The sequence below is a fragment of the Butyrivibrio hungatei genome (assembly GCF_001858005.1).
In the GTDB taxonomy this organism is placed as follows: domain Bacteria; phylum Bacillota; class Clostridia; order Lachnospirales; family Lachnospiraceae; genus Butyrivibrio; species Butyrivibrio hungatei.
Window position 1 is genome coordinate 2,244,799 of record NZ_CP017831.1, and the last position, 57,671, is coordinate 2,302,469.

Below are 57,671 nucleotides of genomic sequence, written 5' to 3' on the forward strand. Positions count from 1 at the left end.
CGCGGTGACTTAACTACAAGCCCATCATCAGCTGTCGAAATAAAACAGTGAGTTACGTCAACATCCTCACTTCCCATAACATCGATACCATCAGTGTTGGCAACATGTCTGTTTCCATTGATGACGATATTTGAAACCTTGACGTTGTCACAACCATCAATGCAAAGATTCCAGTCCATAGATGCTTCAAGGATGATATTTTCTATAACAACATTCTTGCAACCATTGGCCCAAAGCATATACATAGGCCTTTTAATCTTTGGCTGATCGTTTCCATACTTATCCTCAGCATATCTAATGCGGCTCCTGATGGCATATCTCATAGTATCAATTGGATATCCCATTGGATCATAAAGAAATGGTGGCTGCTTTATCTTTTCTAGAGGAGTTAAAAGAGGCTTCTTAAGAGGAAGATAAACGAAGTATTCTCCGTTTCCATATATCCTTCCACCACCAGTTACTCTTACATTCTTAGCATTATCAAGGATAACAAAAGCGTCTACAAAGTTGTCGTGGTTTTTAGATGCTACTAAAGCGCTATCACCAGTAATCCACAGCGTAGTGTTGTCATAAATACGCACAGTTCCGCTAATGTACCATCCGCCATCAACAAGTACAACTCCACCACCAGCTTCTCTAGCAGCCTCTGCTGCCTTATTCACAGCCTCTGTACATACGGTCATACCATCTGCAACAGCACCGTAATCTCTAATATCAAATACCTTGGAAGTGCGTTTATCAGGTAATCCCTGCTGCCTTATATATTGTCCGTATGGTATTCCCTTATAGTAATCACCATCATATATTATTCCATTATCCAGTAATGTAGCTACATCAACCATAGATATCCACCTCATCAAGTTATATCAGATATCAATACCTAACCCCAAGTCCCTCAAGTTCTTCTTTTACCTGGTCATAGTCCTTGTAAACTATGCCCTTCCAGCCAAGGTTAATGGCAGCCTCGATGTTTACTGCTGTGTCGTCGATGAATACTGTCTTTGATGGAGTTAAGCCATAACGTTCTTCAAGAAGATGATAGATTTCAGGACCTGGCTTAACTACATGATCTCTAAAGCTTAAGATACCACCGTCTGTCTCTTCAAGAAATGCCATAGCTTCTGGGCATCCCTCAAGGGCCTGTCTGGAAAAATTTGAAAGGTAAAGTACTTTGTAGCCTGCTGTCTTAAGTGCCTTTATCCAAGGAATAGTCCTATCTCTTTTTGTTATGATTCCATCTATATTCTTAAAAGCATCTTCAAGTATGTCTTTTAACTCAGGATCATTTTCTACGAATCTAGCAATGATCTCATCATTTGTTAAGTTGCCTTTGTCGTACTCAACCCAGTCATCGCTCTCTACTGTTGCTTTGGCAATCCTGCCTATCATGGCATCGTCGTGACCTTTTTTTCTAAGGAAATCCTTCCATGCAAAATCTGTAAGAACATTTCCTATGTCAAATACGACTGTATCAATCTCTCCTTCAGGAATAACATTTCCAAATTTGTCGTGCTGCCTGTTGCTGCTCATGGCGTCAAGAGATGCAACTGTATGTCTACCTGTGATAGTACCAATAGCCCAGATAAGGAGCCATAACAAAATTGGTACTGCTACAGTTGCGGCCACGCAGCCAAAGAAAAGATCTTTGGTAGCAGGTGAGCCTATAAGTGCCAGCACTAAAAGAGCTACGTACATTCCTACAAGTATAACTATCCCAAGGATAGCAAGAATTCTCTTATATAATGGTGTCTTATTCTGATTCATAATCTCATCCTTTTTTAATGATTCTTTGTTAACTCGTAAATCATACAATAAAGGCTATCTTTATGCAATTCCAATTCATGAGCGGAATTTTGTAAAATATTTAAAATTTGCTATACAATTAAATCAATTCCGCTTGCGGTATTAAGCCGAATATGAAATAATCTATATTGCGTAAATATAAAAGCTAATCAGTAACCTAGAAAGGAAAAACTATGCTACACATTAAATCATTAGACGAAGGTTTGGAAGTTTTCAAGGCACTTGGATCAGACATTAGAGTAGAAATCATCAAGATTCTTCTAAATGAGAGTGGCATGAATATGAATGAGCTTGCTAGTCGCCTCAATATCACCAACGGCGCTCTGACAAGTCATATCAAAAAGCTTGAAGAAAGCGGAATAGTTAAGGTTTCTTCGGAATCAGCTGGTCACGGTAATCAAAAAGTCTGCTCCGTAAATCTGGATAAGATCCTCATTGATATTCAGAACAAACCAAAGGAAGACAACGTTTATACCACAGATATCAAAGTAGGACTATTTTCAGATTATTCAGTATTCCCTACATGCGGACTTGCTTCTACCAAAAAACTTATAGGAGAGCTCGATGATACCAGATACTTTGCTCATCCTGACCGCTACGAAGCTGATATTCTCTGGTTCACAAAAGGATATGTAGAATACGCTGTTCCTAATTTTGTTCCATTTAATCAAAAGATCGATGAGATCAGCATTACAGCTGAGCTAAGTTCAGAAGCACCTGGAATCAACAACATTTGGCCATCTGATATATATTTTTACTTAAATGATATTCTTCTTGGAACATGGACTTCACCTGGAGATTTCGGAGACGTCAAAGGCTTCTTTACTCCTGACTGGTGGTTCCACAACTGGAATCAGTACGGACTGCTTAAGACTCTTGTAGTTAACCACGATGGCTCTTTTATCGATGGGATCAAGATTTCAGACGTGACTATCGACAGATTCAATCTCACTTCCAAGAGCCCAATAAAGTTAAAGCTCGAAGTTCCTGAAACTGCAGATCACGTCGGAGGCCTTACGATCTTTGGTAAAGGCTTTGGTAATTACAATCAGGACATCAACGTCAAAATGAAATACAGTCAGCTTGACTAAAACAAATATCAAAACAATCCATCCCTTGCGAGCATTCGCAGGGGATTTTGTGTATAATGAGTTAAAGTAAAAGCACAAAGGATAATCACAATGCAAAAGCGACTAACTATCGGTATCCTTGCACATGTAGATGCAGGTAAGACAACTCTTTCCGAGGGTCTGTTATATCTTTCCGGAGCCCTCAGAAAGCTGGGACGAGTTGATCACAGAGATACATTTTTAGATACATATGAACTTGAAAGAACCCGCGGAATTACTATCTTTTCCAAGCAGGCTCTTTTTGAATACGAGGATACTCACTTTACACTACTTGATACTCCCGGGCATTCCGACTTCTCTCCAGAGATGGAGCGAACTCTTCAGGTCCTTGACGCTGCAATTCTACTTATCAGCGCATCTGACAAAGTAACCGCCCAGGCCAAGATCTTGTGGAAGCTTCTATCTCACTATCATGTTCCAACCTTCATATTTGTTAATAAGATGGATCAGGACGGAGCTGACAAGGCTCTTTTGTTAAAAGACATCAGAGAAAACCTCAGCTCTCACTGTATTGCTTTTGAAGATGGCTTTGATTCTGATGAGCTCCAAGAAGAGCTTGCTGTATGCGACGACAGACTTCTTACAGCTTTTCTTGATGGTCAGAAGGTAACTGAAGGTGATGTAAAGTCCCTCATAGCAGATTGTAAGTGCTATCCTGTTCTCTTTGGCTCTGCCCTTAAGATGGACGGGGTAAAAGAACTGCTCTCTTTCATCAAGGATTTCGCTCCTGATAATAAATATGATGAGAATGCTCCTTTTGCTGCAAGAGTATTTAAGATAAGCAGGGACGTAAATGGAAACAGATTGACCCACATCAAGATAACATCAGGAAAATTAAGAGTCAGAGACCTTATTGATGATGAAAAGATTGATCAGATAAGGCTTTATTCTGGTGAGAAATTCGAGATGGTTCAGGAAGCCGTTGCTGGAACTGTTTGCGCTATAGCAGGGCTATCTGATTCCAAGGCTGGAGACGGACTTGGCGAACTCAAAAATGACACCACAGCTGAGATCTTGCAACCAATCCTATCTTCTACTTTGATACTGCCTGAGGATGCTGACCCCGTAGTTGTTTACAGAAAACTCAAAGCTCTTGAAGAGGAAGAGCCTATGCTTCAGGTATCCCTCAAGGAAGGAAGCGGAATCATTGAAGTTAAGATAATGGGCGAAGTGCAAAAAGAGATTCTTAAGCACCTTATAAAGACTCGCTTTGATCTGGACGTAGACTTTGGTCCAGGTCATATTGTCTACAAAGAGACCATCGCAGGCCCTGTAGAAGGTGTTGGACATTTTGAGCCTCTAAGACACTACGCAGAAGTACATATCCTTCTTGAGCCTTCAGAACCTGGAAGCGGAATGTCTTTTGCCTGCGACGTAAGTACTGATGACCTGTCACTTAACTGGCAGAGGCTCATACTAACTCACCTTCAGGAAAAGAAGCATCTGGGAGTCCTCACAGGTTCAGAACTTACAGACGTTAAGATAACACTCATCGGCGGACGTTCCCACGAAAAGCATACTGAAGGCGGCGATTTCAGACAAGCAACTTATAGAGCCGTAAGGCAAGGTCTTATGGAAGCTGATTCTATTCTCCTTGAACCAGTATATGAATATAAAATTGAGCTGCCAAAAGAATCTGTCGGAAGAGCTCTTACCGACATACAGAGAATGCACGGAACTGTCGGTCTTCCGGATATTGTCGGAGATAAAAATGTCCTTACTGGCACGATTCCTGCGGCAAGCCTTGGTTCCTATGCGCAGGAACTCTCATCTTTTACCCATGGAGAAGGCCATATCACCACTACTCTAAAAGGCTACCAGCCATGCCACAACACAGAAGAAGTACTGGCAGAAACAGGCTATGATCCTGACCTTGACACCGGCAATCCATCCTCATCCGTCTTCTGCTCCCATGGAGTCGGAACTATCATTCCTTGGAATGAAGTCAGAAGCCACATGCATGTTGATACAGGCTGGAGCCCGGAAACTGCTGACACCTACAAGACTGACCTGACTGATAACATAGATATGGAAGCTCTAAAAAAGATCCAGGCCAGACAAAAGAGCAAAGCTCCAGAAAACAGGTCTTTTGACGAAATAGAAAGAGACCTTCAGGCCACAGAAAAAGAGCTGAAGAACATATTTGAAAAGACCTATGGTGAGATAAAGCCAAGATACGTTGAAAAAAACACCACCTACACCTCTTCCAATGAGGCAGACAAGCCAGAGATAGATAATAGAGATTACGCTTTAGAAGAAGCTAAAAAGGAAAAGCACCAAAATACTGGCTCAGTAGATGACTCAGTTCATAAAGAATATCTCTTAGTTGACGGCTACAATGTGATCTACGCATCAGATGATCTAAAGTCCCTTGCCCAGAGAGATTTAAAAGCAGCAAGAGACTCTCTCATCGACACCCTGATCAACTTCCAGGGATTTAGAAGGGAACAGGTAATCCTGGTTTTTGATGCCTACAAGGTTCCCGGCGGCACAGAACACATGGAAGATCACTCAGGACTTATCGTTATCTATACAAAAGAGGCTGAAACTGCAGACCAGTACATAGAAAAAGCCGCCCATGAAATAGGAAAAAAGTATAAAGTCAACGTTGCCACTTCAGATGCCATAGAGCAGGTAATAGTGCTCAGTAGCGGTGCATTCAGACTTTCTGCCAGAGATTTCTGGGATGAGATCAAAAGAACCAGCGAAATGATCTCGGACAAAATTCGAAATCACAATACAAAATTGTGAAAATTTTATAAATTTTCATATACACTTTCTGTTCATTACAGAGTATCATATAGTTACATAATTTTTTTACACGGAGGAGATAACTAAATAATGAACAGAAAGTCAGGCTCTAAATTCAACGCTCGTATGTCAGTCATTCTTCTGGTAGTGACTATTCCACTCATCCTCGCCTTAATTGGTGGCATGTTCTACAGTAGCTATCATTTAAAGGCTCTAGAAAAAAATGATGAGGAGCTCTACTTCAACATGTTGTACAAGATCAGTAATGAACTTGTGAAAGCCGACAGAGACTTTTATCAGGCTATGCTTGGGGGTACAGAGTATATTGCCTATAAACCTTATGCTGACGAGTCACTTCTCAAAGAGTATCTTGAAACTTACACAACAAACTCTCAGCAGACTCTAGATGGTGTAACGGCTGCAGCTGAACTTGCATCCAAGAACAACTATCTCTACAACGAGATGAAGTCAGAATCAGGTAACACTTTCTCTTCTCTTTATTCAGATTTCCAAACAATATTTGCAAAATGGCAATCAGATTACGACTTTTCTACAAACTCAGGCAATTCAAAGGCTTTTTCTCTTGACTTTGAAGAAGCAAGAAACTGTCTCGATGAAATGGGTCAGATTGTGGAAGCTTGGGCTATTCAGGAAAAGACAGCCAATCAAAAGTCTGTTTCAACCAGCATTGCTATAGGAATGGTCATATTTGCATTAGTATCAGTATTACTCCTTGTAATTACTATCATTATGATCTTCAACATCGTAAAGAGTCTAAAGGCCATCAATGAATCCGTAGACAGGATCGCAACAGGTGACTTTGTAACCAAGATCAAAGCGGGAAGCATGGTAACGGACTTTAACGAAATATGCATAAAACTTGAATCCATGAGACACGACCTTAGAAATGCCCTTGTTAAAGTAATAAATCATGCGGATTCAGTTAATTCAAAGGCTGAGCTTGCCAAGAACAGCATCTCTAATTCACAGACTACAACAGCTGATATCACTTCTGTTGTCAACGACCTTGCTACTGGCGCAACATCAATGGCTGAAGACGTTCAGAGCACATCAAGCGTTACTGTCAACATGGGAACAGCTGTTGATAACGTTCGTGATTCCGCAAATGCCAACCTTCAGCGTGGTTCTATGGTCTACACTGAATCAGAAAAAGTTAAAGAGCAGCTTGAACAGATAAAACTCCAGGATCAGACCAATGACGAAATGGCAACTCAGGTTGCTGATTCAGTAAATGAGACAGCAAACGTAGTAGCTCAGATCTCATCTGCTGCCGAGTCTATCATCTCAATTGCAAACCAGACCAACCTCCTTGCCCTCAATGCTTCTATCGAGGCTGCGAGAGCTGGCGAAGCAGGAAGAGGTTTTGCAGTAGTTGCTGATAACATCAAGAACCTGGCAGGTAACACAAACTCACTTGCTGGTGAGATCACTAACATGCTTTCAACTATCACAGATTATTCAAATACTAACAAGGAACTTACTGAGAATATCAAGACTGCTATCTCCAACCAGACATTTGCTCTTGAAGAGATGAGCGAATCCTTCGATCAGATGCTTGCTCTTTTAAAAGAGACAGAAACTGGAAATAAGCAGATTGTAGAACTTGTAGAGACTATGAACACTGATAAGGACAATATCCTTAATTCTGTTGAATCTCTTTCAAGTATTTCAGAAGAAAATGCAGCATCAACGCAGCAGACAAGCGCTTCTCTCATGCAGCTTGACAGCAACATGGAATCTGTTGTTCAGCAGGCCGTAGACCTTCAGAAGATTGCAGAAGAGCTTACTGCTAACGTTAAATACTTTAAAGTTGAACTCCCTCAGGAGGAAAACGCTTTATAATGCCTCAGGTATTATGAGATGCCTTGGTAGTCCTCCAGACATGATAGGCATCACTTCACCACATATAAGGGGTCTTGCATAGTGCTCAAAGCTCTGTGTAAGGCCTCTTTTATTGTCTGTTATCCACTCAACCGGAACTTTCTTTTCAAAATTAGCAATAGCGTGGATATCATACGTATCATAAACGCAGATATATGGATAATCTGCAGTATTTTCCATCATTCTTTTCATGATGACCATCTTTCCGGTCTTCTTTTCATTTGCAGCTATTACAGCCTGAACGCCGCACTGGTATGCCTCTTTCACATCAGTAAGTGAAGAAGTATGGGCTGCCGATCTCTGCAAAGTACTAAGTTCAACTGTTCTGGTACGAAGTCCCAGCTCATTTGTAAGCTTATCTGCTAAAACTCTTGATGCAGCACTCATCTGCTTATGTCCAAATGTATCTGTCTCTACATTTCCATTTAGCTCACATACATATCTTCCATCTGCAAGCTTAATTCCCTCTGAAATAACGATTAAAGCCGGTTTATGGCCCTTAGAAAGTTCTTTTGCATAATTCATAAAATCGTCCATGTCAAACGGGATTTCGGGCAAATAAATGGCATCAGGTCCTGAGCAGTCATCTGAAGTACAAAGAGAAGCTGCTGCAGCAAGCCAGCCTGCATTTCTACCCATTATCTCAACGATCACTATTGCTGGATTTCTTGGATCAGAAGCCTGATTGTCTCTTATAAGCTCTTTTACACTGGTTGCTATATACTTAGCAGATGAGCCAAATCCAGGACAATGGTCCGTGATAGGAAGGTCGTTATCAATTGTTTTGGGAATGCCTATAAATTGCTTGTCATATCCATGACTGGAAGAATAATCTGAAAGTTTCATAATGGTGTCCATTGAATCGTTGCCACCAATATAGAAAAAAGAATCGATATTATATTTGTCTAATATCTCAAAGATCTGTTTGTATACTGAATTATCTACTGAAGCTTCTGGAAGCTTGTATCTGCAGGTACCAAGAACTGAAGCTGGAGTTCTCTTAAGCAGTTCCACATTGGTGGGATCACTTAAATACTTATCCAGATCAATAAACTCTCCTTGTAAAAGTCCCTCAATACCATGAATCATACCAAAGACCTTGTTTGCACCAAGCTCTTTAGCTTTGACATAAGCTCCTGCTACTGAAGCATTAATTGCCGCTGTTGGTCCTCCCGACTGACCAATAATGACATTATTCATTAGATTCCTCCAAAAGTTGTATTTGTAGCCCGCCCAAAAACATACAAATACTCCATGCATAATAATAGCCCATGTCAGATGATTCTGTACATGGGCTATATTACCAAATATTAAGCTTCAGTTGTCATGACAGACATATAATATGAATAAAGATTCTTGTAAGTAGTCTTATCATAGTGAAGTCCATCTGACGCATTAAATCCGTTTTGCTGCAAGAATGTGTATCCGTCGATCCACTGAATTCTAGGATCAAGCTCATTCTTGAGTCTAGTGTTAAAACTTTCAATCTGATCATTTGTTACTCTTGCTGAAGCACCAACAGGTGTAACTGCAGCATAGTAAACTGTAATTCCGGCTTCTGTCCAGGCATCAATATTGCTATTAACAAGCTTGATATACTTGGAAGCATTGCCTAGATCATTAACACCAAAATTAATGACCATCACTGTTCCACTTCCAGCTGTCTCTGAAATCTCAGAAAGAGCTGTATTCTTGAACCAGTTATATCCCTCTCCAACCTTGGCTACATAAGCCTTGTCTGTAGAACCTACAGCCATCTTGAGCTGAACTGTTCTGGAATCTCCTACAAAAAGATAAGGAACACTTGGCACTCCCTCTGTTAAGTAGTCTCCCATAACAAATCCAAGGTTTTCATTATAAGAAATTTCATACCATCCGTTGTCTGTTGCTCCAATGACCTGTACTGCGCTTCCCCAGCTAATCTTGCCGATCTTGTCGTATTCTGTACCTGCGCCTGCTCTAACATTTACTGTATCGCTGGCATACATAGTAACGGGTGTCTCGTAATCTGTAATTGAATAAGGTGCTGTTTCTACTTCCTTTCCTGCGTTAGCAACCTCAAGGTCTAAATTGTTATCTACGAGTACCTGTTCATTAGATACAGTTTCAGTTACTTCTGAGATATTCTCTGAAGCAATTACCTTCTGATCTGCTGTTACTCCTGCGCAAACAACTGCAGCAAACATTCCTGCAAAGGCCAATAAAGCGATAAAATTTTTTCTTTTAATCTTACGCATGAATGAGATTTTACAATAACAGTAAAAACTTGTCAAACTAGCGATTTGTTTTCTTAGGAATAATGATCTCAACTGTAGTACCTACCCCGGGCGTAGACGATATTCTCATCTCCGCATTCTCGACAATCTTAAGTCTGTTCCTGACATTTCTGATTCCAATTCGTTTATTATCGCTCACAATTTCTTTTTCATACTCATTAACATCAAAACCAACACCATCATCATAGATCTTGATCCTGATGTATCCATAACCCTCTTCAGTACTGATCCTGATATTTCCAGGTTCATCCGTTCCTTTGGCACATACACCATGATTAACTGCATTTTCTACAATTGGCTGTATGGTGAGCGCTGGAATATCAAAGTCTGTAGCCTTAATATCATACTCAACCTTAAATCTGTCAGGGAACCTAGCCTCTTCAATGACAAGGTAATCTCTTGTATGCTGCAATTCCTCAGTAAAAGGAATTGGATCTTCTGTTTCAATGGAGCTGATATTTTCTTTAAGGTAATCAGCCAGACTTTCTAATATCTCCTTTGCCTTATTTATGTCTTTGTCACAAAGAATGCTGATAGCGCTTAAGGTATTGTACAAAAAGTGAGGTTTGATCTGAGAAATAGCAATCCTCATTCTCATGTCCTCAAGTTCCTGGTTTTGTTTTTCAATGTATCCCCTCTGTTCCATCATTGTCTTGGTGTTATCTTCAAGAGCCTGACCAAACATGATAAGAGATACGATTATTATGGCAATATTTGAAAGTGAAAAACCATAGATAAAGAGCTGTATGATCGATGCCAGGATTGGAAGCGTTATGAACATAACTATTGCATTACATCTCTTTTTATTGATCTGATTTCTTTTGACCCAAACATAAGCCCCAACGCCTATTGATTCAACTAGAACAATTATCGTCCAGATAATAAATCCAGGTCCGCGCTGATATAGGTTAGTTTCTGGATTGATGGTATAAACAAAGCCATACATCTGAGCTATTGCTAGGTAAAGTTCCGCTACAGAGCCAAGGCCTCCCATGTAGAACATAACTCTTATACTTCTTTTTTCAGGCTGAATGGACAATATAACGTAAGCCGTCAAAAAGACTGGCAAAATAGCATTACATACAAATGACATGTAATTGGAAAAATTTAAGATAGCATAGGCAAGCGATCCTGGATTACCTCTAAAAAACCAGGCAGCGGAATCAAAAAACAACATTACACCAACAGTAAGTTCAAGCTCTGCAAGAGCTCTATACTGCTCCTTGATCACAGTTCTGCCTATAAAAAGATATATTGCTGATATCACAGCAAAGATACTTCCCCAAAGTTCTAAACAAGTGTATACGTACTTTAGTTCCAACACTGTAGCACCTCCGATATAGTCTCCTATAGTTGCTTGGCGTTACATTCCTACCCCACTTAAATATACTCTCTCTATTATAACTCATTTTTAACGGAATATCATTAAAGCAAAAAAGCTCCAGCGTTTATTCGCTGGAGCTAAAACTATATTCTTATCCTACTTCCATACCATCGATCTGAGCAGTATAAAGGTGATAATAATCTCCCTTCTTGGCCATGAGTTCTTCATGACTTCCACATTCAGTAATACCGCCCTTATCAATGTACATGATCTTGTCACACTTTGTGATAGTCGAAAGCCTGTGAGCTATGATAAAGCTTGTTCTGCCTTCAAGCATAGCATCAAGGCCTTTCTGGAGGGCTTTTTCAGTCTGAACATCGATACTTGATGTAGCTTCATCAAGGACCAGAATCGCAGGATCTGATAAAAGAGTTCTTGCAAAGGATATAAGCTGCTTTTGTCCCTGAGAAAGAAGTGCTCCTCTTTCCTTAACCTCTGTGTTATATCTCTTTGGCATGAACTTGATGAAATCATCGGCACATACAGCCTTGCTGGCTCTTCTGATCTCTGCCTCTGTGGCATCAAGCTTACCATATCTGATATTGTCTCCAATAGTTCCTGAAAAAATGAAGCTATCTTGCAGCATTATTCCCATCTGAGATCTAAGGGAATTAAGTGTAACCTTGGAGATGTCCTGACCATCTATAAGGATTCTTCCACTCTGCACATCATAAAATCTTGAGATAAGACTTACAATGGTACTCTTTCCTGCTCCTGTTGGTCCAACAAGAGCTACGCTCTCACCAGGCTTTACACTAAAGGATACGTCATGAAGTACCTCTTTTCCCTTCTCATAGGAAAAAGATACGTTCTCAAAGGTTACCTCTCCAACAAGCTTACCAATTGGCTTTGCATCTGGAGCATCATCAATAGTTACAGGCTCATCCATAGTCTCAAAGATTCTCTCAAGATAGGCCATGTTGTTGATGAAGTTGTTAAAGATATTTCCAAGGTTCATGATAGGCTGCCAGAATCTTGAAGCATAGCTTGATATAGCTACTATAACGCCAAGAGATTCATTCCCCCGTGAGAACACAAGGAGTGCAAACATGAAGATTGCCGCTCTTACAAGGACTGATATAGTGTCGATACCAGGCCATACCATGGTACTGTAGCTTACAGCCTTCATCCAGGTCTTTCTGCAATTACTTGAAAGAGTCTTGAAGATATCAGCATTTTCATCTTCTCTTGCAAAGATCTGAGTAATTCTTGCTCCAACAATGTTCTCCTGAAGGTAGGCATTAAGGTTAGAGTTCTTGTTTGAAACTGCCTGCCAGGCCTTTCTCTGCTTGTTCTTGATCCAGAACATGAACACCATAAGAAACGGAACTCCAGCCAAAACCACAAGACTGAGCTTTACATCTACTGCAAACATGAACACGATGATAAATACAAGGTTAATGATCTCAAGGATTACATTTATAAGACCGTTACTAAGCATATCTGATACAGAGTTAACATAGTTGACTACCCTTACCAGAATCTTGCCGTGAGGTCTATCATCGTAGTACTGAAATGGCAGTTTCTGGAGATGTTCAAAGAGATCTCCTCGTATCTGATAAATTATATCCTGACTGACATTTACCATGATATGTGAACGGATGGTTGTCATGATAACGCTCACAATGTAAAAGACTGTCGCTGCAATTACCAACCTAAACAGCATATCTTTATCCTGATTTGGAACTGCGATATCAAGCGCTCTCTGAACGATCATAGGGCTCACAAGAGCTGCCGCACCACCAAGAGCAGAAAAGAAAAGAGCTGCTCCCATCTTTCCTGCATGTTTCTTAATATAACCAGAAGCCCTAAGTAAATGTTTTATGTCAAAAGGCTCTTCTAGTATTTCATCTTCTTTATATGTATTCCTACGTGGCATTTTAGTGTCCTTTCTATCAACCTACCTGAAGCTTAACAAGTTCTGCGTAGTAGCCGCCTTTTTTGATCAGTTCCTCATGTGTTCCACTTTCTGTGATCTCGCCGTGCTGCATGATAAGGATCTGATCAGCATCCTTTGTTGTTGAGATACGCTGCGCAATGATTATCTTAGTACACTCGAAATCAAGGTGTCTTAGGCTGTCCTGAATCTCTTTTTCCGTTTCAAGATCCACAGCTGATGTTGTATCATCAAGGATCAGGATCGAAGGTCTGACTGCAAGGGCTCTTGCAAGAGATATTCTCTGCTTCTGTCCACCGGAAAGGCCAACACCTCTTTCTCCGACAATGGTTTCATATCCCTCAGGCATCTTGGCAATAAAGTCAGATGCTGCAGAATACTTGGCAAACCTCACTACCTCTTCCCTGCTGATCTCACTGTCACCATAGGCAATGTTGCCGTCGATAGTATCTGAATAAAGAAGTACGTCCTGAGTTGCAAGACCTATATTCTTTCTGAGCTGATGTAGTTTTAGCTTATTAACGTTAACTCCATCTATGAGAATTTCGCCGCTTGTTGGCTCGTAGAATCTAGGAATCAGGTGGATAAGTGAAGTCTTACCACATCCAGTCTCACCCATGATAGCGATAGTCTGCCCCTTCTTGGCAGTAAAGGAGATATGCTCAAGAACGGGAAGGTCACTGTCTGCGTACTGGAACGATACATCCCTAAACTCGATATTTCCTTCAAATCTGTCGGGCTTGTCTATTGCATCCTTGGCATCTACGATCTCAGGCTCAGAGTAATATATTTCCATAACCTTGGCAGATGCTGCAGAGAATCTCTGGAATTCATTCATTACGTTACCAAGCTGTCTCATAGGGTTTGCAATAGCCCAGATAAGACCTGAGAATGCCACATATTCTCCAAGTGAGATCTTATCTTCTATGAGGAAAAGACCTCCCACAAGAATGAGGATAACTGACAGACAGTTAGCAAGTGTTTCAACGTAAGGATAGAACTTAAGCCAGGTAAAAGCTGTCTTTTTATTAGTATCTCTGTAGTCCTTGTTACACTCATCGAACTTTTCTATCTCATAGCTTTCTCTTGCAAATGCCTTGACTACTCTATTACCAGCGATGTTTTCCTGGGCTACTGTGTTCATATATGCAAGCTTCTCACGAAGAAGAGCGTGCATAGGAGCTACAAGGAGCTTAAACACATAGATGATAAAAAAGATAAGTGGAGCAACTATCAAAAGGCTCACTGCAAGCTTCCAATCCATGATCATAAAATAGATTGCTGTTGCAGACACCAAGGATATTGCCTCTATCACCATTCTGATAACCCAAGCAACCATATGTCTTACAGCATCAAGGTCACCTGTAACTCTAGTCATAAGGTCACCTGTCCTATAAGTGCTGTAAAACTTCATATCCTGTCTCTGAATCTTGTCATATAGGAAATTTCTAACTTTGAAAAGAACTGCCTGTGATACATACTCATATCCCATGCAGTCAAAATAGACGATGATACATCTAAGGATCGTCAGACCTACCATCAAACAAAGGAGTCTAATAAATTCATCTGGGTGGTTAGCCAGATTTTCTTTTGCCCCATCTCCTGAAAGGAATCTGTTAACAATCTGCCCAGAAAAAAAAGGCACAGTAAGCTGTAAGATGTTATAAACAACCGTGCCAAACATAGCAAGAACATACAGTGCTCTGTAGCCCTTCATGTTGTCCCAAAGCCACTGAATCCTGGTCCTTGGATACTTCCACTTCTCATTATTCTTTTTCATAATAGTTTTCACCCCTATAGCCGTGATGTCGTTTTTAGCTATATCTCGATTCTATTATTCATATTTTCATACTTCAAGCCCATTTTATGCACTTTTCTTCCCATTTTTTGTCATTTATAAATTATCAGGCTTCTTTCTTAATACTTTTATTATAATTTCGTCAATAGACGCCATGCTATAATTGTTGTGAGGTGATGTTTATGGATTTTAATTTCGTTAGACGTCTTATAGCATTTGCATATACACTATTGCTTCTTTTGTTTATTGGTCTAGGCTTTTGCTATACCAACGAAACCAATGACTATTTTCGCGAAAATTCCATGATCTTCAATGATTACTGGAAGGTTGATGGAAAGATCATCACATTCCCATACAGCAATAACAATGAATTTACTATAAGCAACACCCTACCTCTTGTATATGGCGACCAGCTACTGATAATAAGATGTTATTATGAAGACTTTACTGCAATAATAAATGGTGAAGAAATCGTTGAATCAAGGCCGACAACACTCTTTGGAATTTCTACGAATGTTGGTAAAAAAGAAATCTGGATTCCCCTCCGCAATGATTATACAAATAAAGAGGTGTCTGTCAGGATTAAGATGCAATCTTCTATCTATGGTTCTGAATTAACTGAAGCTTTCATTACTACCAGATCTGCATATGGGATCAGTCAGCTAAAGAAAAACGTTCCTTCTGTTGTTTTGTTTGTTTTGTTTACTGTTACCGGAATTATAGAGCTCTTTATCTCTGCTTACTTCATTGTCAAAAGAGCCAGCCTTATCAGGAAACTTACGTTTGAAGCCTTGTTTTATGCAGGATGTTTTTCTATTATTTCTGCCCAATGGATCATAAATGAAACCAGACTTCCATTTATTATATTTGGCTACATGACTGGATTTTCAGTATTAAATATAATCTCATTCCTGTTGATGCCGCTTCTTTTCTTTGAACTAACCAGGGCACTTTTTTACCGTGTTGGTAAGATTGATAATGCTATAGACGGTATCCTGGCTCTCTCTATTGCTGTCTCTTGCCTGCTGGCTGTAAAAGGAGTCATAGACTGGGGAAATCTTGTTTATATTGCCCATGCAATCGATGCGATTGTAATGATATTAGTAGGCTATTACTCATACGCCAGCATTAGGAAGGAAAAGAAATTCTGTTCAAGAACCGGAATCGCTCTTGCAAATGGCATATTTATGGTAATTGCGGGAATTGCTCTTATTCAATATATTGACAACGTTGACTATAACTATATTCTGCTGATAATAGTTGGTCTTATGATCTTTATCATGGTTCAGGTAGGCCTCATATATAGAAGAATAGGTCTAAATGTCAAAGAAGAAAAAGAATTTGCTCAAGCCAAGATATTTGCCTTTACCGATGAGCTTACTAAGCTCTCAAACAGAAGACATTTTTACAAAATCATCGACGATTATGAAAAAGACAAACTTCCTGCCAATCTTACTTTTATAGCGATAGATGTAAACAGGCTAAAGTATTATAACGATACCTATGGTCATGAAGCTGGAGATGAACTTTTGCTTGGAACAGCCGAGTGTCTAAGGAACGCCTTCTCATCATCTTCTACTGCTGTGATCAGCAGAATGGGTGGAGACGAATTTGCTGTGCTACTGATTGCAGCTCCTGCCGAATTAAAAAACAGACTTAGCGCACTAAGACTAAGTCTAAAGAAATGGAAGGGAAAATATATTGACGGTATAAGTGTAGCCATCGGATACGCAGTCTCATCTGCCTACCCAGACGAATCTATAGATGAACTTTCAAAAATAGCGGACAAAGAAATGTATAATGACAAGCTTCAATTCTATAAGTCTTCTGGTCTCGAGAGAAGAAGCTCTTCAAAATCAGATTAACAGTAATTTGATTGACACTGCCGGATGCCCTTGCTATAATATCATTCGTGACTAATTTAAGTCAGATGCTGTTGTAGCACAGTCGGTAGTGCGTCGCATTGGTAGTGCGGAGGTCACGGGTTCGATTCCCGTCAGCAGCTCTTTTATAAAAAACAGCAATCACGCGCTTTGCATGATTGCTGTTTTTGTTTTATTTTTGTTTTATTTATTATGGTGCAATCCAGAACAGTGTTACCACGCCGTTTTTAACGTTTGCTCCAAATGAACATTTGTATTCAAGACCTTCGTCCATGAATCCCACAAATTATTTATCGTCATTTAATACTATTTTAATAGCAATAATCATGCAAATGTGTTTATAATACAAAAAACATAAACCTCATGATTGCTTTGCAAAGGAGGGCTGGTTATGAGTATTAATGGAATTGGCGGCGGAATGCAGCAGGCATATCCGGTACAGCAAACTCAGAAGCAACAGGTAGCTGTAGCTCCTAAGATTGAAGATGAAGCTCAGTCTACTCTTCTCGATACAGAAGGACAGAAAGAACGTCTCGAGAAAATGAAGATGGAAGCTCAGAAACATGCTCAAGAGCAGACAAAGGAGCAGATGGATCTCTCTGAGAGATCTTCAGCAGCTATGGGATTTGGCAACAAGATTCAGATGGAACTTATGAAATAAGAGGTTCAAGATAACTGAATAGAATAAAATACCCGGTTAGAAGGCTGTACATATTACAGTTTTCTAACCGGGTTTTTAATTATTCACAAACTTCAGTATTAGTTGTTTTCGCTTGCACTATCGATAAGTTCAGATGCGCTCTTTGCTGCTTTTCTAAGTGCATAATCTGTAGGATTGTTGAAAGCGTCTCTGATATTAAGAACTCTGTCACCTGTCTCACTCATTGATACAATGTTTGCTCGAAGCTGAGTATCAAGCTCATTGTTCTGTACATAGTTAATGTACTCGCAGAGAGTTTCAAGATCATCATCTCCGCCAAGTGCAATTACAAATACCATATAAAGAACAAAGAGTCCAATGATGATCGCTGCAAATAAAAGGTTCTTAGTGATTGCTAAAATGATTCCTGAAATACATACTACTGTAAATCCGATATCAAAAAGAACTTTGCTCTTAATCTCAGACTTAACAGTTCTTAAAAGGAATCTCTTACTATCCTGCACGAAGTATGTAATAAGGTCATAAAGCATTTCCTTATCCTCTTCTTCATAGCAACCAATCTGGTAAGTTACGATAAGCTTAGCTGCGTTCTCGTAAGCCTTATTAACAATATTCTTGTAAATAAAAGTAAAATTCTTAACAACTGGGATCATCTCTAAGATTGAAGCAGCAGCCATAGCACCACTAGCCATCTTGTAGAGAATAAGTCCGCAAGTACGGCTCTTTGATCTCATCCCCTTTGAACCATACTTCTTTAATCTCTCCAAGCCCTCAGCAACAGGATCAGCAGAAATCTCTTTTCCTACAAGTGCTCTGCATACCATAAGGTCTGATGCGTAATAGTACATGTTCTGTCTTGGTGTGCTAAGCACAAAATACAGGAAAAATCCGATTACTCCAATTGACATAAATGGGAAAATCTGTGCTTTAAGTCCTATGATGTACATGAGCACGAATACAAGCTCTACTGACATCAAAATCAGAGTTTTCTTTCTGAACTGCCCCTTAATATCCTTTGCTAACTTTTTTCTTTCTTCCATTCCTCACTCTCTCCTTGTCAAAAGAATATTTTCTCCCCCGGTTAAGAAAATATTACATCGCAATGAAACAAATTGTAACATATTCTTTTGCAAGATATAAGCCCATATTTTATCAATATTTGAGCAATTATTGATCAAGTTCTAAATGAGTCTTGGTCCAAGTGTTATGCGGAAGTCCATCTTTTTTGGGAGGGGGGCGGCTTTGGGGGTCCCGGCTTTTATCCGTTTTATGGCCGCCTTTTAGCCGATTATTGGAATTTTTTCTTGTTTAGGCTAAACTTTTTTGCTTTCAGAAAGCAAGCTCACAAGTGTACTTTAGCCGAAATGCTTAACTCTTATAGCATTCGGCTAAATACATACTTGGATTTTTATTATTACAAAGAAATCTCTTTAGCCTAGAAATTCAAGATTCTACCATATAGGCTAAAAATATCCTTCTATCTTTTTTTATTTCATACTTTCATTTCACGAAATATTTATCCGATTTTCGATGGATATAGGATTTTCGGTAAAAAAAGAGACTACATCACGTAGTCTCTTTATCCTGTCTCTTTATTAACTTAATAAGTATCTCTGCACACATCTTACAATCTGCCACAGCATTATGGGCGTTTTCAGCTGATATTCCAAGATGCTTTGCAACAGTTACTTGTTTGTAGTTTTTAAGTTCTGGAAGCCTCTTTTTTGCAAAAGACATAACATCAAAGTGTCTTATGTTACCAGGAAAGCCACTTCTTTCCATGGCACTCTTTATAAACTTGGCATCAAAAGTTGAATTATATGCCACAAACAGAGTTTTTCCAAACACAGCGTCTCCGCAAAAGGCTAAAAGATCTTTGCACATATCGTGTTCTGATGGTGCATTTATGACCATAGAATCAGTAATTTCATTTATTTCAGATGCATCTGACGGAATTGGTCTTTGAGGATTAACAAGTGTATAGAAATTGTGTACAGGCTGCATGTTCTCATATATCATTGCGGAAATTGAAATAATCCTATCATTTTCAGAATCAAGACCAGTAGTCTCTGTATCTATGACTATAAAACGTTCTTTTAGCTGTGACATATTCTTTTCAGTATCTTTACTAGAGTGAATATAAAAAGTAGCCTGTGGAGATGTATTTGTCTGTCCCGCTTCAGGTGAAATGGTAAAAGCACTCGTATCAGAAGAACCTCTCACCTGTTTTTCACATAAAGTCTTATTTAAATTTTCATTTTTCATAAAGGTTTTTGCGGCGGTTATGATATCGACTATCCATCCTATACCCAAAAGTCCAAATGTAAGAAGATATAAGACGCCTAATCCGTACTGTTTTTTGTAGAAGCGATATCCGCCGGCCCATCCAAGTAAACAAGCAATTATTAGTCCGATCAAAGAAGTGTCCCCCTTATCTGATATTGTGAACATATTTACACCATTTTATCACAAAAAATTCCGGACTAATATTGTTGTACATCAGATATTTAATGGCATGAATATTTGACATTTTGAATCGCATTAGATACATTTAGGATAATAAAAGAGCCGTTTATAGCTTTCTGTTTGGACAATTGGAGTCCATTCTTGGAAAGCGTTTAACGGCTCTTTTTTAATGCAACTAATTTTCTTGTGTTTGATAAACAAATATCCACTCTATTGGAGCTTCTTTTTCATTCCAGTCATAATCAGAATCAGTATCACCAAGCTCAAATGCTATGCCATCTACACCAGAAATAAGATAATCATACTTATCCTCATAGCATTCAAATCCTAGATTATTTAATTCATTTATTGTATTTCCTACCCCAATAGCATCATTAAATTTTCCTTCGAAACCAACTGATACTCCTACCTGTGTCAAACTATCAGTTTTATCAAAGAAAAACAAAGCGTTTTCGATATGATACACCTTTATATCGTTAGCTCGATGCTCAATGGTATATTCACTAATATATTCCTCTAGTTCTTTATTAGTCATACCCAATAGAAATTGCCCTATTCCAACATTTGGGATAATATTTCCATCTCTTATCTTCATTTGATTACCTATACACTGCACAATACATCTTATCAGTTCCAAAGCTACTAACTGCTCTGTCTCCGCCTTTAATTTCAACCTTGACGCAGCGGTTTTCAATTTTATGTATAAATGCAACCTTCTTTTCAAAAGCCTCGCGTTCAGATATTTCCTGATTTTCTTCTGAATCCATATAAATGGCCCACACTGTTAATCCGTTTGTGTAAGGAAGAAAATTGGAAACCTTGCTTCTGAGGAATGTAGAAAGCATTTCACCTTCCTGATATTCCAAATCAGCACATCTGTTGTAGTCATCTCCATTACTTACGCTTTCTCTTGATAAATGCATTAACATAGCTTATACCTTTCAAAAAAGACCTCCGTATAAGCGGAGGCCTTCCATACAATTCATTTCCAACCTATTACTCTGTCATGCGAGTGTCCGTTTCATCATGATACATAGGGATATAAATATCAACTTCCTGTATCAGATCATCATCCAAGACATCTTTTTCATATGGTGACTCTGATGTAACCCACAAATGAACAATTACATTTCCTTTTGAAAAGCATGATATATTCAGATAGCTATTAAAAAATTCATCACATTCCCATATAAAACCAGCTTTTTCAAGCTTTTCCTTAGCATCCTTGTACTTATCTTCACAATGAATGCCTAAAATATGATGGTCAGCATTATCTCTCTTTAATCTGATGTATGACCTAAATATCTTGCCTTCAGCCCGCTCATAAGCGCCTTCGCATTCTATTCCATCGTCAAATTCAACGAAAGGGCCTTCCATAGGATCTACTATATCTTGCATTTCTCCCATTAGCTCAAAGGCCATATCGCTATTTTGGTTCACATGATCAATAGTAGCAAGATCTTCCTCAGTAAGCTCTGAATAAGTTACACTCTTGTGATCATAGGCACTTTTTTTCTCTTTTTTATGACCAAATATGCCCTTTCCATCTTCATTTGAAGAGCATGAACATAATACAAGTGCTATAACTAACAACGTACAAAAATAAAATATATTTCTCTTATGTTGTTTCATATAGTTCCTCTTGTCAATCAGTCAGACATCAAAGTTTCCATAAGATACTGATATACTTCCTGATTGCAATCCTGCCACTTCTTGCAAATGTTACGGGCTATCTCTTCTGTTGGTACAGCAAGCTTGATCTCTACGATGCTCTGGCCATTTTCATTGGCAATAAGCTGAGCTGTGTATTCATTCTCACCGGTCTTGGTGTAGTCCCCAAGAATTGAGCCTTCGTCTCTAAGCTTCATGCTGTTTTCTTTAAGATACTCATCTATCTGAGTCTTGATTGCCGGGTTAATTCTATTGCCAAAGAACTTAAGTGTCTCTTCACCTTCAGAAGTCATCTCGAGGTATGTTCTGCTGACCATAGACTTCTCGATGATAAGACCTGAAGTAACCATTTCCGCAAATACTTCCTGAAGTGTAAGGAAGTTAGTGTACTCGTTTTCTAATATAAAATCGTAAATCTGTGACTTGCTAAGAGGCGCATCACAGCGCTTTAGCATGTACAGAACTATCATCTTATACAAAGTAAGATACTTTGAACTCAATTTAACTTATCTCCTAAAACTAAACTTAAATCTTTTCTTTTACTGCTGCAGAGATCACATCTGCTACTCTTGGATCAAAAGCTGCTGGAAGAATGTTCTCATCATTTAGCTCATCATCTGGAACAAGTCCAGCAAGAGCAACAGCTGCTGCAAGCTTCATCTCCTCTGTGATCTGCTTGGCACCGCCTTCAAGAGCTCCTCTAAAGATACCAGGGAATACAAGAACGTTGTTGACCTGGTTAGGGAAGTCTGATCTGCCAGTACCGATAACTCTGATTCCAGCCTCTTTTGCCACATCTGGCATGATCTCTGGAACCGGGTTGGCCATAGCAAACATTATAGCATCTTTGTTCATCTGCTGTGCCATCTCTTTTGTTACGATATTAGGAGCAGAAACCCCTACGAAGATATCTGCACCTTTGAGTGCATCTGCAAGTGTGCCGGTCTTCTGCTCTGGATTTGTTACGTCCATCATCTTTTCTTGCATCCAGTTAAGGTCTTTTGAAGCCTTTGAAAGGATACCTGACTTGTCACACATTGTTACGTTCTTGAATCCATAGCTTAAGAGAAGCTTTGTGATAGCAATACCAGCACTTCCTGCGCCGTTTACTACTACCTTACATGTTTCTTTATCCTTTCCAACTACCTTAAGACCGTTGATAACACCAGCTAAAACCACAATAGCTGTACCGTGCTGATCATCGTGGAATACTGGGATATCCAGCATCTCTTTTAACCTCTCTTCAATCTCAAAGCATCTAGGAGCTGAGATATCCTCAAGGTTGATGCCACCAAAACCAGGTGCAAGATATTTAACTGCCTTGATGATCTCTTCTGTATCCTGAGTATCAAGACAGATAGGAACTGCATTAACTCCGCCAAACTCTTTAAAAAGCACTGCTTTACCTTCCATAACAGGCATTGCTGCGTATGGTCCAATATTTCCAAGTCCAAGAACTGCGCTACCATCTGAAACAACTGCAATAGTGTTTGATTTGATAGTATATTTATAAGCAAGGCTCTTATCCTCTGCTATGAGCTTACAAGGCTCGGCTACACCTGGTGTGTAAGCAATAGCAAGGTCTTCTTTTGACTTTACTTCTGCTTTGGATCTGATTTCCAGCTTACCATTCCATTCTTCATGCATCTTAAGTGCTTTTTCTGCGTTTGTCATAATAATGCTCCTCCTAATTATGTTATGGGTCACTTAAAAGGTTTTCCCGACTATATCATATGCAAAAGATACAACTTCATCTCTTTTGTTTGTATCTATGTACTTAAAGACGTTATATATCTGCTTGTGATTGCCACCAACAGTCTCAAGTCCAAGAGCAAGTCCAAGGGCTGCCACTTCTTCCGGCGCATCAACCTGTCTTGAAAGCATAAGAGCATCAATATGACCATTTTTGACCATCTTAGTGTATGCATAAGCAAAAGCCGCTGCCTGAACAGCTTCCCCTGATGAGGAAGAATAGCCCATCTCACTAAGGATTATGGATCTGACATTACCACTTGTATCAAGCATAGATTCTTTTTGCATGTAATTGGTCAAAACTTCAATATTCTCCATTGTGATACATGGAGTTGATTCTGTGTGATTAACGTACTTGGAAGCCTTCCAGAATGCTGTGTTCTCATTTGGGAATGAGTATGGATGTGCTGCAAGTCCCCAGTCAATATTGCCGTATTCTGAAATAGATGAAGAAAAGATATCTATAACATCCTTGGCATCATAGTCACCAGTTTTTTCTGTGTTGTAGGTCCATCTCTGATCTATAGGAATATATACCTTGGCACCTGCATTCTGGCTCTTAATTGCATTGTAAAAGACTCTGAAGGCTCTTGTGAAAGCTGTTGTATAGGTACCAACATCTGTCTTAGCCATGTAGTTGTACTCTCTACGGGCATTTACCTCATTGGCAATGATCCACATGCTGACGTTACCATGGCCTGAGCCTGAGTACCTGTTTGCAAGGAAGCTTCCGATAGCTGCAAGCGCCTTGACACCGCTCTCATTGGTTGCATTGAACATGTAATAAGGAGCAGTAGATCCGCTTCTGGCATCTGGATGTGTGATCTCTGGAAAAGCAGATGTGCTGGCGTTATTGAGGATAATAGCAGCAACATCGATTCCCATCGCATTAAGTCTCTTAAAGAGATTGTCGTAATCATTTATTATCTGAGCATTGAAGTGATAGGTCACTCCGCCGTAAGAATACTCGATTCCACCTGAAGTCACCAAAATATGTGACAGAGGAATATTGTATGCTGCGTATTCACAGCCAAGATCCTGAAGTTCATTTAATCTAAGCGGATATGGTAAAAGTCCCTTTATAGAATCATGACTCATGCCAGCGTAGTTGTAACCTGCACATGCTCCAGGATTAGTAATATATTTCGGATGAGAGATGGTTACGTACTGATCATCCTTTTTAACTGCTACTGTAAATTTGGAAAAGAGCTTGGAATTTGCGCTGCCCTTATTAAGACTTACGGTAAAAGATGTATCATCGCCCTTGTAGATCTTGTCGATTGGCTCTTTATCTGTTATTCCATCCTCATAGGTTGCCATTTCGAAAAGATAATAATACTTGTCATCACTGGCAGGAATTCCTTCAGAAGTAACGCTGACCTTAACGTTAGTAGAATCAACGATATCGCAGCTGGTGATATTAGCAAACTCTGCTGTGTTCTCAGGAGTCATCTCAACTGTGGCTGGTCTGTCAGATAATGCTTTGGAAACTCTCTGTCCATCCGATGTGATCTTCTGGATAATGCTCTCATCAACATAAACCACTTCGCTTATATTCTCGCTCTCTACAGACGCTTCATCAACTGATTCCTCAGCCAGCTCTGCTTCTCCGTTGTTGGAGCCTATAAAGAGCCAAATGATCATCGCTACTACAAAAAGAGACGCTATCGCAGCTACTATACCTGTCAGTATCACTATTCTTTTGTTCTGGCGGGCTTTCCTACCTGTGTGCACTTTGCGTCTTCTCTTTTTCATGTAACTCCTGTTCTATCAGTTAACTTTCTTTATTTCTTTCTTTTAACTTCTTCATGTGATCACGGATCTTAACTTCGTATCCGTTTCCTGAAGGTCTATAGAACTCTTTGCCATTAAGTTCATAAGGCAAATACTGCTGCTCAACATAATTGTCCGGATAATCGTGAGCATATTTATATCCAATTCCATGTCCCAGCTTACTGGCTGACTTGTAATGTGCATCCTGAAGATGCGCAGGAATTGGAAGGTTTCCTGTTTCTCTAACCATTTCCATAGCCTCATCTATTGCTACAATTGCGGCGTTACTCTTAGGCGCAGAAGCAATATAGCTTGCAGCCTGCGAAAGAGTGATCCTTGCTTCGGGCATTCCAAGTCTCTCAACTGCGAGAGAAGCTGCAACCGCAACCTGAAGTGCCTGGGGATCAGCATTGCCTACATCCTCTGAAGCACATACCATCATACGCCTAACTATAAACTTGGGATCTTCTCCGGCGTTTAACATCCTTGCAAGATAGTATACTGCTGCGTCAGGGTCTGATCCTCTCATACTCTTGATAAAAGCTGATATTGTATCGTAGTGATTGTCACCATCTTTGTCATATCTGGCAACCTTCTTTTGGATACACTCCTCCGCCACCTCTTTGGTGATGTGAATAAGTCCGTCTGCACTACGTTCTGTTGTTAAAATACCAAGTTCAAGGGCATTAAGCGCATGTCTCGCATCGCCATCAGCAAGGTCTGCAAGAAAATCTGATGCATCATCCTCAATGACTGCGTTGTAAGCGCCCATCCCACGTTCCTTGTCTGTGACCGCTCTGTGCAAAAGAGTCTTGATGTCATCAGCAGTCAGTGGCTTAAGTTCGAAAATTACTGACCTGGAAATAAGAGCCCCATTTACTTCAAAATACGGATTCTCCGTTGTGGCTCCGATCAGAATAACTGTGCCATCTTCAACGAACGGTAACAGATAGTCCTGCTGTCCCTTGTTGAATCTATGTATCTCATCGATGAAAAGAATTGTCTTTTTGCCATACATTCCGAGGTTATCCTTAGCTTTAGCAACAACCTCTTCCATGTCTTTTTTGCCTGCGATAGTGGCATTTATCTGAGTAAACTCTGCCTTGGTAGTTCCTGCTATGACCTTGGCAAGAGTGGTCTTACCTGTTCCAGGTGGTCCATACAAAATGATGGAACTTAGCTTGTCTGCTGAAATTGCACGATAAAGAAGCTTGTCTTTAGCAATGATATGCTGCTGTCCAACAACCTCATCAAGTGTCCTTGGACGCATCCTTGCGGCAAGCGGTGATTCCTTTTCCATTGTGTTATTTCTCATATATTCAAACAAGTCCATAACTACTTAATCTTACTATTTTTGCCCCTAAAAATAAAGCAAAAATCTTTAATATTTATTACCATTTACAGGGGAACTAATTCACTCAAGAAGGTCTCTACATTTACGGGTGAGAGTATTTAACACTCTCTTTTTATCAAGGGTCCAAAGTGGCTCTACTAAGAGCTTTCTGGGGCCATCTCCTGTCATCCTATGAATAACAGTCGTTTCTGGTAAAAGAGCTATGCACTCAGCTACAAGATCTGTGTATTCCTCCATATCCATGAAGTAAAACTCTTCGGAATTTTTACCTGCTACAACGGTGTCTTGTTTTGATCGTGCCCTCTCCTTCCAGTTCAGGTAATCCTGATACATAGCAGTTCCTTTTAGGATCTGCAGGTTCTGAAGCTTGATGCCGTCAAGGGCAGGATCAAGAGTTGCCAGATATTTTACTGTTTTAAGCATGTCCTCTTTTGTTTCGTAAGGAAGCCCCAGGATCACATGAACAACAACTGTTATTCCCGCTTCTTTAAGCGTTTTATATGCTTTTTCAAATACTTTAAGTTCATAGCCTCTATGGAATCTCCTGGCACTTTCCTCATTGATTGTCTGAAGACCAAGCTCTATCCACACAGGTTTTATCTGGTTCAGCTCTTTTAACATAGCTAATACACTATCGTCTATACAGTCTGGACGTGTACCAAGAGATAGGATCACTATGTCTTCTCGATTTATAACCTTGGTATATAGCTCTTTTAACCTGCTGATGTCACCATATGTGTTGGAAAAGGACTGAAAATATGCAATAAAATGCCTTGCATCAGTTTTTTTGGAAATAAGCTCCTTGGCATCCTGTATCTGCTGATCTATGCTGCCTGCAGTTACCTGTGCTGCAAAATCTCCGGATCCTCCTTCAGAACAGAAGGTACATCCACCTGTAAGTGGTGTTCCGTCTGGCATAAGAATAGAGCCATCTCTGTTAGGGCAGGTACAGCCCGATGACAGAGACAGTCTATATATTTTTTCACCATATTTGTTTTTGAGATATGTTGATAATTTCTGGTGCATATTAGATCCACTTCTTTTACTGATCATGCTGTTTTTACTATGTTACGAACCCAGACCCCGCTTCGGATGAATAGGAATCCGATGATGCATTTTAATATCTCAGATAAAGAAACCAGCATAAACACTGTAACAACAGGAAGCGCTGTATATCTTGCAAGGAAAAACGCTGCAGGAACAGATACCGCCCATGCAAAGCAGCTGTCAAATACAAATGTAACAGCAGTCTTGCCACCTGATCTCATAATAAAATAACTTACGTTAGCAAAAGAGTTGATAGGCATACAAAGGGCCACGATCCAGATACATTTTGTGGCAAGATGTCTGATCTCTGGCTCAGTGTTATATATCTGAGGAATGATAGGCGCAAACATTGCAAGAAGTGACCCCATGACCAGTGTGCTTGCGCAGCTAAGAGCAGCCATTCTCCAGGCTGTTCTGCGGGCTGATACAAGCTTATCAGCCCCAAGCTCCTGTCCTACTATGATTCCCGATGAGTTACCAATTGATAAAAAGACCTCATTAAAGATCTGTGATACTGTTCCACTGATGTTCATTGCTGCAATAACTGCAATTCCACGAACTGAGTACTGCTGAAGAAGTGTTGCCTGGGCAAGACTCCATAAAAACTCATTGCAAAGAAGTGGCAGTGACTTAAACATTATGGTCTTTGCAAGGCTCCAAGGAACATACAAAGTTGTAAATACTCCTTTAAAGAAGGGATATTTAGAGTCTTTCTTGTGTGCTCCTACCATTACGATCATGAGCTCTGTGAATCTTGAAATAACAGTAGCTATGGCTGCTCCCAAAACTCCCATTTTAGGAAGTCCAAAAAGACCAAAAATGAGAAGTCCGTTAAATATAAAGTTAACTACCATTGCGATCATTCCTGCTGCCATTGGAAGTGTGGTCTTACCTGATTCACGCATGGCACTTGAATAAACCTGGGTCAAGCTAAATGGAATAAGACCGATTAGCATGATATCAAGGTATGACATACCATAACCAAGTGTGGCTATCCTGTCTGCATCCAGAGTTTCCTTTGAAATGTAAAGGGATATCAGATTTTCTTTTGCAAGGAACAAGAAAATGACCGCACCAGTGCAGATAGTGGTCGCTGTCATAAGCTTAAACCTTATGGAATAGCGGACTCCATCCATATCTCCTTTACCAAAAAACTGTGTACTGAAGATTCCAGCACCAGCCAGCGATCCCCATATACATAGATAAAAGATAAAAAGTATCTGATTAACAATGGCAACAGCGGACATAGGAAGCGTTCCCACCTGTCCGACCATGACATTATCAAGAAGTCCAACAATGTTAGACAAAGTATTCTGTATGATCATAGGAAGCACGATGGTAGCTGCGCGTCTGTAAAAATCAGCATCACCAATAAGACACTCCTTTAGAGTGAACTTATACCTGATTGCTTCCTCTCTATTACTTGTTTCAAATGTAGATATCATTTTTCCAACTTTCTATAATTAACAATTACAATTCCAAGTGATACTAATAGCAGAGAAATGAGGCTTAGAACTGAAAATGCCTCCTGTCCTTCTCCAAGGAAAAGAGCTGATAACACCACTCCCATGATAGGATTTACAAAGCCAAGTACTGAAACCTTGCTAACTGGATTGTACTTTAGAAGCACTCCCCAAAGCGTGTAGGCACCTGCAGAAATAAAGCCCATATAAATAAGATTAAGGTAACAGCCACTACTATAAAACACAAGGTTTCCACCAGATAATAACCCTATAAAAAATAACACTGCTCCGCCAAGTGCAAACTGATAACCACTGAGTATTACCGGGTTCTCATATTTTGAAAAGATCTTGATACAACAACCAGATACTGCGTAAAAGAATGCCGCGCAAAGCATTGCTCCCTCGCCCTTAAATGTGATAGGTGCTCCGCTTGTGATAGCTCCCATTCCGCCAAAGAACATGATTATTCCTGCAAATCCAAGAGCACAACCAATGAGTTTTTTGACAGAAGGCTTCTCTAATCTGAACAGGAAAATTGCAAACATTGGCGCAAAGAAGTTTCCTGAAGCATTTATTATAGAGCCTTTTACACCGGATGTATTAGCAAGTGACATGAAAAAGAAATAGTACTGTCCGATAGTCTGGAATAAAGAAAGGATTGCGATATACTTCCATGAACTCTTCTGTGGAATCAAGGCTTTTTTGGAAATAAAGCTTCCAAATACAACTGTCATAACGCCAGCAAGCATGAATCTTGCTCCGGCAAGCATAAGTCTTGATGCCGTATCAGAAGCATCTATCTTAAATACTTCGTAAGCTATCTTGATTGCTGGAGAAGCGCTTCCCCAGAGAATGCAGCAAAAGATTGCTGTGATCACCATAATAGGTGTTATTGTCCAAATACTTTTTGAATTCTGTGTGTTTGTCATGTTGTCCTCATCTCTTAATTTATTTAGCAGTACTCTCCAAACTCACAGCCTACGTTCTCACAAGTTATCTCATCGATAAGCTTTCCTCTGTGATACAGTTTAACAGTTCCTTTACCATTCCCGCCGTTCCACAGCCTGTTATGGAGTTTTTTGCCATTTGGTGCTTCATAGTTAACCAGAAGCATGTCTTTCTTCTGACAAGTTATATCAGTTACCATGCGATTTGTCCATGTTTTTTGCTCAACATGCCAAATAATTGCTACATCTGTTTCAGAACATTCAAATTTAGTTCTGGTAAAGGTCCAGAACTTGGAGAAGTTAAACTCATAGGGCTTTCCTTCGTACCAAAATGCCGAAAGGAGCTTTCTGTTTAAGGCAATTGGTCCAACCTTTGGTCTGCCACCACCTATGTCAAAGACGCTATCATGGAGCTGTCTTCCAAGGACTCTACTAGTGAGATTACAGGATGAAAGCCAAACCCATGGAGATGTAAAATCCTTGCCCCAGTTCTTATCAGCATAGCCATAGCTTGTCTCTGGCTTTACCAGGTATTTTTGTCCATCAAGGAATATCTCGCCTTCATACTCAGTCTTCATGCCCTCTGCGTGCCAGAACATTTCAAAAGCCTGTAGCTTTCTAAAGAGTTTTCCTGCGCCATAGCCCACGTTAAATGCTGTCTTTTTACTTATCTTAAGATTCCATGAAATCTCACCAGCACCGCTCATGTATTCAGGATGCTTTTGTGCGTCCTCTTCTGAAAGCATGACTTTTCCACAAGTCTTGTTTTCTGTAATGAAGTTATCCCCCACTTTTATAGAATAAGGCACACCCATATTGACTTCTATCTCATTCCATCCATAGAAGTTATGGATTTGTCTTGCATCTTCGCCCCAGCATCCAGCCTTTATCATAAGATAGGATGGCTTTATTTTCTTTTCTTTATTTTCAGGAAGTTGTCCGAAAACTGGCTTATCACCGCCAAGCTTTGGATTACACAAAAAGAACTCAATAAAAAATGGTTTCTCCTCGCCTGTTTCAGCATTATGTGCTGTAAAAGAATGCCACCACCAGTCGTAGCCCTGCCTTGCCTGTCCTCCAAAAAGCTGGCACTGATTACGTGTGATATCTGATTTATTGAACATTATTTTTTCCTCTCATAAAAAGCAGTTGTATTCATTCAAGTAATTTTATGCTTATTTGTTGCCTTATTACAGATCATTGTCTACTTCTATGACCTTATCTCCCGGGTTATATAGAGGCTGTCGTCTGTAACCTTGCACAGATAGAATACTATCTCTACACCTGCTGCCTTTGCTTCATAAAAAGCTTTTGCAAAATCAGGATCAGTAACTTCATTAGGTCTGACTTCTGTGATTCCTTCGCCTTGTATAACAAAGGCAACGCTAGTGTTATATCCTTTTTTTACAGCATCAGTAAGTTCTCTAAGGTGCTTGGCTCCGCGCTCGGTGGGTGCATCTGGAAAATATCCTATGCCATCAATGAAGAGCGTACACCCCTTTACTTCCATGAGATAGCGAACTTCTGCTTTTTCCATATAGAAATCAATTCTTGAATTGCCAAACTTATACTCTGGCTGGACTTTGTCATACTCTCCCTGGCTTAAAAGCCACTCTTTTACCACCTTGTTAGGGGCCTGGGAATCTATATTGATGATCCTGCCATCCTTCTCAACTGCCACCAGATCATAAGGAGTCTTTCTCTCAGGATTCTCCGCCTTCTCAAGATACACTGTGCATCCAGGAATCAATAGTTCCTTACATCTTCCAGTATTCTTTACATGAACAACAAGATCATTGCCATCAACTTCTACATTGGCAATGAATCTGTTGGGTCTTGATATGAACTTAGCTTTAACAATGTTTATGTACTTCATAAAGATAGTTTAAAGTATGTGGAAGGTTTATTCAAACCGTTCGGTTGGTGCTATTGTTTTATGGATTGTATTTTTTTACCAATATGTTATTATGTTCTTACAAAGGTGCCACCGATAGACGGTTGGCTCCAACATTAGTTACAAATCAAAAAAGACCGGTAACTTTGCTAGAGTTGTGGCGGTCTTTTTTGATGCTCAAAATTACTTCTTTAGACTTATGTAAATACTGTAGATCGTAACACCTATACTTATAAGCGTTACTACAATACTCACACAAGTGATAGTTTCTTCTAGCAACAATTCTGCTCCCGTCAATATTTCTCATCAGCATCCCTCCAAATGAATAAGAGAGTTCTCAGATAAAAATCTGGCAAAGAGCCAACCGCCTACCGTAAATGGTAGCACATTGATATTCTAGCAAACATCTGTTCGAATATCAATGATTCTTTTTACATGTTTTCTTGCTTTGCATAATGTTAAAAGACATGTATTTTCATTTGACGCACGTCAAATATATTTATATAATTGTTATAGTGACATTTGACGCACGTCAAATAGATTTACATGGTGAGGTTTTATATTATGGCAAAGATAATCAAAGAAAAACAAGACCTATCATACCTTCAGTGGTCACATGTCAGAAGTTCCAGCGGAACAGCTGGCACCTTTTTGAAAGCCACTTCTTCTTTGGATGGAGAAAAGAAATATTATAAGCTCTCAAATTTTGATCCGGTAAAAGGGGTTATTGGCCACGAATGCATCAATGAAATAATAGTTGATAGACTACTTGATCTTTTTGAAATTGAACATCTCTCATATGAACTAATAAATGCTGAAATAGAGATAGAAGGAAAGAACTATAACACATATCTATGTGCTTCAACAGACTTCAAAAAATCCGGCGAGAGCAAGATAGCTCTTGATGACTATTACCGAACAAACGCCGAGCCTTCAGAATCTCACTATGATTTCTGCAAACGCATGGGATGGCAGAAATACATTGACACCATGATTGCTATTGATTTCATCATACTTAATAGAGACAGGCACGGTGCTAATATCGAAGTTCTTAGAAACGCAAGATCACGCACTCTTCGAATTGCCCCTCTCTTCGACCATGGCGTATCTCTTCTTTATTCATGCTATACAGAAAAAGATGCCTTGAGCTTCGACGTACTTGCAGATAAGCCATGCAACAATTTCATCGGAAGTTACTCATGTACAGAGAATCTCTCTCTTCTAGACGTAAATAATAAGCCTTTAAATGTCAAACTTAAAAAAAATGATAAAAGCAGAATCTTTGAAGGATTGAATGATATCTTATCAGATATTTATATTGAAAAGATTTGGGAAATGATCTACGAAAGGTACAAAATATATGAAAAGTTATGAAATACTAGATGAAGCTAATTTCATAAACATTGGTGTCCTTTTATACTATGAAAAGGCCAAAGAATTCATCATAGAACTCAACGAGAACCTTGATGAATGGACAGCTCCTCTTCTATTTACCAGTTTTGTAAAAAAAGGAATCTTCACCATTCCTAGAGATATAAGTCTTTTGTGGGTAAAAGAAAGAGTTATTCCAAGCGGAAGGCAGAACATCGGATCAATACTATCAAATCATAAATTAAAAGCCTATGACGAGATGAAGCTTTTAGAACTAGCTGAGGGTCGTTGTTCTCAGGATAGCATGTTTATCAGAAGGATTGACGATCTGCCTGAGTTTGTTCTTGATAGGCAAAAGAAAAATCTTATTGATTGTACGCCTCTGGATAGCGGAAACATTCTTTGCTTTTTTGCAGATAATAGTGTAAAAAAAGTCGAATTAAAAGCCTTTTCCAATGACTCAAAAATAGAAAAGGTAATAAAAAACAAAGCACTATTTAATTCCTGCAAAATTGGAACAGGTGGATACTGCGCCACTTTCAATGATTCCATTGATATTCCATCATGGGAACTCTATGACAAAGGAATCACTATTCCTCTTTCATATCAGGATTTCCTTACCTTTGCAGACAGGAACCTCTTTGACACCAGTGAAAGTTGCCAAGAGCTTGAATGCTCAAGACAAAACATCACATATCTAAACAAACAAGGATTGCTAAATCCCGTGAAAGAAAATGTAAAAGGGAATCTGTATTTAAAGGGAGACGTAATAAAAACCAGGTGGTGACACAGTCACTACCTGGTTTCTTATTTCATCCAAAAACTCAAAGCACTTTCAAGCCTTTATAATCAACTATTCCGCCTATATTCTTGGCATTCTTATATCCAAGCATTTTCATCTTATCCACTGCTCTTCTAGCCCTATTTCCACTATGGCAATAAACAAAGATCATTGTATCATGGTCTGGAATCTTGTCCTCAATTTCCAAAATGTCATCAACAGGGATATTGATGCTTCCTGAAATATGACCAGATTTATATTCTTCTTTCGTTCTAACATCCAGAAGGATTGCATCAGGTGTAGCATGGTATTTCTTTACTTCTTCATTTATATCTATATTCCTAAAAAGCCCAAATATACTCATACAAGCCTCCTGTTATTTTTCAAATCTCCTATGGATTTTCTTCCATCCATCTATAACGATAGGATTTTTCATCAATAAAAGGATAGTAAAATAGCAAACTGAAGAGATTAATATACACAGTACAGTTGATAAAATCTGATTTGTAACTAGCTTTTTTACTATATAACAAATTATCGGAATCGATAAGCTGGATATCATAGTCTCTATAACTACACTAAAATTTATCCTGATCAAATGCTCTTTAGCATAATAAAAACACACTGATGCAACCGTAAATTCAGCAATCAAAGTCGCAATTGCAGCGCCATCGATACTCAGGATTCTGATTAGAATTACATTCAGCACTAAATTTTCTATAGCAGTTATTACAGTTGCAATCATAAAGTACTTTTCTTTTCTAAGTGGCACTAAAACTGCATTTGCAAAAAAGCATCCAAACAACGAAAAAATAAGTGCGAACGCAAGATACGTAAGCGAAGAAGCCGCTTTAGCGTATTCACTTCCACCAACTAACAACACTATATCTTTACTTATAGTTACTATTCCTACGATTACCGGGATCACTAAAACAAAAAGACTTTCGATGATCTTTTTTGATGTTTTCTTAAAATCCTCCATGCTGTCTTTTCCCAAATAGTAAGACAGTCTTGGTATACTTACAGAAATAATCGCTATCAAAGCTGTTTTTATGATCATATATATTTTTGATGCTAAAGTATAATAGCCGATTTTCTCATCAGAATCGCACACAAATCCTATTACTGTCACATCAGAGTAAACATATATCCTCGTAGCAATAGAAATGGAGAATAAGAGTAATATAGGTTTAATATGCCTGGATAGATTACCAAATGATGACACTTTAAGTGACACATATCTCTTTGAATAAAAGAAATTGGTAATATATGCTGCTGAAACAGTTAGGACTGTAATAAGCACATAGGTAAGTCCATCTTCTTCGCTATTTACAAAAGCGAAAACAAGACATAACGACAACAGATGAAAAGCGACGTACCTAATAGCAAGGTACCTGTAATCCTCATAGATCGTATTGATCCAGTCTCTACCCAATATATTACATATAGTCCCGATAGACATAATGCCAATAAAGTATGAAACGCTTCGGATCTTATCAAATAGCAAACATGATATTCCCAAAATGATCAGTGAAAAACATAATGAAAAAATATTGATCAAATATAACTCCGACGCTAAAGCAGTAAGCTTTTCTTTATCATCTCGAATTCTGGCACCTTCGCGAACTGCATATGTAGACACTCCCAAAGAAGCAAAAAGCAAAGAATAACCTACGATTGAATCAGCAAAACTGATCCTGCCATAAGTAGCTGCTCCCAAAACTCTCGCCACATACGGAAAAAGTATGATGGAAAACAGCATGGTTGCTACTTGTCTTATTAAGTTATAAAACGCATTTCTACTAAGCGATTTCGTTTTATTATTTGATTCCATATTTTTCCATAATATAATGTCTTAATGCAATATATCTTTCATGCTCTATTTTACTTTTCTTTAAATAGCTCCTTGAATAGTTCATTTTGTTATTTGTTGCTCTACCACCGATATGTTTAACGACTATCCTTGGATCATACATGATCTTCAGGTTGTTTTCATGGCAACGGTCATATAAAAGCCATTCTTCACCATACATAAATGTCAACTCTTCAAGGCCATCAAATTTCTCCACATAATTTGGAGTAAATATAATAAATGCCCCATTTACTGCAGTATCAATGACCAGTTCATCCTGAGCACTATAATATGGCTCTATATCCTGTTTACTTAGCACTTTCTTTTTAGCTTTACTGATCTTTTCGTATAGTCCTAATATGCCTAAGCTTGCAAAAAAATGCTTCCTTTTTCTGAATTTTTCTGCTCTTTCCAGCTGAATCAATTTTTCTGCTGGTGTCAGTTTGTCAATTAAATATGGATTCTTACCTATCGCCCCCGGTTCATCGATCAGGATCTTAGGTCCTATGACTGCAGCATCATTTTCTTTAAAGTCATCTTTGATCAATTCCTCAAAGCAAGAAGTCTCAACTACCGTGTCACTGTTTGCCATGCAAATATAATCACACTTTTTTTCTTCTTTAAGGAATCTGTATCCTACATTCATACCTTTCGAGAAGCCATAATTGTCCTCATTGATCAAAACAGTTATATGATCTGTGTCACTATATTTTTCTTTTAACTTTTTTCCTGACTTATCTTCGGAACAATTATCCACTACGACAATTTCGTATTCCTTAACATTTTTTAATATGCTATCAATACAATCTATCGTCTCATTTTCTGTATTATAATTCAGAATCACTATTCCTACTTTGTTCAATTAATTCACCAGTTCTTTCCTTAAATCCCAGCACTGCAAAATTGTACAAAATAATGCAGGTCAACCAAGAAAACTCATCAAAGAAAAAATATGAGCTATATAACGCAATACACATAATAGCGGCTGTTTTCACTCTTCTGTTCCCGGATTTAAAAAACACATATAACGCCCCGAAAAGAATTATCACAAACAGTAACAGTCCAATAGCCCCATAATTTAATAAGATGGTAATATACGTATTATCAACGGCTCTATTCCAGCCTCTTATAGGATTTGCTCTTAACAACCTGATCGCATAGTCTGGTCCAAAACCAAATAGTTTAGTAACTATTCCGGTTTTTTTCCATTCGCTTAATCCCATATTCAACATTGTAATTCTGTTATAGTTACTGATATCATTACTACTAAAACTGGAAGACCATCGATTAAGAACTCTGTCTACTATATTTCCAACACTATCTGCTTTTATTATTCCCCCTATAGTTCCTAATATAAACAACGCTCCGATAACATGGATAGTTCCTCGAGTAGTATAATTATTCTTCTTTGCCCATTTTTCCACAAGGATAAGACAGTTGATTATCAAAAATGTAACCCAACCGCTTCTTGAATTTGAAGCCAGCACTGATATTGCGAACAAAATTTTGACTAAATTATTGATCAAAGCATCTTTGTACGGGTAAAAAATAATGATTCCCCAGCACACACAGATAAACATTGCAAAAATACTTGGATGGAAAAAAATAGTTCTTACTCGCCAACTACTTTCTCCCATTTGAGAGGTATTAATAAAATAGCACTTAGGATTGAGATATTTGACAAATCTATTGTACTTTGACATATATTCCACTAAAGCTAAAAAAGAAATAATAATGCCAAAATTTCTGATGAGCTCAAGTATTCTATCATAATTGCTAACCGAAACAACCAGGGCGAAAATAATAGCTATCCCAAATTCATAGTATACAAAACGTTTTTGTTCACCTACTATGTCTCCATACATCAAGTACCCTACACACAGCCTGTATACAATGAACAGATAATAACAAATGGAAAATCTATTGATGAGCTTATTATTATTCCTTCCCAGAGCAAATGCACATATAAATACAGCAACTTCTATTTTGATAAAGTAGTCTGCTATATTTTCTGAGATGCGATATCTTCCATACGAAGCCAGTATCACAAATGCTATGGCAAGCCATACTCTTATTCTATTCTTAGAAAAGCCTAGTACCATCAATATTCCTCAACATTTACAGTTTATTAAAATAAAATCCATGCCTTCCAAGAAAATCTCTTGCTGAAATATAAATTCCAAGAAGGCCCGATAGTCCCATTAGTCCTTTTATCCTGCCTTTGGTGTCTGTAGCTTTTTTTATCAGTAATTTGCTATCCTCCTTGCATTCCTTACCTAGGATCACCTTATTCATGATAATGTTATTTAACAAAGACACCTCAAGTTCAGGGAAATCACAAAATCGGTTTTCATACTTTTTATAAAGATATTCGTTTGTTCTAAGCATTGTCTCTCGCGACTTAGATGTGATGGAATCGCCCTGCATAAAAACATCTGCTATCAGATCATTTACCATGCAGAACTTGAATTTTTCTGATGTTCTGATTGCCCAATCATAGTCCTGCCACATTTCCAATGACTCATCAAACAGACACTCATCAAAAACATATTTATATGCCAGAACAGTTCCTCCACTGATAACTGTTCTCCTTCTTATCATTTCAGCTTCAAGTATCGTTTTTTCAAAAGATGGAAATATGGCTTCATATCTTTTACCATACCCTATTCTTCTGCATTTTCCGATACAAACATCTGACGCATTTTCAATAATTGAATTTACCTGCTTCTCTATTCTGTCTTTATATGATAGATCGTCGCTGTCCTGAAGCATTATATACTGACCTTGTGCCTTGCTTATTCCAATATTTCTAGCAGCGCAGGCTCCGCCATTTTTTTCTAGTTTTATATATCTGATCCTTTTATCTTTAAATCCATTTACTATCTCTTCTGTTTTGTCTGTTGACCCATCATCAACTATCAGCAATTCTATATTTTCGTAAGTTTGTTCAAGAATCCCCTTTATGGCACGAGCTATAGTACCTGCTCTATTGTATGTGGGGACCACAACTGAAACCATATCTTTTATCATTAGAACACTCCTAATAAAACTGCCATTTTAAACTTGAAGTTGAGCATCTTATACTTTGTTTTTGTCTCTTTGCAAAAAATAAGTTTCATCCTGTAAGAAAAGCTGCTTCTATAGATTGATATCAAAAGAGCCAACTCTTTATCCCGCTCTTCCATTTCATCAGCATATTCATTAACCAGCGTTTCAATCTGTCTACTGCGCACGCAATCTTTGTTCTTTATCTTGCGAAAATACTCAGATACTTTTTTGGGCAATGATCTTTTCGCTCCGATAACATTAGTCGAATGCTGTCTATACAACACGTGTACATCCTCGTCAAATATAAGGCATCCGCCTACAGCTAAACAAACTTTGTGAATCCAGCTATCATGCATAAAAATATATCCATCACTCTTCCCAGCTATGATATTTCTTAATCTACGATTAAATACACATGTACATCCAACTGCATTGCTCTGAATCACTGCCTGTGAAAACCTTTGTATATAATAATGCCTGGTATGTTCCCCATTCCATTTAAGATTTTCATCCGTTACTCTGGCCATACCATAATATAACTTAGGAATATCATCAAATTTTTTTAGCTTGTTTACAGCTATGAAAAGCTTATCTTCCAGCCAGCAATCATCCTGATCAGCAAACGCATAATAGTCATAATCAGGATTGTCCTTGAGCAGCGAAATAAAGCTCTTTGCTGGTCCAATATTGCTGCCTCTGCTCCAAGTCAGTAATCCTTTACTTTGATACTCATCAAGGATCTCACAAGTGTGATCCGATGAAGCATCATCACGTACAACAAGAGTGATATCTACATCCTTTTGTGAAAGGATACTATTAATTTGCTCTCTTAAGTATTTTTGCCCATTATATGTGGACATCAACACACAGATTCTATCCACTCCAAACAATCTCCTATTTACTTCGATCTTAAGAAAGATTAAGCCAATCCCCTATGATCCTGTCCCATTTATCTGGAATGAATCTTCTAAATCCACTCATATGAAACAGTGTAAATTCTCCAAAAAACACTTTTCCATTTACTTCATAAAAATCTATTCTGACATGCTTTAAACCAGTAGAAAGTTTTTCAGCTAAAAGCTTCATCTCTTCAAATTTGCAAGGCAGATCAGGAATTACCGGCGCATTAGAATGAGCATTAACAATATCCAAATGATTACCATCCATGTCAAAAAAATCAAAATACGTTTCACTCTTGCCTTGTCTGTTTGTGGCAATATACATTAACTTAGGACGACCATCAAAGCAAAAAAATTTATAGTCTCTAACTTCATTATGCTTTGTGTCTTCCAAATACTGTTCAACAATGATCCTTGGCGACAGATTTTTATATGGCCATTCTCTTCCTATCCAAAAGTAGTTCAGCCTTAGAGAATTGGTTATTCTCTTTTTTGCTTCTTTTTTATCAAAGTCTTTCTTATCCTGACATATCACTATGCCGCCTGAATCATGCGTGCACTTAATTACAAACTTCTCGGGCAATGAATCAAAATCAATATCATCAAATTTATCCCATACTCCATAACTAGGGACCAAATACTCTTCACCAATTATCTTTCCTGCTATTTCTCTGGCTTTGTACTTGTCAACCAGATTACAATAATATGGATTTCTATCATACATTTTCATCCACTGAAGCTTTTCATTATAAGTCTCAGGATTGTTCAAATCAGGCCATTTACCGACCCTTGCCCAAAACATAAGCTTAATGTAGGCTCTATCTGGAATTATCCTCATTGCAGAATATATTCTATTTTTGGCTTCCCTGAATTTTAGGCTCTTTCTGATTCCCATTTTTCCTCAAGACAAGTTAAATATTCATTTACTACTATGTTTCGATCAAACTTTGACGCCACAAATTTTCTTCCTTCTAAACCCATTTGTTCACGTCTGTCCCATTCTAAATTCATAAATTTTTGAAATTTGTCTATTAAATCTTTAGCATTCTTTTTTTCAAACAAAAAGCCACTAACACCTTCAACAACTACATCTCTGCAGCCTGGATGATCAGTAGTAATGATTGGTCTGGCAGATGCCGCCGCTTCCAATAGTGAATTGCTGATTCCCTCGTTGTAATATGAGGGATGGATCACTACACAGACTTTTTCAAGATATTCTTGTACGTTTTCTACCGTGCCATGATAAATGATCACATTTTTCAAAGCATATTCATCAATAATTTCCCTATAATCTTCTTCCAGATCACCACAGATATGAAAAACTATATTGGGATCATCAGCAAATTGCTCAGCTAGCTTCAAATACTCAGCAATTCCCTTCTCTTTCATGATGCGCGCCAAATATAGAATTTCCTTTTTAGCTGTTTCTTTTGGATATGGCAGTTCTCTGTATTCTTCAAGATTCACACCAGAACCAGGAATCAGTACACAGTTATCTCCTTTATATCCTCTATCCAGAAAAGTCGTTAAGTCTTTATTATTCTGGAAAAAAACCTTCTCTGCTCTTTTCATGTTTTTTTCCATTAATGAAAAGAGTAATTTAGACAAAACCTTTTTATTAAAACCTGAACCTAGTCCGGTAACATTCATTGCAAAAGGGATATTCAAAGAATTAGCCGCCATTCCTCCATAGATATTGGGTTTGATCGTATAAGTAAAAACATAATCAGGCTTAACGGTCTTAAGTATCCTCTTACATTCCCTATATGTTCCTATCTCTTTTAGAGGATTAGCATTTCTTCTATCAAGTCTGAATTCAATGAAATTGCAATTAAATCGTTTTGCTGCTTCTTCTCCACTTTCTTTTTCACCTTGAGAAAAATTTGGAAATGAAATCCATACATCATAGCCAATTTCTACCAGCTTACAAACCAGCTCTTTTCTAAATCTGGCAATGGTAAAATGACAATTGCCAAGCAATAGAACTCTTTTCATACTAATTTCCTTTATGTGGCAACTGCTCAGCCACTGGTATTGGAACATAATCTTCTGTTCCTTCGTCACAATAATTACAAGCTAAAAGATAATTCCTTTGATTGAGATCATAAATATCTTTTCTTATTTCTTCACGGGATCTTTCTTTTGTAAAATCAACATAGTCACTCTCAACATCAGGAATACCTAATTTCGTACCAAATGCTGCTCGTGGACAAAAATACAATTTTCCATCATGTAAATTGCGGCAGATCTCTCCGCAATGTTTGAACTGTTTCTTAAGCTCTTTTTTGCTCCTGCCTCTAAAATGCAAGTCACCTGGATCAAACCAGTTCTTTTCATCTGATCCTCGTACTATACAATTTATACCATTCTGATTGCAAAGTTCTTTAATACTGTCTCTATTTCTAGATAATTCACCATAATCACTTATCTGTATTTTCAATTTTGGATTCTGCAAAGTTTCCAATATATCCTGTTTTGGAATAATAGTTCCATTAGTCACTATTTCTACTGTTCTTACTTTAGGACAATCAATTGCGTGTTGAACAACCTCTTTTAAATTTGAGTATAGAAAAGGCTCCCCTCCCAAGATTCTGAAAATCTGTATAGCATCTACTGAATCAAATAATCTGTCCATATATTTCAAAGTTTTGTCTAATTCAAAATCAACTGGAGCTTCAAAATACGGCATCATGAATACACAATGTTTACATCTTAAATTACATTTCTGTGTGACAGGTAACTCTACATGATACAAATAAAGATAACCAAATATTTTATATAAAATTTTGCAAAAAAACTGGTATATTGGGAAAAGTCTAGCCCTTAAAGCTACTCTCTTCAGCCCACTATGCTTTCCTTTTTCTGCAAAAAAGTAAATTAATTTTAATAATCTTTCTCGCACTGTTTTCCCCTTTGAATCAATACTCACCACTATGCTAATTATAATCTATATATAGTTGTTTGTCATAGAAAAAGCGCAGATTTGGTATAATCTGCGCTTAGTTTTCTAATTTCAAATATTTCAATTTACATTATGCCTTTCAAGGCGATTATTGTAGACATTACCGCAAAAGATACAGTGAGAAAGGGACTTGCCACGCAAAAATGGCATAGAAAGACGCGCACAGATATTCAGAATCACAAAGTGATCCTGTCAGTGCAATAGGAGTTTGGGGACTCTACTGTATCTTTTACGTATGGAAGAAATGAAAGGTGCAAGATGTAGTTCCTACTACAGCAAATTAGACATGCTGTCTGCACCGTCATTGCGCTCAAAATGAGCAGATAAATGAGGTCAATGTTTACTAGTCGAAAAGAGATTAGCACAGGTAAAAGTGTAAGTAAATACTTCTTAAGCAATCTTAAGAATATCTACTGCAAATCTTAAGAAAGTCATAAGAAATATGCACAATCTCGTATTTTCTTGTACGTCAATTGGGTTTGAGTTTGAACATCAGATTACCAAAGATATAAGATCTTTCAAGGAAATTTAAATAAGACATTTTTGCAAAAAGATACAGTGAGAATCAGACTCTACTCCAAAAAGAGCGAGGAAAGACAGGCACAGCTATTGAACACCCCAATGTCCAAATAGGTGCAAATAGGAGTTTTTAAGGCTCTCCTGTATCTTTTGCATATGGTAGATACGAATGATGCACGAAGTATTACTTACTCCAACAAATTAGACATGCTGGAAGCATCACTCATGCGCTCAAAGCGAGCAGACAAACATTGATAAAAGACTCTTGTTCCATCATGGAAACAAGACACCAAAGACAAAAAATGAAATAAACATTTTTTGTAGAAGTCTTAAGATAATCTAACGATGATCCTAAGAGAATAAATATAAACTTCGAGTTGATTTTGCTTTAAGCTTCCCATTCTTTTGCAAGTTCACATCTTGCAATCTCAAGGGCTTCCCTTGTTTGGGGATTTCGAGTTTGAAAAGCAAACAGCTTCTCAAGATATCCCTGACGTTTTGCTATTTCACGACTCTTTGGGTAAACCAGTTCAAACATAAGTGCAATATGTCCCATCAGATGGTCGACTGGTGTTTTTCTAACTTCACGCGTAACAGTCTGATGATTTCTAATCTGTGCCAGAACCTCAGGCGATACTGATGAGGTATATAATATCTCTTCAGTAGTGTTATATATATCCGTAAAAGGAGTTTCTACGTTCACGCGAAGTATATCCACTTTGTCCGCATCACGGAGGATATTACAGATAGAAAGTGTTTTCTCGTCTAAGCCATCCTGCACACGAAATTTGTTGTGATTTCTGATGGCAATTTCAAGAATATTGTCCCACTCTCTTGTATCCAGAAATTCTTTGATCATTTTGTTATCTTTAAAAAGAATATCAGCTCCAAACTCTGCATGGTCTACAGATTCTATATCCATAAAGGTATTATAGAGCCGGACCTGCTCAAATCTCCCGATATCGTGCAGCATTCCGGATAGCCACGCAAGCTCTATGAAGTCAACAGCTTCAGGATTGGCAATATCTCCCACAATTGAAGTAGCGATCTCTCTACATATCTCGCTTACTCTGTAGGTATGATCAATCTTGAGTGCTATCTTAGGATCTTCTGGATTATATTTTTGGGTATACCCAGCAAAAACTTCCTTAACACGAAGTTCATCAAAGTTGATCATTTCTCTGCTATTCCCTTCAGTTATAACAAATTTAAGCCTATGAACTAAATCGTACAGAGATGGCCATTCTCTATACTATTCAGATTATAATGCAAAGACAGTAGGAAACGAAATCCTTTTCATAACCAACCGTTAAAAATTTATCATACCGATAATTTTTTGTAAAGTATAAATATAAAATTTTTATAAACTTTTTGCAATCTAATTTCGTAATTATGAATTTTTACTTGCAACTATTTTTCTTTCCCACATAAATACAGTTTCTATTTCACACAATTCACACAACTTAATACTAAAATAAAGATGTAGCTTAATTAATTACTAATCCATCCGATATACATATTGAAGTGGTTATAAGGGAGATAGATATGGATTTTAATTTTCTAGCTGCAGCCAACGGAATAACAAGTAAATATCTAAATCAGCTCCAGCCATCTAATGCCTCTGATTCTTTGGAACTTAGTGATGACTTAAAGGGCAGATTTGGTGAGAAATTCGATCAGGCTTATGACGAAATGCAGGCCGCAAGATTATTAAATGCCAGCATGAGACAAAGCTATGAGGCTGCACACAAAGACGATTTATATGCCCATGCCAGCAGGCTTGGATATTCAATAGATAACAGAGTAATAGATATGCTTCACTTAGAGATATCAGACAAGATGAACGCCCAGATAAATGAAGCAATGAATAGCGCAATACAGAGCATTTAAAAACTGCCATCGCCGCAAGGACAATGGCAGTCTTTTTTATAATTTAGCACATCCATAGGTTTCAAGCGAATGTCCCAATAATTCAACTATCTTAAGCTCATCCACAGCGTCGTAAACTGCGTTGTGGATCTCTTTATATCTGGAATCGCCAGTCAGCATTCTCATGATAGGCTCAACTCCATAATTGCTCTTAAGTCTTCCAGTCTTGCAACAAAGCGCCGTTTCAGGAATTGCCCTGTTATACTGCTTGTAAGCTGCAAGTCTCATGATATCAAACCACTCAAAGTGCTGAAGTTCAGGAAGATGACCATAGTCAAACTTGGCATTGTAAGCCATGATCTTTTTTACATTATTATGTAAAAGATATTTCTCAAGATCAGCAATTGCTGCATCCCTATTACAAGAAATCCCCTTAACACCTCTGTAATTCATAACATTTGAATAGATACCTCCCACATAGCACTCAGGCTCAAAAATGTAGTATCTCTTATCTACACATTTAAAACTTTCAGCATCTGCTATGGCAACTCCCAAAGACATAACAGCGTCATGCCAGTTAGTCTCTGTATCTATTACTGCTATCCTGTCCGAATCACATGGTGTAAAAAAAACACTTTCTTTTGCTACTGTCTTCTTTTTTTCCTGGACAGACTGATTCTTTATCATGTTCAAAAAATCTAGAGAACTGTTCATACTAACCTTATTTCAAAAATCCGATATCACTGATGATAGGAAGCTCTTTTGCCTTGCCCTGAAGTGACCATACGATAGCGATGATCTTGATGATAAAAAGCACAAGACATGCAATACCAGTAACAAGCCAACCAAGTATAGGAATGATACTTGGGATCAAGCATAAGATAATAGCAATATCAAATCTTATTGCATTCTTGGCATGGAATCTTGTATATGGTGTGTTAACAAGAAGAGCTATGATGATACCAAAAATCTCAAAGAGATAGCAAGCTGCACCAAAGAGCTTGTTATCAGCGATATCGTTAGCATCAAACTCGTTTGTGTGGTCCTTAGGATCATTATAAACTATAGGCTGCTGATATGGAGCCTGCTGAGCGTTCACAAATACTGGTGTCCCCTGCTGAGCGTTCTGCTGTGGTGCCTGCTGCATAGTAGGCTGAGCCGCCTGCTGCTCTGCTGGCTTGATCTCAACTCCGCAATTAGTGCAAAAGATCACACTGTCATCAACCTGATTTCCGCAATTCTGACATACTTTCATTTCATTACCCTCCTAAAAAAAACTAGTACTTTGAACATCGATAAATCCAAAGTACTAGTAAATTTTACATTTTATAATATTTAATTGCAATACTTGTGAAGAGTATTTCTAACTGCATCTGTACCTGAAATAAGCTCCATGAAATAGCCAAGGATCTTGTCTGTAAGGCCAGCTGTTTCAAGATCTGTTCCAAAGATGCTTGCATCCTTTAAAAGTGGCATAACAAGCTCTTTTACCTTGTCTGCATCACTCTCACCAAGCTTAATATCCTTAACAAATCCCTGTGCCTTCTCAAGCATTGGATCTGGGCTTGGCTCAAATTTATTACCCTTGTCATCAAGTCCCATAAGATAACGAAGCCATCCAGCGTGTACAAGTGGAATAAGCTTAAGGTCGCTGACATTGAGCTTATCAGAAGCAAGATAAGCCTTGATAGTCTCACCAAATCTGATTCCAAGCTTCTGAGATGTGTCACAGGCAATTCTCTGAGGTGTATCAGGCATGAACTTGTTAGGAATTCTAACGTTAACTACTGTGTCGATGAACTCCTTAGGGCTGATAACTCCAGGATCTGTAACAACAGGAAGTCCCTCAACATAGCCGATTGTCTTAACAAGGCTCACAAGATCCTCATCCTTCATCTCTTCTGAGATCTTGTCATAACCAAGGAGGCATCCGTATACAGCAAGAGCTGTGTGAAGAGGATTAAGGCATGTGCAAACCTTCATTCTCTCTACCTTGTCTACTGTCTCTTTATCTGTGAAGATTACGCCAACCTTCTCAAGAGCTGGTCTTCCGTTAGGGAACTTATCCTCGATAACGAGATATTCGCTCTCTTCAGCATTTACGAAAGGTGCAACCCAAGTCTTCTTGGATGTTACAACTGCTTCAAGCTCTTCAACGCCATCACCAGCAAGGATTGCGTTTACTGAGTCGTCTGGTCTAGGTGTGATCTTGTCGATCATTGACCATGGGAATGAAACCTTGCTTTCATCCTCAATGTAGCTTACAAAACCAGCATCTGCCTTACCATTTTCAACCCACTTCTTAGCAAAAGAGCTAACGGCATCATGAAGCTTATCGCCGTTGTGTGAGCAATTGTCTGTGCTGACCATAGCGATTGCCTTAGCGCCTGCTACATATCTCTCATGCAAAAGAGCTACCACTTTACCGATATAGCTCTGTGGTCTTTCTGGTCCATTTACAAAATCATCTGCAACTGCTGGAAGGATCTCTCCTGCTGGATTAACAAGACTATAGCCCTTCTCAGTAATTGTAAATGTACACATCTTAAGAGAATCTGCTCTAAAGATCTCTTTTAATCTCTCAAATTCCTTGTCATCGTTAGAATCAAGGATGCAAGACTCTGCAATACTTCCAATAACATTCTTTTCAACAGAACCATCTGCCTTAAGAGTTACCAGAATAGAAAGATTATCATGAGGACGATACATCTTTTCAATAATCTCATAATCAAATCCCTCAACTACAGTAAGACCCTTATCATTAAGTCCCTCTGCAAGCATTCTCTGAGACAGATTTGCCTGAAATGCTCTAAAAATGTTACCTGCGCCAAAATGTACCCACTCAGGATTAGCAACTGTCTCCTTGATCATCTTTTCTCTATCAAATGTTGGAAGAGCATATCCCTTCTCTTTCCAGGAATTGTCTGTCTTTATGCTATTATCACACAGCTTCATACTTATTCTCCTTCTTTATCTTCTTAAGATATTAGATTCCTCTCTCGTGGCTCTTCTTGATTGCTTCCCAAAGTCCGTTGATGTATGTTGCACCAAGTGCTCTGTCGTAGAGGCCATAACCTGGCATTGCAACTTCGCCCCAGATCATTCTGCCGTGGTCAGGGCGGATTGGTCCATCAAAACCAGTCTCGTAGAGAGCCTTAACGATCTCGTACATATCAAATGTTCCATCTTCTGAAAGATGAGCAGCCTCCTCAAAGTTTGTAGGAGAAATGAACTTAAGGTTACGAACATGTGCAAAGTGAATTCTGCCCTCAAGTGCTCTGATCATGTGTGGAAGATCATTTTCAAGGCTTGTTCCATAAGAACCTGAGCAGAATGTTACACCATTGTGTACGTCATCTACAGCTTTCATGAGCTTTAAGATGTTCTTTTCATTGTTGATGATTCTTGGAAGGCCAAATACTGACCAAGCAGGATCATCAGGATGAATAGCCATCTTGATATCATATTTGTTACAAACAGGCATAATAGCCTTAAGGAAATAAACGATGTTCTCAAAAAGCTTGTCTTCATCTACATCCTTATAGATTTCGAAGAGCTCTTTTACGTGAGCCATTCTCTCTGGCTCCCAGCCTGGCATTACAGTACCGTTCATCTCACCAGAAATAGACTCGAACATCTTCTCAGGATTGATGGCATCGATTGCTTCCTGTGTATAAGCAAGAACTGTTGAACCATCTTCTCTCTTTCTTGCAAGCTCAGATCTTGTCCAGTCAAATACAGGCATGAAATTGTAGCATACCATGTGGATATCTTCCTTACCAAGGTTCTCGAGTGTCTTGATATAGTTGTCGATATGAAGATCTCTGTCTGCTGTAGCAGCCTTTATCGCATCTGATACGTTAACTGACTCGATGCCAGCAATATGCATGCCCTCAGCTTCTACTTCTCTCTTAAGAGCCTTGATCTCATCCTGCTCCCAAAGTTCACCAGCCTGCTTGTTGTAAAGAGTTGTGATAACTCCCTTCACGCCAGGAATCTGTCTGATCTGCCAAAGCTTAACAGTATCATAATCTGTGCCATACCAGCGAAGTGTCATTTCCATAATTTTGTACTCTCCTTATTAAAAATATCCTATTGTTCGATAATTCTTTTTTTGTTATACCTACAATAGTTTTTTTCGAATAAAAAGAGAATGGAATAAGTTGTTTCCAAGATTGCAAAAATTGTTACTGATGGTAATATAGACTTATGAAAAACAAATTAAGATCATCCTTCAACACAAGACAATACATGGTTTCATCGGACTTTGAAGTGTTCTTTTATCAGGACAAAAACTTCAAGACCTTAAGTCCACATGCCCACGATTATTACGAGTGCTATCTCTTCATCGAGGGCGATGTTACTATGGAAATCTTTAATCCAAATGGAGATTCTTCTCATTATGAGATGTCCCCTGGAGATCTGATGCTAGTGCCCCCAGGAATCTATCACCACGCCCTGATGCATGACTCAGACAAAGACTACAAGCGCTTTGTCTTTTGGATCAGCAAGGACTGCTGTGAGAAACTTACCCAGGAATCAGTAGACTACATGTATCTTATCCAGAAAGCTGAAGCCTTTAAAAGATATATCTATCATCTGACACCAGCTTCTTTCCACCTTGTAGAATCGAAGTTCCTAAGATTATTAGAAGAAATAGCAGGAGACAGGTACGGAAGCGGTGCCATAAGGCATCTTTGCCTCTGCGACCTCATTCTTACCATTAACAGGATAATTTACGAGGATGACCACCAAAAGTCTGGAAGTGAGGAGCTTACTCTTTTTCAGAATATCCTCTCCTACGTTGAGACCAATCTTGAAGACACCCTTTCCCTTGACGACATTGCAAGGCAGTTTTTTGTGAGCAAATACTACATTGCCCACCTGTTCAAGGATACTCTCGGAGTTTCTCTTCATCAGTACATAATCAAAAAGCGTCTCGAGGAATGTCGAAACGCCATAACAGCAGGGTCCAGTATCACAACAACCTATGAAAAGTTTGGATTTAGGGATTACTCCAGCTTTTTTAAAGCCTTTAAAAAGGAATATGGAATGTCACCAAAAGAATTCCAGAACCTGTCAGCATTAAAGGTTATTTCATCGAGCCAAAATATTGCAATTACGGATACAAAATAAGATAATAGAGTAATCATATCCAATAGGAGGCTCTTATGTCAGACACAATCACACTTACAATTCCAAGACAAAAGAATATCGCGCTTATTGCCCATGATGGCAAAAAGGCTGAGCTTATAAAATGGTGCCAGGACAATGCAGAGACACTTAAAAAGCACTTCCTCTGCGGCACAGGCACAACAGCCAGAATGATCACAGATGCAACAGATCTTCCTGTTCGCGGCTACAACTCAGGCCCACTAGGTGGTGACCAGCAGATTGGAGCCAAGATCGTAGAAGGCAAGATCGATCTTGTAGTATTCTTCTCTGATCCGCTTACTGCTGCTCCTCACGATCCTGACGTTAAGGCTCTTATGAGAATCGCACAGGTTTATGACATTCCATTTGCAAATAATAAAGCAACTGCTGATTTTCTTCTTCACTCCAGCTACATGGATGAAGAGTATGACCACGAGATCATCAACTTCAAGCAGAACATAGCTCAGAGAGCAGAAACACTTCCAAACAAATAACTTAAATCTAGTAGGCTGACTCCTACTCGATTTCGCACACGAACATTCCGCACTTAGTGCTCCATGTTCTTACGACCGGCAAATGAATTTGTATGCAAGCATCCATTCGCTTGCCGGTCTTGTGCATCAAAAAAGACTTGGGAATACTCTTCCCAAGTCTTTTAATCTATATTAAAAAGATCACTTGATCTCAACATCTCCAAGGCTGCAGTTTACCATGATAGTTCCCTCGGTACCTGTTTGAACATAGGAGTTACTGCTGGTTTTTTTGCCTATCTTCATGGATCCAAGAGATGCATTAGCTGAAATTGAATATTTCTCAAGGTCTTTTACCATATCGATCTCAACATCACCTAAAGACGCATCAACATCAATATTCTTGGCATCACAGCTATAGATCTTAACATTTCCAAGTGCCGCATCTATATCAATATCTTCAGAAACAAGACTCTGAGCCTCAAAGCTTCCAAGGTTATCATTTATGTGAACCTTCTTAGAATCAAGCTTTTGAAGAGTTACTTCACCGCAGGCAAGATTCAAACTAAAATCATCAAGCTTTATATCCTTTGGTAAAACAATAGTCATCTTGTTACTCTGACTGTCGAACTTGGTGTTTTTGATCTTTGTATCAGGCTGCTTGATAGTAAGTGTCTTGCTACCTTTGTCGTAAGTAACTGTAGGTTTAAGTCTCTCTGCGCCATAATAGGTTATTGATGGAGCGCTGCCCTCTTCAATCTCTACATCCATAAGGGCTGCTTCAATGCTGATCTTTTGAACATCAGCGCCAAATTCATAATCTGCATTCACTTTCTTGTCATTTACACCCCCATGGACATAACACCCATAGATGATCGCACAAAGTGTGAGAGCCACAAGAACAAAAGAATAGATATGTCTCATAATATTTCCTCCTTACTTCTTAAGAAAGATCTCAGTAAGTGGCTTACGTAAAATGCCTGCTATAGGCCAGATAAGCCATGTTGAGCCCCAGTTAAATGATGTAAAGCTAAGGATAAGGTAGATAGCAAGTACTGTCTTCCAATAGTCCTTCATAAGTATTTCTGCTGCACGGCTTACATATTCTTTCTTTACTTTCTTGACTGGCTCATAGTTGCCTGCAACTGTAGTTGTATCATTAAGAGAAAGGAGCTTGTCGAAAGCAGCGTCCTTAGCACCTGAGAACATGATAAAGAATACACCGATACCAGCTCCGATGAAGATAAGTGCTGGAGCAAATCCTTCAGTAATGATGCTAAATGATGAACCAAGAATTGTATCCAGGATAATTACTGGAAGGAAGCTGATGCTACAAAGCACGATTCCAAGTGTTCTAAGAACAAGCTTATAAGACTGGCTGTCTTCCTTTTCCCTTGCAAGATACTCAGCTGTTGAATAGCTGATCGTGCAAAGCTCTTTGTCCAAAAACTTCCAATCACGCATAAGGAATGATGCGATCATGAAGAGACTGATACCTGCTGCCACGCAGATAAAGAGTAAAATTACACCGATAAGTTCAATTGCATCAATTCCTACTGCATTGCCAATTGATCCGAAAATGATAGGTCCAATAGGTGAAAAGATGCAGAGCAGGATTCCAAGGGAATTGAAAAATCTGCGACGTGCTGAATCAGCAATATAATTGTCACATTCATTCTGGCTGATAAGTCTTCTATCAGTTGTCTCCATCTCAGAAACCACGTTGTTGATTCCAAGGCTCTCAGAGATCTCATCAAGATTTCCAAACTCTGAAATTACAATGGCGATTGCCTCATTCTCAGGCTTTCCCTCACCAATAAGCTCTGTAAACTTATCTTCCATCATTGAATAAAGCTCATCTTTTGCCTTTTTAACTTCAAGAGTATTTGGAAGATTAGCAAACATTGTCTCAAGATAATTCTTAATCGTTTCCATAATCACTGTTCTCCTCTAATAAAATGTTCGACGACTTCTTTCGTCAAGTGCCATTCCTGGCATTTTTCCTCATAATATTTTTTGCCGAGTTCTGTAATCTTGTAGTAGGTTCTCTTCTTGCCATTCTCTGCACTTTGTGAATAGGATTCAACGTATCCGTTCTTTTCCATTCTGGTGAATGCAGAATAAAGAGTTGTTTCTTTGATAATATATTTATCCTCCGAAAGTGCCCTTATCTTCTTGGATATATCGTATCCATATGAGGGCTCATCAAGGAGTATAAATAATATGATCGTGTCATTGTATCCGCGAATTACATCGCTACTGATCTCAATCATCCATGAATCACTCCCTTTCTTTATATTCAATTGATCAATTTCAATATAATATACTTCATCTGTAGTACTACGTTTATCATACTACGTCAGTCGTACTATATCTGATGAAGTAAATATACTACGGCTGTCATAGTATGTCAATAACTTTTTCAAAAATTTTTTTACCAAATTTTGATAACGTTCAAAAGTCGCATAAAATAAAGGCTTACAGCCATCTTATTGGTTGTAAGCCCTTTGAATTTTCATTTATTTAGTTAAAAGAAATTTAGAATCCGAGGTTGTCATTTACTAAGATCACATGGATACGATCTGCATGACGTGAGAATCTTGTAATAAGGAACTGGCAGCAGATCGTGTCTGGAGATTTGCAGTTCATGCAAGAACCAGTCTTGGCACATGGAGTATTAAGTCCAAATCTCTGAGCATTTATAGGTGCTGCTACGTTTCTTGCTCTCTTCATAGCTGCGTCAACATCAGGACAAATCTTGTTCATTCCAACGATAACAACTACATGCTTTGGTCCCTGGGCAATTGCTGATACTCTGTTAGCGTTGCCATCAATGTTGACCATTACGCCATCTTCTGTGATCGCATTGGCACTTGTAAGGAAGTAATCAGCATCATAGGCTGCAAGCATAGCTGCTCTCTTATCCTCTGCCTTATCTCTATCGATAAAGTTATAGTTCCCATTCTTGAGAGCATCTACAAGACCAATCTCATGAGCTGACATTGCGCCGCCCATAGTAACTGATGAAGACTCAGGAATGATCTCAAGTGCGATTTTAAGAGCCTCTTCTTTAGTAGCTGCGTAGTAGCCCTTCATGTTTCTTGACTCAATTCCCTTGATAACCTGCTGTGCCAGCAGCTGGTTACGTTTAACAATATTTTCGTTCATAGAAACCTCCTCTAAGCATGCACATTTCAAATGTTTTTATAATTATACATTCAAATTAGATAGTGCACAATCTTTATTTAGAAAAGGTCCATCCGATAGTCTCTGTGAATGCTCTTGTTATTGCATCTGATGGCTGACCAAAAGCTCCAAGTATCAGAGCTACAGCCGCAAATAAAGGAATCATCATAAGTATTGCAATGATAGGCCATGCAAGCGGAGTATTAAGCGCTTCCTCAAGAGCTGTTCCGATGCCTTCCTGATCAAGTACAGGTCTTTGTGCCATTTTGGTCATTGGAATATATTCAAGAATGATGTACCCCAAAATACTCAAGCAAAGAAATGTCACCACAGTAGGGAGAGTATCAATATTCAAAGGAACGCCTTTTTGGGGCGTTCCTTGATTTATTTATTAGTACTGAGGTACTGTGGCATGTACCTGATAGTAAAAGATCATTCCATCATAGAGATCCGCAGGTGCCATCTCTGTTCTGTAGGCTGAGTGGTAGATATAATAGATGCCTGTAAAGCCCTCTCCTACAGTTCCCATTGAGACTGGTGAATGGACAAGATCATAAACTTTTTTGTCCGTTTCAGGCGAAATAGTTCCAAAGTCCAGATAGAATTTCTTATCCTTCATGTACTTTGCCTGATAAGCTATTGGATCAGCTGTTGTAACATAATAGTCTTTTCTCTGATACTCCTCAGTTGTGATGCTAAGTACACTGATATTAGCCTTACCCTTAAAGAAATCTGTTCCAAGGCTGTAGTATTCATCTCCATACTTTTCCTTGAGAATATGTCCCATAGTAGTAGGCATCATGGAGCTATGTGGCGCTTTTGAAATATGACCATCATGGGCAGCAAGCATCACTTTGCCGCTTCCAAGCTTCTTTTCAAGCTCAAGGATCCATGTAACGTTGTCAGCCATAGCCTCATCTCTATATGCATACATATCAAGGTCTTCGACAAAAATGTAACCTAGAGTTGATTCGATGTTTTCGGTTGTTTTGATAGCACAGATAGTATCAAAATCCTGTTGAGAATCACTTAATGCTTCAACTGCTTTTCTGATCTCAGATAGTTCGGCCTTAATCTTCTCAGCATCTTCTTCTGTTATGCTTTCTGTTCTTTCTTCATCAAGCCAATCGTCAAGGCTTGATGTATCAATTCCAGTAATTCCATTTTCTGCCATGTAGTTTTTCAGAAAATCTACACCCTTTTCTGGATTCTGCATATCAAATCCATAGAATCTAAGGCTCTTTTCCTTTGGAACAGACAGGTTATACTCTCTCATCCAGTCAAGGATCCTGGCCATTTCCGCTGTATGATAGATCTTAAAGCTCATGTTGTTTACGATATCTCTTGCATTTCCTTCACCGCCCTGAATGAATTCGTTAGCTTCAAGGCAGTCAGCAAAGTCTGCTTCAAGTGCAAAGGCTGTAAAGCCATTTTCTTCTACAAGCTTTTTAAACATCTCAAGCTTAAGTGTCTGAAACTCTGAGCTTCCGTGAGTTGCCTCGCCAACGCCTACGATCTTAACGCTATCAGGAATCTCTATATCATCAAAAGTCTTTGCACTATTCACAACATCTTTTATCTTGTGACTAGCAAGAACTGTCTTATAATTAAGGGCTATAACTGCTGCCAGAGACCCAACTAAAACTATTGTAAGTATAATTGCAAGAATTACCTTGCAGATTTTTTTGAACACTTTCATTTTCATGCTTCCTTCCCATAAACTATGTTGTAATACTGTTTGGATGTAATGTTATAAACAAGTGTGTATACTCCGAGGAATATAAGGCTCACAACTATGATTGCGAGATTAAAGGTAAGTGTATCCACATAGAGGATCATTCCCAAAAAGAGTCTTATTATCTTACTTGCGACTATCATATGGATGATTGCTGTTGTCACAGGTAAAAAGAACATGAGCATTACCTGACTCTTAATTGCGCCCTTAGCTTCCTTGTCGGAAAGACCTGCATTTGACAGGATCTCAAATCTCTTTTTATCTTCAAAGCCTTCTGACATCTGCTTGTAGAAGATGATCATTACTGTTGCAATGAGGAAAAGAGCTGCAAGGAAGATTCCAACAAAGAAGATCCCGCCATAGATACTGTAAAAAGAGCTTCTTTCATCTTCCTTATAAGTTACACTGGCTTCAAATGGAGCCTTTAAGATAGTATCTTTCACTATGCCGATCTGCTCATAGCTTGTATCTTTTGGCACATTAAAGCCAACATAAACCTGTTCAAATCCAACAAGGCTTTCTGGATTTTGAGATAAAAGCTTTTCTTTTTCTGTCTTATCTGCAACAACTATTATCTCTTCATCAAAAAGAGACATTGATGGGTCGAATACTTCTTCAAGACATTTAGATGAGATCTTCTTTTTGATCTTATAATCTGAACCGTATATATTGAAATTCTCACCGGCCTTTACCTTGGCACCCGCACTGTATCTAAGGATCTCTCCGGCGTCCAAAGTCTCTTTTTCTCCGGTGTAGAGATTATATTCATCAAGGGTTATGACATATAAAACTCTCATAGAAGTAAAGTCGTAGTTACCCTTTGTATAGCACTCAATACTTCCATCTGCTGAAACATTGCAGATATCCATATAGTACTTTCTGACAATTCTGTCAGAGTCGCTTATTCCTGCCTCTTTTACTGCTTTTGTGACAACTGCGTCATATTCATCAAGGGTAACATCTCCATCATTTATATCACGTACTACCACATCTCTTCTAAACATAGAGTTGATATTCTGCTCACCTAGCATAAAAAGAGCAGTTGAACAAACCAAAAGAAGAATAACTCCGGTAGATAAGATGCAGATAGATGCAAGACCTGCTGCGTTATGCTTCATTCTGTACATCAGATTTGAAACACTGATGAAATGCTTTGTTTTGTAATAGTAATTTTTGTTTTTCTTGAGCATCTTAAGTACAAAGATGCTACCTGCAATGAAAAGAGCATAGGTTGCGATAGTTACAAGGATCATTGCCTTAAAGAGATTTCCAAGAGCAACAAATGTGTTGTCTGTAGAAAGAGCCATCTTGTAACCAACTAAAAGAGCTATGGCTCCGATGATCAAAAGAACTACCTTTACCTTGGGCTCCTTTTCACCTATGTTGTCACTCTTTAAAAGCTCGATTGGATTGCCAAGCCTTACTGTAAGAAGGTTGTGGATAAGACAAATTCCAAAAACAACTGCAAAAAAAATCACAGTAAGCATTGTTCCTCTAAGTGAAAAATCCATTCCACTTACAAATGGCTGTTTGATGATCCTGTAAATCCAAAGGACCATGAGCTTATTCATGAATGCTCCGGCTACAACGCCTAGAACTATTGATGAAGCGCTTATTATAAGACTCTCAAGAGCCATTACTGTTGAGACATTTTTCCTGCTAAGTCCTAAAACGCCATATAGTCCAATTTCTTTTTTGTAGCCCTTCATTACGAACTGATTTCCATAAAAAAGAAATATCATGGCAAAGATTCCAACTACAATAGAACCGATAGAAACAAACCGAACGATGTAATTGGCTCCCTTAAATGCTGCTACGCCGTCTCTCATGATGTACTTGCTATCAATAAGAGATACCAATATATGAAAGACCATTACTGTAAAGGCACTTGCAAGTATGTAAGGAAGCACTGCCTTTTTGTTGTTTTTGAGCCCCGTAAGAGCAAGGTTTCCCAGAAGATTATGATTCACTGT

At 38.6% G+C, this 57,671-nt stretch carries 53 protein-coding genes and 1 tRNA gene (2 of these 54 only partly in view); 11 read left to right on the forward strand and 43 right to left on the reverse strand.

Annotation, left to right across the window (positions count from 1 at the left end):
• Positions 1-842 carry the 5' portion of a glycoside hydrolase family 28 protein gene (locus bhn_RS10355; protein ID WP_071176633.1) on the reverse strand. Its footprint begins 754 nt before the window's first position, so 842 of the gene's 1,596 nt are visible here — the first part of the coding sequence; it begins with the start codon at positions 840-842; its stop codon lies beyond the left edge, outside the window.
• A gap of 31 nt (positions 843-873) precedes the next feature.
• Positions 874-1,764 carry an HAD-IA family hydrolase gene (locus tag bhn_RS10360; protein WP_083385910.1) on the reverse strand — a complete coding sequence of 297 codons (891 nt, stop codon included), beginning with the start codon at positions 1,762-1,764 and terminating at the stop codon, positions 874-876.
• Between the two features lie 212 nt (positions 1,765-1,976).
• On the opposite strand from bhn_RS10360, the gene bhn_RS10365 reads away from it, so the two are divergent.
• From bhn_RS10365 to bhn_RS10375, 3 genes are all read left to right on the forward strand, one after another.
• Positions 1,977-2,894 carry an ArsR/SmtB family transcription factor gene (locus tag bhn_RS10365; protein ID WP_071176634.1) on the forward strand — a complete coding sequence of 306 codons (918 nt, stop codon included), beginning with the start codon at positions 1,977-1,979 and terminating at the stop codon, positions 2,892-2,894.
• Between the two features lie 90 nt (positions 2,895-2,984).
• Positions 2,985-5,684, forward strand: a complete 2,700-nt coding sequence (locus bhn_RS10370; protein ID WP_071176635.1) for a translation factor GTPase family protein — start codon at positions 2,985-2,987, stop codon at positions 5,682-5,684.
• A 90-nt stretch (positions 5,685-5,774) separates the two neighbouring features.
• The gene (locus bhn_RS10375; RefSeq protein WP_071176636.1) at positions 5,775-7,547 is read left to right on the forward strand and encodes a methyl-accepting chemotaxis protein; all 1,773 of its coding nucleotides are present in this window, start codon (positions 5,775-5,777) and stop codon (positions 7,545-7,547) included.
• On the opposite strand, the gene bhn_RS10380 is transcribed toward bhn_RS10375, so the two are convergent.
• From bhn_RS10380 to bhn_RS10400, 5 genes are all read right to left on the reverse strand, one after another.
• Positions 7,542-8,786 (reverse strand): 6-phosphofructokinase, encoded by a 1,245-nt coding sequence (locus bhn_RS10380; RefSeq protein WP_071176637.1) that lies wholly within the window; start codon positions 8,784-8,786, stop codon positions 7,542-7,544. The genes bhn_RS10375 and bhn_RS10380 overlap by 6 nt on opposite strands.
• Before the next feature lie 110 nt (positions 8,787-8,896).
• Positions 8,897-9,823, reverse strand: coding sequence for an SGNH/GDSL hydrolase family protein (locus bhn_RS10385; protein WP_083385912.1), 927 nt, complete (start codon positions 9,821-9,823; stop codon positions 8,897-8,899).
• A 37-nt stretch (positions 9,824-9,860) separates the two neighbouring features.
• Positions 9,861-11,186, reverse strand: a complete 1,326-nt coding sequence (locus bhn_RS10390) for a sensor histidine kinase (protein WP_071176639.1) — start codon at positions 11,184-11,186, stop codon at positions 9,861-9,863.
• Between the two features lie 151 nt (positions 11,187-11,337).
• A complete protein-coding gene (locus bhn_RS10395) occupies positions 11,338-13,125 on the reverse strand; it encodes an ABC transporter ATP-binding protein (RefSeq protein ID WP_071176640.1) in 1,788 nt (595 codons plus the stop codon).
• A 16-nt stretch (positions 13,126-13,141) separates the two neighbouring features.
• Complete coding sequence (locus tag bhn_RS10400; RefSeq protein ID WP_071176641.1) at positions 13,142-14,923, reverse strand: ABC transporter ATP-binding protein; 1,782 nt, start codon at positions 14,921-14,923, stop codon at positions 13,142-13,144.
• Between the two features lie 200 nt (positions 14,924-15,123).
• On the opposite strand from bhn_RS10400, the gene bhn_RS10405 reads away from it, so the two are divergent.
• From bhn_RS10405 to bhn_RS10415, 3 genes are all read left to right on the forward strand, one after another.
• Positions 15,124-16,806, forward strand: a complete 1,683-nt coding sequence (locus bhn_RS10405) for a GGDEF domain-containing protein (protein WP_071176642.1) — start codon at positions 15,124-15,126, stop codon at positions 16,804-16,806.
• Between the two features lie 67 nt (positions 16,807-16,873).
• Positions 16,874-16,946 (forward strand) — tRNA-Thr (locus bhn_RS10410).
• A 269-nt stretch (positions 16,947-17,215) separates the two neighbouring features.
• Entirely contained in the window at positions 17,216-17,485 is a 270-nt protein-coding gene (locus tag bhn_RS10415; RefSeq protein WP_071176643.1) for a hypothetical protein, read from the forward strand.
• Between the two features lie 98 nt (positions 17,486-17,583).
• Here bhn_RS10415 and bhn_RS10420 read toward each other — a convergent pair whose 3' ends face one another.
• From bhn_RS10420 to sfsA, 14 genes are all read right to left on the reverse strand, one after another.
• On the reverse strand, positions 17,584-18,525 hold the full coding sequence (locus tag bhn_RS10420) for a hypothetical protein (RefSeq protein ID WP_071176644.1): 942 nt from the start codon (positions 18,523-18,525) through the stop codon (positions 17,584-17,586).
• Between the two features lie 526 nt (positions 18,526-19,051).
• Positions 19,052-19,903 carry an exonuclease domain-containing protein gene (locus tag bhn_RS10425; RefSeq protein ID WP_071176645.1) on the reverse strand — a complete coding sequence of 284 codons (852 nt, stop codon included), beginning with the start codon at positions 19,901-19,903 and terminating at the stop codon, positions 19,052-19,054.
• Between the two features lie 223 nt (positions 19,904-20,126).
• Entirely contained in the window at positions 20,127-20,546 is a 420-nt protein-coding gene (locus bhn_RS10430; protein WP_071176646.1) for a hypothetical protein, read from the reverse strand.
• Positions 20,547-20,550: 4 nt separating this feature from the next.
• Positions 20,551-20,880 (reverse strand): hypothetical protein, encoded by a 330-nt coding sequence (locus bhn_RS10435; RefSeq protein WP_148661942.1) that lies wholly within the window; start codon positions 20,878-20,880, stop codon positions 20,551-20,553.
• 67 nt (positions 20,881-20,947) lie between these two features.
• Positions 20,948-21,583, reverse strand: coding sequence for a hypothetical protein (locus tag bhn_RS10440; protein WP_071176648.1), 636 nt, complete (start codon positions 21,581-21,583; stop codon positions 20,948-20,950).
• Positions 21,584-21,600: 17 nt separating this feature from the next.
• A complete protein-coding gene (locus bhn_RS10445) occupies positions 21,601-22,122 on the reverse strand; it encodes a DUF4364 family protein (protein ID WP_071176649.1) in 522 nt (173 codons plus the stop codon).
• A gap of 25 nt (positions 22,123-22,147) precedes the next feature.
• Entirely contained in the window at positions 22,148-23,296 is a 1,149-nt protein-coding gene (locus tag bhn_RS10450; protein WP_071176650.1) for an NAD(P)-dependent malic enzyme, read from the reverse strand.
• Positions 23,297-23,329: 33 nt separating this feature from the next.
• On the reverse strand, positions 23,330-25,129 hold the full coding sequence (locus bhn_RS10455) for a DUF5722 domain-containing protein (protein ID WP_071176651.1): 1,800 nt from the start codon (positions 25,127-25,129) through the stop codon (positions 23,330-23,332).
• Between the two features lie 19 nt (positions 25,130-25,148).
• Positions 25,149-26,480, reverse strand: a complete 1,332-nt coding sequence (locus bhn_RS10460) for a replication-associated recombination protein A (protein WP_071176652.1) — start codon at positions 26,478-26,480, stop codon at positions 25,149-25,151.
• A gap of 81 nt (positions 26,481-26,561) precedes the next feature.
• Positions 26,562-27,554, reverse strand: coding sequence for a TIGR01212 family radical SAM protein (locus bhn_RS10465; RefSeq protein WP_236845907.1), 993 nt, complete (start codon positions 27,552-27,554; stop codon positions 26,562-26,564).
• Positions 27,551-28,993, reverse strand: coding sequence for an MATE family efflux transporter (locus bhn_RS10470; RefSeq protein WP_071176653.1), 1,443 nt, complete (start codon positions 28,991-28,993; stop codon positions 27,551-27,553). Before bhn_RS10470 ends, bhn_RS10465 begins: the two co-directional genes overlap by 4 nt.
• Complete coding sequence (locus bhn_RS10475) at positions 28,990-29,940, reverse strand: DMT family transporter (RefSeq protein ID WP_071176654.1); 951 nt, start codon at positions 29,938-29,940, stop codon at positions 28,990-28,992. The genes bhn_RS10470 and bhn_RS10475 overlap by 4 nt, the downstream gene beginning before the upstream one ends.
• A 23-nt stretch (positions 29,941-29,963) precedes the next feature.
• Positions 29,964-31,082 carry a hypothetical protein gene (locus bhn_RS10480; protein WP_071176655.1) on the reverse strand — a complete coding sequence of 373 codons (1,119 nt, stop codon included), beginning with the start codon at positions 31,080-31,082 and terminating at the stop codon, positions 29,964-29,966.
• Between the two features lie 86 nt (positions 31,083-31,168).
• Positions 31,169-31,834, reverse strand: a complete 666-nt coding sequence (gene sfsA, locus bhn_RS10485) for a DNA/RNA nuclease SfsA (protein WP_071176656.1) — start codon at positions 31,832-31,834, stop codon at positions 31,169-31,171.
• Positions 31,835-32,416: 582 nt separating this feature from the next.
• Here sfsA and bhn_RS10490 point away from each other — a divergent pair.
• A complete protein-coding gene (locus bhn_RS10490; protein WP_071176657.1) occupies positions 32,417-33,226 on the forward strand; it encodes a hypothetical protein in 810 nt (269 codons plus the stop codon).
• A complete protein-coding gene (locus bhn_RS10495) occupies positions 33,213-34,010 on the forward strand; it encodes a hypothetical protein (RefSeq protein ID WP_071176658.1) in 798 nt (265 codons plus the stop codon). Before bhn_RS10490 ends, bhn_RS10495 begins: the two co-directional genes overlap by 14 nt.
• A 37-nt stretch (positions 34,011-34,047) precedes the next feature.
• On the opposite strand, the gene bhn_RS10500 is transcribed toward bhn_RS10495, so the two are convergent.
• The 10 genes from bhn_RS10500 to bhn_RS10545 form a co-directional block, all read right to left on the reverse strand.
• Positions 34,048-34,368 carry a rhodanese-like domain-containing protein gene (locus bhn_RS10500; protein WP_071176659.1) on the reverse strand — a complete coding sequence of 107 codons (321 nt, stop codon included), beginning with the start codon at positions 34,366-34,368 and terminating at the stop codon, positions 34,048-34,050.
• A gap of 12 nt (positions 34,369-34,380) precedes the next feature.
• Positions 34,381-35,838, reverse strand: a complete 1,458-nt coding sequence (locus bhn_RS10505) for a flippase (RefSeq protein ID WP_071176660.1) — start codon at positions 35,836-35,838, stop codon at positions 34,381-34,383.
• The gene (locus bhn_RS10510) at positions 35,825-36,718 is read right to left on the reverse strand and encodes a glycosyltransferase (protein WP_083385920.1); all 894 of its coding nucleotides are present in this window, start codon (positions 36,716-36,718) and stop codon (positions 35,825-35,827) included. The genes bhn_RS10505 and bhn_RS10510 overlap by 14 nt, the downstream gene beginning before the upstream one ends.
• Positions 36,684-37,958 carry an O-antigen ligase family protein gene (locus bhn_RS10515; protein WP_071176662.1) on the reverse strand — a complete coding sequence of 425 codons (1,275 nt, stop codon included), beginning with the start codon at positions 37,956-37,958 and terminating at the stop codon, positions 36,684-36,686. Before bhn_RS10515 ends, bhn_RS10510 begins: the two co-directional genes overlap by 35 nt.
• A gap of 16 nt (positions 37,959-37,974) precedes the next feature.
• Positions 37,975-38,886: a glycosyltransferase family 2 protein gene (locus tag bhn_RS10520; protein ID WP_071176663.1), complete on the reverse strand. Its 912-nt coding sequence runs from the start codon at positions 38,884-38,886 to the stop codon at positions 37,975-37,977.
• Positions 38,886-39,785 (reverse strand): glycosyltransferase family 2 protein, encoded by a 900-nt coding sequence (locus bhn_RS10525; protein ID WP_148661943.1) that lies wholly within the window; start codon positions 39,783-39,785, stop codon positions 38,886-38,888. Before bhn_RS10525 ends, bhn_RS10520 begins: the two co-directional genes overlap by 1 nt.
• Positions 39,786-39,813: 28 nt before the next feature.
• The gene (locus bhn_RS10530) at positions 39,814-40,698 is read right to left on the reverse strand and encodes an ATP-grasp fold amidoligase family protein (protein ID WP_071176665.1); all 885 of its coding nucleotides are present in this window, start codon (positions 40,696-40,698) and stop codon (positions 39,814-39,816) included.
• Positions 40,677-41,798 (reverse strand): glycosyltransferase family 4 protein, encoded by a 1,122-nt coding sequence (locus bhn_RS10535; protein WP_071176666.1) that lies wholly within the window; start codon positions 41,796-41,798, stop codon positions 40,677-40,679. Before bhn_RS10535 ends, bhn_RS10530 begins: the two co-directional genes overlap by 22 nt.
• A 1-nt stretch (position 41,799) precedes the next feature.
• Positions 41,800-42,705 (reverse strand): radical SAM protein, encoded by a 906-nt coding sequence (locus tag bhn_RS10540; RefSeq protein WP_071176667.1) that lies wholly within the window; start codon positions 42,703-42,705, stop codon positions 41,800-41,802.
• Between the two features lie 967 nt (positions 42,706-43,672).
• Entirely contained in the window at positions 43,673-44,461 is a 789-nt protein-coding gene (locus bhn_RS10545) for an HD domain-containing protein (protein ID WP_071176668.1), read from the reverse strand.
• Between the two features lie 368 nt (positions 44,462-44,829).
• Here bhn_RS10545 and bhn_RS10550 point away from each other — a divergent pair, with 368 nt between their 5' ends.
• The gene (locus bhn_RS10550; protein WP_071176669.1) at positions 44,830-45,174 is read left to right on the forward strand and encodes a hypothetical protein; all 345 of its coding nucleotides are present in this window, start codon (positions 44,830-44,832) and stop codon (positions 45,172-45,174) included.
• A 36-nt stretch (positions 45,175-45,210) separates the two neighbouring features.
• Here the strand turns inward: bhn_RS10550 and bhn_RS10555 are convergent, their stop codons facing one another.
• The 4 genes from bhn_RS10555 to uxuA form a co-directional block, all read right to left on the reverse strand.
• Complete coding sequence (locus bhn_RS10555; protein ID WP_236845908.1) at positions 45,211-45,867, reverse strand: 3'-5' exonuclease family protein; 657 nt, start codon at positions 45,865-45,867, stop codon at positions 45,211-45,213.
• A gap of 7 nt (positions 45,868-45,874) precedes the next feature.
• Entirely contained in the window at positions 45,875-46,408 is a 534-nt protein-coding gene (locus bhn_RS10560) for a DUF4870 domain-containing protein (protein ID WP_071176670.1), read from the reverse strand.
• A gap of 80 nt (positions 46,409-46,488) precedes the next feature.
• Positions 46,489-48,108 carry a mannitol dehydrogenase family protein gene (locus bhn_RS10565; protein WP_071176671.1) on the reverse strand — a complete coding sequence of 540 codons (1,620 nt, stop codon included), beginning with the start codon at positions 48,106-48,108 and terminating at the stop codon, positions 46,489-46,491.
• A 31-nt stretch (positions 48,109-48,139) separates the two neighbouring features.
• Positions 48,140-49,216, reverse strand: coding sequence for a mannonate dehydratase (gene uxuA, locus bhn_RS10570; protein ID WP_071176672.1), 1,077 nt, complete (start codon positions 49,214-49,216; stop codon positions 48,140-48,142).
• Positions 49,217-49,362: 146 nt separating this feature from the next.
• On the opposite strand from uxuA, the gene bhn_RS10575 reads away from it, so the two are divergent.
• Together bhn_RS10575 and bhn_RS10580 are read left to right on the forward strand one after the other, a co-directional pair.
• Positions 49,363-50,289 carry a helix-turn-helix domain-containing protein gene (locus bhn_RS10575; protein ID WP_071176673.1) on the forward strand — a complete coding sequence of 309 codons (927 nt, stop codon included), beginning with the start codon at positions 49,363-49,365 and terminating at the stop codon, positions 50,287-50,289.
• A 35-nt stretch (positions 50,290-50,324) separates the two neighbouring features.
• Entirely contained in the window at positions 50,325-50,801 is a 477-nt protein-coding gene (locus bhn_RS10580) for a methylglyoxal synthase (protein ID WP_071176674.1), read from the forward strand.
• 180 nt (positions 50,802-50,981) lie between these two features.
• On the opposite strand, the gene bhn_RS10585 is transcribed toward bhn_RS10580, so the two are convergent.
• The 8 genes from bhn_RS10585 to bhn_RS10620 all read right to left on the reverse strand — a co-directional run.
• A complete protein-coding gene (locus bhn_RS10585) occupies positions 50,982-51,701 on the reverse strand; it encodes a DUF4097 family beta strand repeat-containing protein (protein WP_071176675.1) in 720 nt (239 codons plus the stop codon).
• Positions 51,702-51,713: 12 nt separating this feature from the next.
• Positions 51,714-52,712, reverse strand: coding sequence for a permease prefix domain 1-containing protein (locus bhn_RS10590; RefSeq protein WP_071176676.1), 999 nt, complete (start codon positions 52,710-52,712; stop codon positions 51,714-51,716).
• Between the two features lie 2 nt (positions 52,713-52,714).
• A complete protein-coding gene (locus tag bhn_RS10595) occupies positions 52,715-53,050 on the reverse strand; it encodes a PadR family transcriptional regulator (protein ID WP_071176677.1) in 336 nt (111 codons plus the stop codon).
• 265 nt (positions 53,051-53,315) lie between these two features.
• Positions 53,316-53,945: a lactate utilization protein gene (locus bhn_RS10600; RefSeq protein ID WP_071176678.1), complete on the reverse strand. Its 630-nt coding sequence runs from the start codon at positions 53,943-53,945 to the stop codon at positions 53,316-53,318.
• A gap of 73 nt (positions 53,946-54,018) precedes the next feature.
• A complete protein-coding gene (locus tag bhn_RS10605) occupies positions 54,019-54,318 on the reverse strand; it encodes a DUF6688 domain-containing protein (RefSeq protein ID WP_071176679.1) in 300 nt (99 codons plus the stop codon).
• A 36-nt stretch (positions 54,319-54,354) separates the two neighbouring features.
• Positions 54,355-55,668: an erythromycin esterase family protein gene (locus bhn_RS10610; protein WP_083385923.1), complete on the reverse strand. Its 1,314-nt coding sequence runs from the start codon at positions 55,666-55,668 to the stop codon at positions 54,355-54,357.
• Positions 55,665-57,668 (reverse strand): ABC transporter permease, encoded by a 2,004-nt coding sequence (locus bhn_RS10615; RefSeq protein ID WP_071176681.1) that lies wholly within the window; start codon positions 57,666-57,668, stop codon positions 55,665-55,667. Before bhn_RS10615 ends, bhn_RS10610 begins: the two co-directional genes overlap by 4 nt.
• On the reverse strand, positions 57,658-57,671 hold the 3' end of the coding sequence (locus bhn_RS10620; protein WP_071176682.1) for an ABC transporter ATP-binding protein. Its footprint extends 757 nt past the window's final position; the window shows 14 of its 771 coding nt (coding positions 758-771); its start codon lies off the right edge, out of view; the stop codon is at positions 57,658-57,660. Before bhn_RS10620 ends, bhn_RS10615 begins: the two co-directional genes overlap by 11 nt.

Excerpts from the sequence above, each read along its gene's own strand:
- bhn_RS10360 (WP_083385910.1), bottom strand. The coding sequence starts at position 1,764 with ATGAATCAGAATAAGACACCATTATATAAGAGAATTCTTGCTATCCTT.
- bhn_RS10365 (WP_071176634.1), top strand. The coding sequence starts at position 1,977 with ATGCTACACATTAAATCATTAGACGAAGGTTTGGAAGTTTTCAAGGCA.
- bhn_RS10370 (WP_071176635.1), top strand. The coding sequence starts at position 2,985 with ATGCAAAAGCGACTAACTATCGGTATCCTTGCACATGTAGATGCAGGT.
- bhn_RS10375 (WP_071176636.1), top strand. The coding sequence starts at position 5,775 with ATGAACAGAAAGTCAGGCTCTAAATTCAACGCTCGTATGTCAGTCATT.
- bhn_RS10380 (WP_071176637.1), bottom strand. The coding sequence starts at position 8,786 with ATGAATAATGTCATTATTGGTCAGTCGGGAGGACCAACAGCGGCAATT.
- bhn_RS10385 (WP_083385912.1), bottom strand. The coding sequence starts at position 9,823 with ATGCGTAAGATTAAAAGAAAAAATTTTATCGCTTTATTGGCCTTTGCA.
- bhn_RS10395 (WP_071176640.1), bottom strand. The coding sequence starts at position 13,125 with ATGCCACGTAGGAATACATATAAAGAAGATGAAATACTAGAAGAGCCT.
- bhn_RS10400 (WP_071176641.1), bottom strand. The coding sequence starts at position 14,923 with ATGAAAAAGAATAATGAGAAGTGGAAGTATCCAAGGACCAGGATTCAG.
- bhn_RS10405 (WP_071176642.1), top strand. The coding sequence starts at position 15,124 with ATGGATTTTAATTTCGTTAGACGTCTTATAGCATTTGCATATACACTA.
- bhn_RS10415 (WP_071176643.1), top strand. The coding sequence starts at position 17,216 with ATGAGTATTAATGGAATTGGCGGCGGAATGCAGCAGGCATATCCGGTA.
- bhn_RS10420 (WP_071176644.1), bottom strand. The coding sequence starts at position 18,525 with ATGGAAGAAAGAAAAAAGTTAGCAAAGGATATTAAGGGGCAGTTCAGA.
- bhn_RS10430 (WP_071176646.1), bottom strand. The coding sequence starts at position 20,546 with ATGAAGATAAGAGATGGAAATATTATCCCAAATGTTGGAATAGGGCAA.
- bhn_RS10435 (WP_148661942.1), bottom strand. The coding sequence starts at position 20,880 with ATGTTAATGCATTTATCAAGAGAAAGCGTAAGTAATGGAGATGACTAC.
- bhn_RS10440 (WP_071176648.1), bottom strand. The coding sequence starts at position 21,583 with ATGAAACAACATAAGAGAAATATATTTTATTTTTGTACGTTGTTAGTT.
- bhn_RS10450 (WP_071176650.1), bottom strand. The coding sequence starts at position 23,296 with ATGACAAACGCAGAAAAAGCACTTAAGATGCATGAAGAATGGAATGGT.
- bhn_RS10455 (WP_071176651.1), bottom strand. The coding sequence starts at position 25,129 with ATGAAAAAGAGAAGACGCAAAGTGCACACAGGTAGGAAAGCCCGCCAG.
- bhn_RS10460 (WP_071176652.1), bottom strand. The coding sequence starts at position 26,480 with ATGGACTTGTTTGAATATATGAGAAATAACACAATGGAAAAGGAATCA.
- bhn_RS10465 (WP_236845907.1), bottom strand. The coding sequence starts at position 27,554 with ATGATCAGTAAAAGAAGTGGATCTAATATGCACCAGAAATTATCAACA.
- bhn_RS10470 (WP_071176653.1), bottom strand. The coding sequence starts at position 28,993 with ATGATATCTACATTTGAAACAAGTAATAGAGAGGAAGCAATCAGGTAT.
- bhn_RS10475 (WP_071176654.1), bottom strand. The coding sequence starts at position 29,940 with ATGACAAACACACAGAATTCAAAAAGTATTTGGACAATAACACCTATT.
- bhn_RS10480 (WP_071176655.1), bottom strand. The coding sequence starts at position 31,082 with ATGTTCAATAAATCAGATATCACACGTAATCAGTGCCAGCTTTTTGGA.
- sfsA (WP_071176656.1), bottom strand. The coding sequence starts at position 31,834 with ATGAAGTACATAAACATTGTTAAAGCTAAGTTCATATCAAGACCCAAC.
- bhn_RS10490 (WP_071176657.1), top strand. The coding sequence starts at position 32,417 with ATGGCAAAGATAATCAAAGAAAAACAAGACCTATCATACCTTCAGTGG.
- bhn_RS10495 (WP_071176658.1), top strand. The coding sequence starts at position 33,213 with ATGAAAAGTTATGAAATACTAGATGAAGCTAATTTCATAAACATTGGT.
- bhn_RS10500 (WP_071176659.1), bottom strand. The coding sequence starts at position 34,368 with ATGAGTATATTTGGGCTTTTTAGGAATATAGATATAAATGAAGAAGTA.
- bhn_RS10505 (WP_071176660.1), bottom strand. The coding sequence starts at position 35,838 with ATGGAATCAAATAATAAAACGAAATCGCTTAGTAGAAATGCGTTTTAT.
- bhn_RS10515 (WP_071176662.1), bottom strand. The coding sequence starts at position 37,958 with ATGGTACTAGGCTTTTCTAAGAATAGAATAAGAGTATGGCTTGCCATA.
- bhn_RS10520 (WP_071176663.1), bottom strand. The coding sequence starts at position 38,886 with ATGATAAAAGATATGGTTTCAGTTGTGGTCCCCACATACAATAGAGCA.
- bhn_RS10530 (WP_071176665.1), bottom strand. The coding sequence starts at position 40,698 with ATGGGAATCAGAAAGAGCCTAAAATTCAGGGAAGCCAAAAATAGAATA.
- bhn_RS10535 (WP_071176666.1), bottom strand. The coding sequence starts at position 41,798 with ATGAAAAGAGTTCTATTGCTTGGCAATTGTCATTTTACCATTGCCAGA.
- bhn_RS10545 (WP_071176668.1), bottom strand. The coding sequence starts at position 44,461 with ATGATCAACTTTGATGAACTTCGTGTTAAGGAAGTTTTTGCTGGGTAT.
- bhn_RS10550 (WP_071176669.1), top strand. The coding sequence starts at position 44,830 with ATGGATTTTAATTTTCTAGCTGCAGCCAACGGAATAACAAGTAAATAT.
- bhn_RS10555 (WP_236845908.1), bottom strand. The coding sequence starts at position 45,867 with ATGAACAGTTCTCTAGATTTTTTGAACATGATAAAGAATCAGTCTGTC.
- bhn_RS10560 (WP_071176670.1), bottom strand. The coding sequence starts at position 46,408 with ATGAAAGTATGTCAGAATTGCGGAAATCAGGTTGATGACAGTGTGATC.
- bhn_RS10565 (WP_071176671.1), bottom strand. The coding sequence starts at position 48,108 with ATGAAGCTGTGTGATAATAGCATAAAGACAGACAATTCCTGGAAAGAG.
- uxuA (WP_071176672.1), bottom strand. The coding sequence starts at position 49,216 with ATGGAAATGACACTTCGCTGGTATGGCACAGATTATGATACTGTTAAG.
- bhn_RS10575 (WP_071176673.1), top strand. The coding sequence starts at position 49,363 with ATGAAAAACAAATTAAGATCATCCTTCAACACAAGACAATACATGGTT.
- bhn_RS10580 (WP_071176674.1), top strand. The coding sequence starts at position 50,325 with ATGTCAGACACAATCACACTTACAATTCCAAGACAAAAGAATATCGCG.
- bhn_RS10585 (WP_071176675.1), bottom strand. The coding sequence starts at position 51,701 with ATGAGACATATCTATTCTTTTGTTCTTGTGGCTCTCACACTTTGTGCG.
- bhn_RS10590 (WP_071176676.1), bottom strand. The coding sequence starts at position 52,712 with ATGGAAACGATTAAGAATTATCTTGAGACAATGTTTGCTAATCTTCCA.
- bhn_RS10595 (WP_071176677.1), bottom strand. The coding sequence starts at position 53,050 with ATGATTGAGATCAGTAGCGATGTAATTCGCGGATACAATGACACGATC.
- bhn_RS10600 (WP_071176678.1), bottom strand. The coding sequence starts at position 53,945 with ATGAACGAAAATATTGTTAAACGTAACCAGCTGCTGGCACAGCAGGTT.
- bhn_RS10610 (WP_083385923.1), bottom strand. The coding sequence starts at position 55,668 with ATGAAAATGAAAGTGTTCAAAAAAATCTGCAAGGTAATTCTTGCAATT.